We start from the raw sequence: 40,527 nt of genomic DNA on the forward strand, positions 1-40,527 counted from the left end.
GCGTATAACCTTGCTCGTTCAATTAAAGTAAGTGGTTTTAGAATCACATCAAGGTTGTTTAAGCGAGTAAAGAGATTAGAGTCCATACGTGTTTTATCGAACTTTTTAGTAGTTCTTACAGCAACCCAACCTTCTCTCCAAGTGCCTTTACTTGAAAGTTTCTCTGCGGCGAACTCGAGTGCATCATGCATGCCTGCCCTTGTCCATAGTCCTCTAAATTTTTCTGCCAAAAGGATTTTCGCTTGAGATGCTACTGGAGTCTCAGAGATCGCAAGAGATACAGTGTATCCTATGAATAACTTAAACCATTCTTCAATATCTTCTCTACTTCTTGGTGAATATCCATAGTCTCTTGGGCGAGTGCCAAACTCAAAACTGTGGTGAGAGCTAAAATGCCATGATTCTAATGATGCCCCTAACAAAGAAATTCCGAGAGAGACTCGATCATCAGAGTTCGAGTCTACCAAACAAGAGATTATGTTGAGCCTTTGTACAGGTGTTGCATGTGTACCAGACAGATAAATATAGAACAATGATTTTAGCAGCGCTCTAATTGAATTATTATTCTCTTTAGGGTTTTCTGAAAGGGCAAAGCGACAAAGCAATAAAGCTGATCGTTCAAATAAATTTTTGTCATATGCCAGAGATCGTAGGAGTCTTGTGAAAACAGTATAATGGGCATTATTCCGTGTGAAGAAGTGTTGTGCATCGTCGCGGCTAGAGACTCTTTCGATAGCTGTAAGTGTTAGCTCTGGATTTATTGGAGCAATATTATTGAGTAAACTAATACCGAGTTCATTCAAGTTACTGATGTCTCCTAATAAACCGCTTTCCGAAAACCAATTATGAGTTATTTTGTTTGCTGCCTCACATTCATGTAAGTAGCTCAATCGTCGCGAAAAGGATTTTAAAAGCCTCTCTGAGCCATCTCTTTGAAACACATTATATATATTTTCAAGTGGGATGTTCTCGAGTGCTCTTTGCGCAAGCTTATTAGCAATTGCATGAGGCAATACAGCTCTCCATATGCCTCGTTGCTGTACAAGTTCTCGGCGCTTGAGTTCACTAACATGTTCATAAAGTTCCCGGACAGGCATGTCTACTAGAGAGCAAAGAAGGCTCAATTCAGAACTGGCACCTTCAACCGTCTGACTGTCGAATGAGTATACAAGTGAGCAAGCTTCTGCTGCTCTTAATAAATTACTATTGGACTCGTTCCTTTGTTGAAATAATCTAATAAATAGCTGATTATCCCTTAAATTTGCTAAGTTTTCACCTTGTTGTATTGTACGAGCTAGTGCAATTGCAATACGCGAATTACCTCCTGAAACTTCGGCAATGGTGCGAGCATCTACTTCGCTAATGTGTTTGAACCGAGTTCGAATAACTTTTTCAATTAGTTCAGAGGAAGCTGGTTCTAAACGAAACACTTTGGTCTCTTCAGGTTGGTCATCCCTAACATCGTACTCAACTGTTATAAGACTGACTAAACTTCCTGAAGCTGAGCATATGGAGGTTAATCGGCTATGTAATTCTGGTGGGCAATTATCTATTACTAAGAAGGAAGGTCTACGAGAAGCTATTATTCGTTCAGCAAAATTACGAGGGGTAGGGCTAGGATTGTCACTAATATCACAGTAAAATACTTGCAAATGATTCAGCGGTTTTTCGCCAATGCGTTCATCGAACAAAGCTTGAAGCAATCTCGTTTTGCCTACACCTGAAAGTCCAACTAAACGTACGGAAGATGCCGGACGTTGGAGTATTGTACGGAGCTGGTTTATTCCATCTACTGCTGAAAGTCCGTCTAAATGAGGGTCAGCATTATTGTGAAGGCGAATGTGTCCGTCCAACATGTACTCTTCATCAAGTCCGCCGGGGCAGTTTGCCCAATTTCCATATGCTCTCCATCCTTCAATTGGTTGTCCTATTTTATCACGTACCCAAAGGACGAGAGCTGGATGGCAACGTACCCAGCCAGCAATTCGTTCACGATCATAAAAGTCGACCTTCAAATCATGTGCATTCGGATAACCACACACTGCTTCTTGCATGGCATCTTTTCGATCTGCAAGAGCAGAATCAGCAGTAGAACCTTGGCTACTCACTATGATATATGCCCCACGAACGTTAACTAAGTCTTTAATAACGGGTCTAAGTTCACTATTAGGTCGCATTTCATTAATAATTGCAGCACGGGGCATATCTGGTTTTTTTACTTGAAAACAAGTGCTTAATCTCGGAATATAGCCGTCGTCATGTGGAATAACTGTAAGTTCAACACGTACGTCGATACCTCCGTCTTTGGCATTTTGATGACCGCCAAATGTAACCCCTGCGGTTGGCAGTCCGTTAGCACGAAGATCTGCCTCGCAAAGAAGGCCGATAAGCAATCTTAAATCAGTATCACTTAGTTCACTAATATCATTGCCTGTAACTTCGATCATAACTTCCAATGACCTCCTACTATTATTCATGTATCAAGATGTTACTCTAGCATATCAAAAAACTGGAAGTTTTTGTCGATGAATCATATAATGAGTGCTAATGAAAATTATTTCTTTCATCAGTAAACACCAATTCATAAAAAACATTGAATGATAAGGAACTTGATTATTAGTGACAGTCAGATAGGCTTGAAGGTTGCTGGATAGAACAAAAATAAAGGATAGATGAGTATGAAGGGTAAGCAACTTAGTAATCCGTTTTCTACTGGAGGCGGTGGTGGGCACTTTGAGGCTCACGTTCAGGCTTCATTTGTAGCTTTGATGCTTACAGGTGGGTATGCACCTTGTTTGCCGCGCTGGCCTATTGCTGAAATAAAGCTTCAGGGAAAAATTGAAGGTTTTAATACCGATGACTTAATTGTTTTTGTTGAAGAACCAGGTTCAAAGAGAAGGTGCAAGATGCTTGTTCAAGTAAAACATAAGATTACCATCACTCAAGGCGATGACGTATTTTCAGAGGTCATTCAGGCGGCATGGACTGATTTTAACAATCCTAGAGTTTTTTCCAAGGGTAAGGACATTATTGTTCTTATCACTGGCCCGCTGAATGCAACGGACTCACATAATGTACAGTGGCTGTTGAGTCAGGCTAGACACACCAAGGATGAAGATGAGTTTGAAAGACATGTAAATCGGGCTAATTTCAGTCCTGCCAAAAGTGCAATAAAATTAGAAGTCATAAAACATCACTTAAAACTGGCCAATAACAACCAAGAGATTTCAAAAGAAGACCTCCACTCGTTCCTAAATCATTTTTACTTGTTGGGGTATGACCTCGGGGAAGAAGAGGGTGTTGTTTTGTCACTTTTGCACTCTCATATTTCGCAATTCAACCGCCAATATCCGCATTGGATTTGGTCTCGTGTTGTTGACATTGTACAGACATGGAATCAGAATGCCGGGACAATCACATCTGAAAGACTGCCTTCTGACTTAAAAGAAGTGTTCAAACAGCCTGCTATTTCTTACATTCCAATAGAATTGACGGTTCAGCCAGAAACCGCAAAAAACAACTGGAGCCAGCATCAACATGCCACCGCACTTGCTGTAGTCAACCTAATCGGAGCATGGAACGAAAAAAATGAAGCGGACATCGACATTTTAAGCATGGTAATTAATGAAGATTACCAACTTTGGGTGCTACAAGCCAGAGAAAAGCTTCAGCTTGTAGACAGTCCTTTTTCATTCCAAAACGGTGTTTGGAAAATTATAGATCGCATAGTTTTGTGGGATATACTAGGCTCACGAATTTTTGATCAAGATCTGGATACTTTCAAAAAAATCGTTGTGTCGGTACTGACCGAACGCGATCCTTCTTTCGAGCTTCTCCCGGAAGAACGGTTTGCAGCAGGCGTTCATGGAAAAGTTCTATCTCATTCTCCTGTCTTGAGAAAAGGACTAGCTGAGGGCTTAGCTCTTTTAGGTACCAGGGAAGAGGTACTAAATAACAGTTCGCAAGGTAAAGCTAAAACTACTGTTGTTTTGGCTATTCGTGAAATATTTGAAAATTCAGACTGGGTTCTTTGGGGCAGCCTGAATAGCTTGCTTCCAGTTTTGGCTGAGGCTGCACCAGAAGAGTTCCTAGATGCTGTTGAAAATGCATTGTGTTCAGAGCCTTGCCCGTTTGATGAGCTTTTCTCTCAGGAAGGTCATGGAAATACTGGGGGGAATTATTTGACCGGACTGCTTTGGGCACTGGAAGGACTAGCATGGGATGAAAACTATCTAGTCAGGGTCTGTGTTGTTCTTGGTGAATTAGCTAGTCACGATCCGGGTGGTAGTTGGTCAAACCGACCAGCCAACTCACTGTCGACAATCTTACTGCCATGGCTTCCACAAACCATTGCGCCAATAGGAAAACGTAAAGTCGCTGTACAAACACTATGCAGAGAATGGCCTAATGTTGCGTGGAAACTCATAATCAGCTTATTGCCCAATCAACAGCAGATGTCGACGGGCTCCCATAAGCCGGTATGGCGAAACACCATTCCCGAGGATTGGGAAAAAGACGTGGACCAAGATAAATATTGGGATCAGGTCTCGTTTTATGCTGGAATTGCTGTTTCTATGGCAGGCAAGGATACGACTAAACTTAGCCAACTCATTGATCATTTAGATAGTCTTCCTAGGTCTTCTTTTGACCAGTTGCTTGAAGTCTTATCTTCGGAGGCAATTTCAGGGCTTCTGGAAGAGGAGCGACTGCCACTCTGGGATAAACTTACGAAATTCACCTCAAAACACCGTCATTTCTACGAAGCGGAATGGGCATTAGATGACGGTCTCCTCTCTCTTATTGAAGTTGTTGTCGACAAGTTGGCCCCATCTAACCCTTTGAACCTCTATCAGCACTTATTCACAAACGGGGATTTTGACCTCTATGATGATAAGGATACTTGGGAGGAACAAGGTAAGAAGCTTGATAAATTGCGCCAAAAAGCTATAATGAAAATCTTAAATTTAGGTGGTCTCAATGCTGTTATTCTATTTGCTGAGGCTGTGCAATTTCCTGGTCAAGTGGGAGGATCTCTAGGGACTATTGCTGATGAAGAGATTGATAAAGTTTTATTGCCGCTATACTTAGAGTCTGAAGGTAACAAACATTTAGCCTTTTTAAGCGGATATATCTGGGGCCGTTACCATATCAATGGTTGGTCATGGGTAGATAAATTGGATAAAATAAGCTGGAGCGTGGGACAAATTGGGCAATTTCTTAGCTGCCTGCCATTTACTAGTGAGGCGTGGGCTCGCTCAGACAAATGGCTAGGGAGGTTAGAAAGTGACTATTGGAATAAAGCCAATATAGACAATTATCATGCAGAAGGCGATTTAGCTTTTGCCATTGACAAGCTAATTAAGTATGGAAGACCCAATGCTGCGATCAATTGTTTGAACAGAGTGCGTCACTTCAAGAAATCACTAAATGCGGATCAATGTATAAAAGCTTTGATCGCGGCGCTATCTTCAACTGAACCATCTCATTTAATAAATGCGCGTCACATCGTAGAATTGATTAAAGTGCTTCAAGAGATTCCTGAAGTCCCGCCGGATGACCTTTTTCGTGTGGAGTGGGCTTACTTGCCACTGTTGGGTCGGTATCACAGGGCTGCTCCGAAATTGCTGGAGAATCGGCTTGCCAGTAACCCAGAGTTTTTCTGCGAAGCCATTCGTCTGATTTATCGCTCCAAGAATAATGAGGTTATCTCTGAGTTAAGTGAGGAAACAAAGGCAGTTGCCACAAATGCTTGGCGGTTGCTTCATGATTGGCATATTCCTCCTGGTATGCAGGAAGACGGCAGTTTCAACGGTGAGAATTTCTCAATTTGGCTCCAACGTGTCAAAGAAATCTGCACAGAGTCTGGGCATCTGGAGGTTGCACTCATTAATGTGGGAGAGGTTCTCATCCATAGTCCAGCTGACCCAGATGGATTGTGGATTAATCATTTTGTCGCAACTGCACTAAATGCTAGAGATGCCGAAGATATGCGAGGGGGGTTCAGAACAGGAATTATTAATTCACGCGATGCTCATTGGGTTGACCCTACAGGAAAACCAGAACGAGAACTTGCAGAGAAATACAGACAAATGGCCGAAGATGTTGAAAACGCAGGTTACCAACGAGTTGCAGGCACACTCAGAGGATTGTCAGAGTTTTATGAGCGAGAAGTAGAACGAATTACCGCCGAACATAAAATTGAAAAGAATCATGAATAAGCCTTAATGACTCAACTTTTGGATTCTGAAATAGGCAAGTAAGTTTTAGTAGTTACGTAAACCTGTAGCATTGTGATCTGTGCCTGTTCTGGATTGCCATAGATATTTAGTCCTTTTTAACGAATATCTCTGATTCCAATTTCATATAAAAGAAGCTCCTCTTTACATGTAAAATTGAGGCTTCTTTGCCAGAACGCTAGAAGGTACTCTTCTATAAAGACACTTCGTAGTAATTTTCTGGCTAAATAGAATTGGGAATTTCTATTAAATATGCTCACCAAGCGTCACTGCTCACCTCCATTAGAAAAACCCGCTTTGATAGCGGGTTTTTGCCTTCTTAACGGCAGAAATGTAGCTGTTTTATAGTCAAGATTTTTAGAATTGTCATTTAGTTTGCCTTGTAGCCAATATGGCTACAAGGGTTTTTAGTTTTCGTCAGGTTGCATCAGGTTTGATTACTCCTTTATTACAGCACGCAGTCATAAATTTTAGAAGCAAAACTTAAATTCTAATAGCGCACTTCGTATACTTACATAAAAGCTAAAAATAAGTACCCATTTTCAGGGGGGAATGTTTTGGAAGAAATTTACTTGCAATTAACGAAGCCAGAAGTGTTCTTAGTCGCTAAATGCTTAACAGAATTTGTGATTTCAAAAAAATGCTGCATGGGAGCAATCTTAATTTATTAATACAGCATCTTGCTTGTATTGTTCCAAAGTCATGAGCACATGTCGAGGTTTACTGCCCTCATAAGGACCGACGATGCCTTTCTCATGCATTGAATCGATAATACGCGCCGAACGCGTATAGCCGATTCGCATACGCCTTTGGAGGAGCGATACGGAAGCTTGCTTAGATGAAGAATCCTTGCTCAACAAAATATGCGTAGCTGTCCAAAAACGAAGTAGTCATGTATATAAGCGCTTATACCGAAATGTCCTTCAAATAGCAGACCCGATAGCCCGATTTATGCTTCTATATAGTTTATTGCAGCTTGCTCTAGAAGCTGATAATCAAAAAGGAGTGGATGATTTTATTAGAATAACAACTTGGTATAATTCCTCCTTAGATCGTATTACCACTAGAACAGGAGCTAACTTCAAGGAAACTATCTATTCTTGGCTAAGAAATGCAGTTGGGCACACACAGGAGTCTTATATAATTGGGGGAAGAAGTTACAGTTTTGAAGAAATTCTTGAAGAGATCGATAGCTTTGTTGATACACTTTCCTTGATTACCAGACAGGCGATTGAAGCAAACAAAATTTAGCCAACCAGATCTTAGAAATCGGTTATTAATTTGGCAGGTTGCCAACCATACTGGAAACTAACCGTTATCTTATGCCACCTCACCAAACAGTTTCAGCATCACGCGGCGGCGAATTGTGGATTTATACAGCCACGGATCAGAAAGTCGAACCCTTGTCCGAATAAAATCACAACTATTAATCTGGACAGGGGTTCTATACGATCAGATCCCCTATTTCCAATGTAAGAAAGTACGGTCGGTTACGTCTTGGTACGCTTTTGACGGTGCTCTAGCTTTTTGTTAAAGTTTAGGTGTAAGTTTATTGAATAGCTGGGAGGGGGATATTATGTCAGGTGTAAATCTTAACCAAAATCAACAAGAAATGCGTGACGCTGTTGAAAGATGCTTGAAAATGCTGCGTGATGACATAAGGCAAGGGAATAAACTTCCGTACGATAGAAAGATGGAGGTATATGCTGAGATGGCAAAGGCGGCACACGAATTACATATGTCACTAGATCCTAAGCCTAAGCACCATCGATATATGATCGAGAACAGAGGAGTAGAACCGGAGCACCCAGAATTTTATGACCATATCCATCCTGCTGAAGACTTAATAAAGTACCTAGATGACAAACATGCTAACGATGACCCTGAGGATCAGACTCTAGGCCATACTTTTGAATTTCCTGTCTTTTCAAGAAGATGGGGACATAAAGACAGTTATAAAGTTACACGTAATGAACAAGGGTGGTCTTTCAGTTTTCATAAAAATGAACAAGGGGATAAAACAGGTTCCCCAGCTCTATACAGGTTTCTTGACCATGATTCAATTAATTACCCTCAGGAACTTCCGGGATATTTGGAGTGGCTTTGGATTCAAGCTGAAGAGCAGGGCTTAAGTCATGATGAAGTACAAGAATCCATAAATGACCTAGCTGATTGGGTTAGTGCTTGTGAAAGTTCCACTCCTAGAGGTGTTTTTAGGGGGTTCAAATAATATGGCGATTAGGTTAAAGAAAAGGGAAACAAATGTTATTGAAGAGAAGAAAGGGGCCGTAACCTTTCTAGACGTTCTAGGGTGGAAAGGTATCTACGAAAGACGAAGGAGTTACGAGGCGATAAATCTTTTAAGTGGCTTATTCACTTTAATTCTACACGAGTCTAAAAATATTACGGATGCAATAGTTACTACTGATGGAGTTCCAGATGGAATGAAGGGGGCAGAAACAACTGTCCTAAGCATTTCGGATACATTAGCAATTTTCACACCAGGAAACCCTTACCACAGTTTGAAAATTCATGGACTTATTTGCCAATTAGCAATACCCGAGTCCGTTCGCAGAGGCATTCCCTTAAGGGGAGCAACTTCATATGGTCGATTTTCGACTAAAGACAGTATCATGATAGGTCCTGCCGTTGATGAATCAGCCAGTTGGCACGAATCGACGGATTGGATTGGTGTTATTATGACTCCGACTGCAATGTTTGAATTACAAGGAGAGTACCCAGAAGTATGGACTGAATATAGAGATATTCCTTTGAAGAAAAAGGTGAACGGTATTAATCGATGTGTTAATTGGACTTTAGACGGAAATCCGAGTAAAATGTTCGCAGATATGGGACCTCATGTTCCGGAGATCGCTCCCAAATATCTCAATACACTTAGTTTCTTGAATCAATCTAGAACATAACTAGGAAAATTGCAAAGTCTGATTTATGCTGCCTCACCAAACAATCTCAGCATCACGCGGCTGCGAATTGTGGATTTACCAAGCCACGGCTCAGTTACTTAACCCTTGTCTGTATAAAACCACAACTGTAAAAAAGGACAGGGATTCGCCACGCCCCCAGTTCGAATCGTATCTACAAAAAGCGAAAGTACCGTTCAATTGCGTCTTGGTGACGCTTTTGGCGGTACTTTTACTTTTGAAGCAATGTAGGTAGGTTAATCAACAGGCCTGACTTATTAGCAGTTCCTCAACCGAACTCTTATTGAAAATAGAGAGATCGAGCTCTTGACCCTGTCGCAAACGATAAACCCGCCTCTGTTGTGAATCATCTGCTCAATCATTACGTAAAGCCATGAATATAACAATTGTATTGATAATTTCCGTGAAGACTTATACACTACATGTGTGAATGTTATTCACTACATGAGTGAAAGGAGTTTCGGCATGAAAATGGACGACAGCAATTCAATGGAGCTAGTAGGACTTAAAGAAGCTGCAACAAAACTGAAGTTGTCACCAACCGCACTTAGTAATCTAAGAAATAGGGATAAATCTTTTCCTCTACCATGTGAAACACCTAAGTCTGGCCCAATATGGAGGGCAGAAGATATCTTCAAGTATGGTTTAAGAACCGGTCGATTGACTGAAGATGAATTTTATATTCCAGCTATGTGGGGGCCTTCAAAAACAATAGCAATTGTAGGCAGAGCAAAGGTAGGGAAAAGCTTCATTGTCTCAATGTTTGCGGATAAAACTATTCATTATCGAAATGCTTTTAGTAGTGGTGGCGGTGATAAAACTGCGTGCTCAGTCAAAAATGTTTTTATCGATACTAATGATGATTTTATGTCGTTTGTTGAGTTCCATTCATCATTTCATACTGATTTTAAGGACGTACATGATTATGAAGATTTGTGTTCAGACGCCGAGTTTATGAATGGAACTCAAGTATCACTTGAAAATACCGAAAAGCTCCCGCGATTTATAGAAAATATTGAACGTCTTGTGAGAAGAATTTTAGAAGCCGAAGAACAATATAAAAAACAATTTCCTGATAAAAAAGCGAAGAAAAGCCAAAATACTATTGAGGTTTATTGTAAGCCTAGCGATTTTTGTAGGACTATTATGCAGCAAGCCAGCCTAAAACGGCTCGAAGTAATTGACACTCCCGGAGTTTCTGGAAACGTTGAGTTTGTTAAAATCTCAAAAGCTGACCTATACGTGTTTTTACTTAACGACGCCAATACAGACGAGGCAAAAACTCTCGAAAAAATCGTTGAGGAAATAAAGCCTTATATTGCAACAAGCAATGCATGTTTTTTATATCGAAGCAGCAGTGGATTTATAACTACAAAAGAAAAATTCGAGAAAGAACAGAAGAAAGTCGAAAAAAACATGCAGCAATTTGAGGATCTCTTTGTGCATTTGCGAGGAAGTATCATCAGTAGGGCTATGGATGTCCTGTATCCTGCTAAAACCTGCATTTGCTTTCCGCCTATGGATCCGGAAGATTTGTCGCCGCCAGAAGAATTGTTCCGTGAAAAGTTTACCGACAAAATAATCCGTGCTTTTAGTGGCGATACGGAAAAACTTCTACGTGAAGAATTCGACAAAGTACTTAATGGAAATCGAGATGAAACGTTTGAATATGTAAAACAAATTCTCGGAAATATTCCTTCACATGATCATTGCGCAAAACCGATCAGTTATTTGCCTAATTTTATTAAGGAAAACCACGATAGAGTAAAATCCAACGATAACCGGAGAATTGTTAACAATGTCGCCGCTGGTTACAGAACTGAAAAACACTTTCTTTACAAATATTTTCAGGATTTCACACAGGAGAAATGCCCGGAAATATGGCAACAGCATACAATTAGATACTTGTACCATATGTTATCTCAGGGTGTGACTCGAGACTGTGGACTTGGTATAGGAATATATCACACTGAAGATAGCCCTGCTCTTACTATGATTGCTGCAGAATCAGTATTAGCAGAACAGGTTTTAAACGAAATATTCAATAATCCTGAAAAATCACGTAGTGGAAACTATCGCAATGCTTTAAGGAACAATGGAATTACAAGCAAAACTTGGGAAAAGGTTTTTTGTTCTGATAACAGTTTAATGACTAAGAAGTTACAGCTTATTGTTAGCTGCCTGAATCATATCCCAACAGTGAGTCTATATGAGCTGGTTTTTTGTCGATACATTGGAGGACTTCGCAAAATAACGGAGTACAGTATTTTGAGAGAATTTTTCCAAACAGATAGTGATTGCGAAAATTTCGTTGCCTCCCTAAATTTTTAAATAACTTATCGGCATTCGTTGAGGCTTGTGCCACAAAGATTCACTCATACCATTAATTTTGTCTTCCTCCTACTTCGTAGGGGGATTTTTATTTTAACCTTACTCCGAATTGGAAAGACATATTGGGAAATGGCTATGTGTCTATCAACAGAGGATTCGGCTCTTTTTCAGTTTACATCAAACTAGTTGCCTTTAGTGGGGTTCAGACCTATGCCACCTTCCCAAACAATCTGAGCATCACGCGGCGGCGAATTGTGGATTTACCAAGCCACGGCTCGGAAATTCAAACCCTTGTCCAAACAAAAACACAACTATTAATGCTGGAAGCGAAAGTATCTTTAGTCATGTCCTAGTGACATTTCTGTCGGTACTTTCGCTTTTTTGTATTGTTGTGAATGCAATTTATCTATCGGAATTTAATGAAGTCAGGATGGGATTGCTCTTCTCACGGTAAAACGAATTAGGCGAATGATAATGATTGCATTACATAATAACATGCATACAAGTAATGGTTGAATTTGGTATAATTCTTTTTAAGGAACTGAATTCTCTTGCTTGAAGAGGTGTGATATGGGGAAAGTTATTAGCGTTATTAATTGGAAGGGTGGAGTTGGTAAAACGACAATTACCCACCATATTGCAGTTGGTCTGCAAAAATTGGAGTACAGTAAAGAACTAGGGCTCGAAAAATACCCAAAAGTATTACTGCTAGATGCAGATGCTCAATGTAATCTATCAATTGCATGTCTAGGTGATAATCAATTCGAAGATTTAACGTATAAGAAAGATACACCTATTCCAACTATAAAAGATATATTTGAAAAATACTTGGATGACGGTACATTTGATATTGAGAATAATATAATATTAAAAGAAAAAGTGCGGAGTCGTGAGCCAAACTATGTTTTTAATCATATTGATTTGGTGCCGTCTCATCCGGATTTAATTTATACGGATATGTTTATTGCTCAGCATAATACTAAGCCTAAGCCTAAGATAAAGCCTAATTTACTCCAAACAGATGTTTATAAATTTCAGATACTCGATGCAATTTTAAAAAGTGTACGTGATAAGTATGATTATATACTTATAGATTGCCCTCCTAATTTAAACTACATAACTCAGAACGCTCTTTATGCTAGTGACTATTATTTAATTCCAACAATTGCTGATAAATTGTCTTCATATGGTATAATGGCAGTGTCAAATGCAGTTAACAATTTAAATAATAATTTCATGGCAGCTTCACAAGATTATAATGAAACTAAACTCTTAGGTATTGTATTAAACAACATACGTGAGTATAGGAAAAAGCCTAAAAAGTCACAGTTCAATATTATGCAATCGCTTCAACAACTTTTTAAAAATGATGTTTTTAGCCAATACTTAACTTATGGTGATGGAATCCCCAGAGCTTCTGCAATGGCATATCCTGTTTTTGCATTAGAAAATAAGTTCGCCAATGCAAAAAGGCAAGGTGATTTCTTGAGGGAAATAAGTATAGAATTTGTAAAAAGGTGTAGGTGAGCCAATGAAAGTAAGAACTCTAATTAATCTATTTTCAGTCGTTTCTGATATCCTTGAAGTATATAAAGATAATACAGTAGATGAAATGTTGAAAGACATTCGTACAAAGGTCACAGGACAGCCTGTCGCTTCGAAGAAGCTCAAGCAAAAGAAATATTTTGATTTAGAGGAGACTTTAGAATATCTAAAAACATCAAATCGAGATGATATTGTTACATATCTGAATGAGTATGAAAAGAAACAGATCGAATCGATTTGTACAGCAACTAATTTGGTCTTCGCACAAAGAGACAATAAAACGTCGCTGATTGATATGTTGGCAAATCACTATAATATGGTGAGTTTAAATAATAAAATGTCAGAGAGATATTCAAACCGATATACTACAGAAGATGCAGCTCAAAGTTCAGATATCTCTAAATGAAGTGTTTCATGCCACCTCTCCAAACATCCTAAGCATCACGCGGCGGCGAATTGTGGATTTACTCAGCCACGGCTCGGAAAATCGAACCCTTGTCCATACAAATCCACAACAAGTAATGCCGGACAAGGGTTCAATATCTTACATTCACAATATTCAAGTCAACTTCAATATAGGGGTTGGCTTTTTTTATTTAACTTTTCGACTGAAGGTGTTCATGAAGATCAACAAGGAATGGATGGCGATACTGTTACTGGTATGGTAGTCGAAGGTTTCTTTCGTTGAGGCTGCTTTTATAAAATTATTGGCCAGATATTATGAACGGGAAAGGTTGGATTGGTAGATGTTATGTTCGGAATATCTGAAATAAAACGGGCGGGAAACACGAGCCTGAAATGGAATAAATAATTTCAATAAGGGGATATTTTATTTCAAAATGGAAATCATAATTCATAAGTAATCAATTTAATTATAGGAGTTGGGTAGATTGTCAAAAGAAAGTAAGCAAATTCGCAAAGAAAATCAGATTGATGCTCGTACTACAAAGAACGAAAATAAAATTAATACTCTTGAAAATGAATTTCGTAAATTAAAGAAGGACTATGACGTACATATTTTGCGTCATATTAAAGATGACCTCCAGCAAGAAAGGTTTCCTGGGTCTGGAAAACCACTATATACTTATGACGAGATCGCTGAACGTCATAATTCTTCTGCTTCAACTATTAACAGAATTGCCGGTGAACATGGATTACTAAGAAGAGGTAATAAATCTTTATCCTGAAAATAACAAAAATTAATAATACAATGGCCCAATTCAAGCTACCTCCCCAAATAATCTAAGCATCACGCGGCGGCGAATTGTGGATTTACCAAGCCACGGCTCACCTCCATACAACAAATCCACAACGGGGACCTTAAGGATAACTTCTACATGCTTTTCGTAGACGATTACCTTTTCCACATAGCTGGCGATGAACTTCTTGATCTCAGGAATGTCTCGCTTTGCGACGTGGACCTCGAACTGAGAAAGCAGTTGTCGCAGAGAGTCCTCTGTGATGGCTGCTTTTTCTGTTATTGATTCGGTTTCAACTGGCGATGGCGTTAATGATGTTCGTGATTTGGCGTTCAAAGACTTCGAGACTCTTGGCTAGGCGCTCTCTCTCGCCTTTTTAACGTATTTCAGTTTGTTTCGCCCGCTGAATTTCGTATTTCTCATCATAGCGTACTGGGTGCCAACGTTTTTGAGGCATTCTCCGCATACTATTAAGCCGCTAAGCATGTAAACTTCCTTGGCTTTATCTGCTCCAGGTTGCTGCTTATTTATCGGCTAATTTTCGAGTACATGTTTATGGGCGGGGGACTATACGGGTTTTGACAGCTAGCAGACCTAAGGTTAGCGGCTCCTCTGCAAAAGGAAACGCCTTATCGTCCGCCCGTCGGTTCCCTCACATTCTACTGGAATGCGTCTGCTGCGCTTACATTCATTTTTGGGCCCAATAGAGTATTAGCCTTTCAGCGTGTATGCATCCTTTCTGCCGGATGGGAATAGTCCAAGGAGAGAATTTCCTTGAGTGAGACCTATCTTGAAATCATTAGAATCAGATATAATGATGAAAAGATGTTCACAGTTAGATTCGAGGTGCCGATCCATGATTCTGAGTACCAAACTCCATATCCCGCAAACGCGACGCGATGACCTTGTTGAGCGAACGGCGATCACCGAGCTATTAAATAAAGGATTAAAGAGCAAACTTACATCCGTAACGGCTCCCGGGGGGTACGGAAAAACAACAGCTTTGAGTCAGTGGCTGCAGCAGTTCGCCATACCTGCCGTATGGATTTCCTTGGGCCCTCAAGATAATGATTTGATTGAGTTTTGGAGCTATACAATCGCTGCAGTCAATAGTAAGAACCCCAAATTTGCGGAAAGGGTCACCCCGTATTTGCCATCCCTAAAGTCTGGTGCGTTTGAGTCATTCATCTCAGCCATGATATGCGAGCTTGAGAGCTTCTCGGATGAATTGGTCATGGTTTGGGACGATTATCACACGATCGATCTTGCCCCCATTCACGCTTCTGTGGCTTATTTTCTTGGCTTTTTGCCCGCTCACATCCACCTCTATGTAACAAGCCGGGCTGAAATGCCCTTTCCTACGGCAAGGCTGCAGACGACTGGCCAAATGGTGAAGATCACGATTCAGGAGCTGCGATTTCAACTTGCAGAGGGAATTCGTTACTTTCAGGATTGCATGGGATTGTCACTTTCGGGGGAAAAGGTAGCTGTGTTGCTCGACCGCACGGAGGGATGGATCAGCGGACTGTATCTTGCGGCCATTTCGCTGCAAAGAAGTGGCAATTATTCGGATTTTATCCGTGCCTTTAGCGGGGAACACCGTAACATATCCGATTATCTGTTTCAGGAGGTTTTTAGTCTCCAGCTAAGCGAGATTCAGTCCTTTCTATTGAAGACTTCGATTGTAGACAGGATAAACGGCCCGTTGTGCGAGGCGATTACGGGGCAAGTGAATTGTCAGGAGCTGCTGGAAATGCTGGAACAGCATAATTTGTTCATTGTTTCTTTGGATGATCAGCGGAAATGGTATCGCTATCATCATTTGTTTTCCGAGTTTTTACGGAGGCTTTTCCGGCAGAGGTATGCCGGACAATCGAAGGAGTTGCATGTCAAGGCAGCCCATTGGTTGGAGGAGCACGGATTTCTGGAGGAAGCGGTAGAGCAACTGTTTGTGGACGGGCATCATCAAGAAGCAAGCACTTTGATCGAAAAGCATCTGCAAAATCTTCATGCGAAGAGAGGGGTGCTTTATCGATGGTTGTGCGATCTACCAGAAACCTGTTTTACTGGAAAGCCGGGAATTCAGTTTCTTTATGTCAAAGTGATGGTGGAAACCAATGAAATGGAGTTAGCACAAGCCAGACTTCGCCTAATGGAGGACAAGCTATCGGATCCGGAATGGAAACCTTACGCAGGAACCGTTCATTTTTTGTCCGCAGCTGTTTCTTTTTACCGAAGAGACTTCAGGCGGGCGAATGAATATTTTGAGATGTTTGATCGGCATACGCCGGGGGGCAGCTACATCCAGATGATTGAAGCGAACTCGTATTCGATGTATTTCGACACATTATTGAGCTTTTTCCATGATTTGCATGATGCGGAGAGATTCTTTTATAAATGGATCAAAGTATGGGAGGATAGAGACAATTACCCCTATGTCGGTTTTTTCTACAATACGTACAGTTTGCTGTTATATGAATGGAACCGCTTGGAAGAAGCTGCAGCTTATGCGGAGAGGGTACTGAGGTCAACGTGCATGCAGCCCTATGCTCTTATTCTGTTAAGTGCTACTATCAATGCTGCGCGGATCTATCAGGCCAAAGGAGATTCGGCCAAAGCGTTTGAATTGCTTGAGTGGGTTAAACCTAATATCGATTCAGTGGACAAAAGAATGTTTATGAGGAGGATAGAGGCGGAGAAGGCAAATTTGTCGCTTGCGAACGGTTCTTTCGATGAGCATTGGCTGCAAGCATGCGGCATTAAGCATAGTGATAGGATCCCGCTCGGTCCGATCAAAGAATATCTTTATTTGGCAAGTGCCCTTATGGAACACCGGGAAGTTGATGAAGCTTTGCAACTGCTAGAACAATTGTACCGGCTTGTCGATAAGGCTGATCGGACCTGGGATAAGGTTAAGGTGACCATCCTGCAAAGCATGGCTTTTTATCGAAAAGGAGATATGACGAACGCTGTAATGAAGCTGGAGGCGGCACTCCAATTGGCGGAACCGGGGAAATACATCCGCAGTTTCGTGGATGAAGGGGCCAAGATGGCTGAGCTGTTACGTGAATATATCCGGCAAAGGCAGATCAACGCTAACCGTAAGTCTGCGAGCGTGCTATACGCCAGGGAATTGCTTCTGCTGATGTCGGATCATATGAATGAGACTGCAAGCTCGGGAGCCCTTATCACCAAACAGGAATTAAAAATATTACGGATGATTGACATGGGGCTGTCGAATAAACAGATTGCCGAACAACTCCAGATCACAGCCGAAACGGTCAAGAGCCATCTGAAGAGTATGTATAGAAAACTTCATGTGAACAGCAGAGAACAGGCACTGGAGCAAGGAAAAGAATTCCAATGGTTGTAGCGAGCTATTTATCGCAATTGAAGAAAATCATGATTATACAATAAATATTGGCATAATGTATATCCCCCATTATTTGGACGTCCCTCCCTATAGATGGGGGATTTTTTTTTTGTTGAAATCGTCTTATATTAGGACGAAAGTGGCAATGATCGACAAATGCAGCGAGAAAATACCGTTATTTGTCGTCTGTAGTAATCTTGTATCGCTACATCGCCGATTGCAATCATAATGATAAATGAAGAGGTGTATACGAATTTATGAAGCTATCTACATCAGGACTTAAGATGTGGTTTTCCCGACCTGGGAGGATCGTTCTGGCATGTCTACTCGCCTTAATGCTCATCCCATTCATGGGGGCAGGCAAGGCAGCCCATGCGACTTCGCCGACTTGGGCAGCGGTGGGACAAACTGTGCAACCGTCCAACGTGCAAACTTTTCTTAAAGTGGGCAGCACGTTGTATGCAGGGACGGGGAACTTCGGCAATGACGTATGGTCGAACACTAATGGCACTTGGACGCAGATGGAAGGCTCGCCGAGTTATGTGAGGACCTTGCTCGTTGATGCAAATGGCACGTTGTATGCGGGGGTTTGGGGTGACGGCAACAACGTATGGACGTATACGACTAGTGACGGTTGGAAGCAGATGCCCGGCTCGCCGAGCAATGTGTATTCCTTGATCATCGATGTAAACGGTGCGATTTATGCAGGGGCTTCGAATGGCTCTAGCAACGACGTATGGACGTACACGGCTGTTGGCGGTTGGACGAAGATGATGGGTTCGCCGGGCGATGCACAAGCCTTGACTTATATAAATGGCACGCTATATGCAGGCACTGGAAGCAACGGCGTATGGGCGAACAGTAACGGTAGCTGGACACAGATAAGCAGCGGCGTTAGCAATCCCAAATATGTAGCTTCGTTGGTTAGTGTAAACGGCATGCTGTATGCGGCGGGGACTCTAAACGGAGACAACCGCAGCGTTTGGACGTACAATAACAGCAACAGTACATGGACGCTAATAAACGGTGCGCCGGCCAGAGTGAAAACCTTGCGCTACGTGAGCGGCACGCTGTATGCGGGGACTGCCTCCGGTTCCGGTTCCGACGACGTATGGACGTACACGACTGGCGGCGGTTGGGTGAAGATGACCGGCGCACCGGGCAGTGTATATGCCTTGCTCGATGACAACGGAACGTTGTATGCAGGGACTCAGACCGGAAACAAAGACGTTTGGACGTACAGTAACGGCACGTGGACACAGATGGGCGTTTTGCCAGGCAGAACTAACATCTTGCTCAGTGTCAATGGCACGCTGTATGCAGGGACAGATGACAACACTAACGCCGTATGGGCGTACACGGCCAGTGGCGGATGGACACAGATGAGCGGCTCGCCGGGCTATGTGTATGCCTTGATCAATGTAAACGGCAAGCTGTATGCGGGGACTAGTAATGACGACAATGACAATGACGTATGGACTTATGATACAACTGCGCCTACGCCCGCATGGACGCAGATGACGAGCAGCCATGCGCCGAGTAATGTGTATGTCTTGCTCAATGTAGGCGGTACGCTATATGCGGGGACGAATAACGGTGACCATGACATATGGACCTATGATACTGCCGCGACTACGCCCGAATGGACGCAGATGATGGCAAGCAATATGCCAAGTTATGTGAATGCCTTGATCAATGTGAATGGTACGTTATATGCGGGAACAGGAATGAACGACGTATGGACGTATGACATGAACGCGACTACGCCCGAATGGACGCAGATGACGATGAGCAATGTGCCGATTAGTGTGCATGCCTTGCTCAATGTCGATGGAACGCTGTATGCGGGGACTTTTAATGGTAGCAATGACGTATGGACCTACGATTCGAACGCAACTCCACCCATATGGACGCAGATGACGACCAGCAATACGCCGGGTAGTGTGAACGCCTTGCTGAATGTGAACGGTTCGCTGTATGCAGGGACTGATAACGATAATAATGACATATGGTCGTACAGCAACGGTACATGGGAACAGGTAAGTGGTTCGCCGAATCAAATAAATTCCCTCCTATGGGCAAATGGCAACCTATATGCAGGGGGAAACAACGGTGTAGAGCAACTGATTGCTCCCGGAGCACCTGAGAATCTGCAGGCTAGCAGCACCACGACTACATCGACTACGCTATCATGGGATGCCGTAGCAGGAGCGAAAGGCTATTACCTTTACAAAGATGGAGGCAATACGCCGATTATCACTGTGACCAGCGCCACCTACATGGTGAGCAGGCTGGCACCGAACAGCTCTTATACGTTTGCGGTGAGCGCATTCAATGCGGCGGGTGAATCGGCGAAGAGCGGGGCGATCCCTGTTCAGACACTGAGCACAGCCGCAACGTTGACTTCGACGATAGGAACGGTAAGCAGTGGCAGTACCGCGAATGAAAGCATCACGAACATTCCATACGGCACGACGTTAGCTGACCTCAAGGCAGCGATCACGCCAGCAGCGAATGCAACGTTTGAAGTCTATGATGCAGACGGAACAACGGTAGCGACTGCTTTGGCAACGGGCAAGAAGATCATTGTTACTTCGCAGGATGGAACTACGAAGGTCACGTATACGGTAACAGTGCGCGTAAGCACAGCCGCAACGTTGACCTCGACGATAGGAACGATAAGCAGTGGCAGTACCGCGAATGAAAGCATCACGAACATTCCGTACGGAACTACCTTAACAGCATTCAAGGCAGCGATCACGCCAGCAGCGAATGCAACGTTTGAAGTCTATGATGCAGACGGAACAACGGTAGCGACTGCTTTGGCAACGGGCAAGAAGATCATTGTTACTTCGCAGGATGGAACTACGAAGGTCACGTATACGGTAACAGTGCGCGTAAGCACAGCCGCAACGTTGACCTCGACGATAGGAACGGTAAGCACAGGCGGAACCGCGAATGAAAGCATCACGAACATTCCGTACGGAACTACCTTAACGGCATTCAAGGCAGCGATCACGCCAGCAGCGAATGCAACGTTTGAGGTGTACGATGCAGACGGAACAACCGTAGCTACAGCTTTGGCAACCGGCGAGAAGGTAATTGTTACCGCGCAGGATGGGACCACGAAGGTCACGTATACGGTAGCGGTTATCCCGGCGTATACGGTGATGTATAACGGCAACGGCGCTACATCTGGCAACGCGCCGACCGATAGTGGCTCGTATGCGCAGGGCGCCACAATTTCAGTGTATGGAAACACGGGAAATCTGGTGAAGACCGGCTACACGCTCGCGGGTTGGAACACGCAAGCGGATGGCAACGGAACGACTTATGCCGCTGGCGCTACGTTCAGCATGGAAACGACGAACGTGACGCTGTACGCGAAGTGGACGGCGAATCCGACGGCGAATCCTACCTACACCGTAACCTATAACGGTAATGGCAACTCCGGAGGCAGCGCACCGACCGACAGCGACTCGTATGCGCAGGGCGTCACAATTTCGGTGTATGGAAACACGGGAAATCTGGTGAAGACCGGCTACACGTTCGTGGGTTGGAACACGCAAGCAGATGGCAACGGAACGACTTATACCACAGGTACTACGTTCAGTATGGCAACGGCTAATGTGACGCTGTACGCGAAGTGGACGGCGAATCCGACGGCGAATCCTACCTACACCGTAACCTATAACGGTAATGGCAACTCCGGAGGCAGCGCACCGACCGACAGCGACTCGTATGCGCAGGGCGTCACAATTTCGGTGTATGGAAACACGGGAAATCTGGTGAAGACCGGCTACACGTTCGTGGGTTGGAACACGCAAGCAGATGGCAACGGAACGACTTATACCACAGGTACTACGTTCAGTATGGCAACGGCTAATGTGACGCTGTACGCGAAGTGGACGGCGAATCCGACGGCGAATCCTACCTACACCGTAACCTATAACGGTAATGGCAACTCCGGAGGCAGCGCACCGACCGACAGCAGCTCGTATGCGCAGAGCGTCACGGTGTCGGTGTACGACAACACGGGAAATCTGGTAAAGACCGACTATACGTTCTCGGGTTGGAACACAGCTGAGGACGGAAGCGGAACGAATTATAACGCAGGCACTACGTTCGGCATGGGAACGACGAATGTGACACTGTACGCGAAGTGGACGGCCAACAACACGGGCAGCACTTCAAGCGGCGGCGGTGGAAGTTCATCATCAACGTCCACAAGCAATATAGTTACCTCGACCGACGGTACACTGACGCTCCCCGTCGGCAAAATGGGTGAGGTTAGCTTGGGTGATGCGGTCAACATCTCGATTCCTGCCGATGCTTCCGGCAAAGAGCTGAAATTAACGATTGAAAAAGTGGCGGACACTCAAAAGTTGCTCACGAAAAACGATGTTCTGGCCAGCCCGGTATTCGAAATTCTGAAGAATTTCCCGGAGAACTTCAGCAAGGAGATCACGCTGACCTTCACCTTCGATCCGAAAAGCATGAAGAAAGGTCAACAGCCTTCCGTATTCTACTATGACGAAGCGAAGAAGGTATGGGTGAAAGTCGGTGGCAAGGTAAACGGCAATACTATCACCGTAAAAGTTAATCACTTCACGAAGTATGCGGTATTCGGCGAAGGGCAAGATTCAGATTCGACGGCAGACACGAAGCAGGCGGTCAACTTCAGCGATATCTCTGGACACTGGGCGGGAGCTATTATCAAGCAAGCGGTAAGCGCCGGAATCGTCAGCGGCTATCCGGACGGCATGTTCAAGCCGGATCATACCGTAACGCGCGCGGAATTTGCGGTCATGCTAATGAACGCGCTCAAACCGCAAGGGGACGGCTCGGCACTATCTTTCACCGATAAGGCGAAGATCGGCGCTTGGGCGCAGAAGTCGGTCGCACAAGCGGTGTATGCAGGTATCATTACAGGCTACGAGGACAGCACTTTCCGTCCGGATGCCGAAATCACTCGCCCGGAGATGGCAGTGATGATCGCCAAGGCGCTGGGACAGTCAGTTGAAGCTACAATGGCAACAGGTTTCGCGGATGACAAGGACATTCCGGGCTGGGCGAAAGGCGCAGTGGCGGCCATGAAGAAGCTTGGCATTATCGAGGGCAAAGGCGCGGACGAATTTGCTCCTGTGAATAAGACAACGAGAGCAGAGGCAGTAACGGTGTTATTGAAGATGCTGGCGCAAAAGAGCAAGTAAATGAACCTCTTGCAAGACTGCTTTGAAGTCAAATTCAAAGCAGCCTTGTTTGTGAATAAAAGGTTCAAACGGTTTGGACAACATGCATATCAACATCGAAAAGGTGCGTTTCGGCACCGGATTAGTAAGAGTGGGATGCGGCTGCCAATCCTGCAGAAAGGGATTCCCTGTTACGGTCAGAAACATTGGAGGTGGAATCGTGTTGTGAGTCATGATCGTGGATGATCGAGACGGTTGAGTCTACGTCACTTCACCGAACAACCTGATCAAGCGGCGACGAATTGTGGATTTACCCATCAACGGCTCACCTCCTAACAAAAGAAAGAAGCGCCCTTTGTGGGTGCTTTTTTCTTTTGTTCTATAAGGAGGAGAACCCCTACAGGGTTCGTCCGCGCGGACCGGAGCGTTAGCGGAGGGAGCACGGCATTGAAATGTACCGCTAGGGTAATCATCGGTGAGTGAGCTTCGTTAGTAAGTTAGATGGACATTTCAATATTCCTTCCGGCTGTATATATCTAAAGCGACCGAGCTGGCCGAGCCCAGGGATCCGGTCATGTTTTAAAGGAATCAGGCCGATGAAAGTTATGGATCTGCGGCCGCGATTGGCCGAAACCGGGAAGGATGTTAGGAGTCTGCTGAGAACCTACTCTTTATTTTTACTTCATAATGTCCATGATATAATAGTTTAAAAATCCAATATTGATTTTCTGGAGGTAACAATGAAAGTCAGCAGAAACGATCCATGCCCTTGCGGCAGCGGAGCCAAATATAAGAAGTGTTGCATCCCGAAATATGACCAGCCGATTCCCCAAAAGGTTAAAGCCCTTTGGGATTTCGAGAGTTTTGCCGAACGTACTTGGAACGTGGAGAAGTTGGAGGCGATGAGTGAAGCTGAGATTTTGGGCAAGTTGAATGAATTGGGCATCAGAACGAATAGAACTCAATTTGCCAAACAGGCTGCAGGGCATATCAGCGCTGACGAAATTAGTGAAAAGTGGATAAGCCAGTTATCACCGTCAATCGATGATTTTGATGAAGACTTTCCTTTGTTGGCTGCAGAAGAGCTCTGGAAGAGGTGGCTTCCGGATCAATTCTCCTTATACCACTTAGAGGATATGCTTGAAGATTATTTGGACAATGATCCTGATGAAAGAATACTGGAACGATTTTGGGGAATATGGGCGGCGCTTAGAGATCATATTCTTCTTCCCTATAAGTGTCGCTCATTAGAACAGTTTATGGAAAGATTCGACTTCCCATATGAAATGAATGCTGTTTTCTTCGATACGGAACCCGACATGATAAAAGAGTGCTGGAATCGGCAGGAGGAGTACCCAGAAAGCTGGGACCGTTTAATTCTATTATATTGGGATATGCTGAAGCATTTGACGGACATGAGTAAGGATAATAAATTGAATGTGCACCGCTCGTATGCGGAAGCACACTTCTATAAAGGCGATATAAACACAGGCAATGCGCTCTTTAAGCAGCTGACTGACGAGCACCCCGAATGGGCCTGGGGATATGTCGGATGGGGGGATATGTATAATCCAAGGCGTAGCTTTACGTCAGCAAGCGATAAGGGTGAAGCGCTGCGCTTGTACCGTCTAGGGTTAGAGAAGGCTTCGTCAGACAAAGACATTTTGGAAGAACGGATAAAGGAACTGATGATTCAATGAAACGAGGAAATCTGCCATTGTCGGAACTCGAATCGCGGGCGATTCTGAGGGCTGCCGACGATATCATCGCCGAAGGCGGACGAACGTTGCTCTCTAAAATTTTGAAGGGCTCGAAAGAAAAGAAATTGTTGGAGCTGGGATTAGATCGAAATCCTTCGTACGGTTTCTACAGGGACCTTTCCTTGGAGCAGATCATGGTTAAAGTGGATCAGATGATTCACACCGGATTTCTGGAAGTCGAGACGCGCGGTAAGCTGCCCATGATCGTATTCTCTTCGCGCGGCTGGGCAGTTGAAAGAGAACGGCGTGCCGAAGAATTTCTGCAGGAATGGGATCGATGGATAGAGAACAACATTACTCCGATCAGCATGGAATATTTGAAAGAACGTAACAGGGGATTGGTTTTCTTATTCCTGTACAAAATTTTATGCTCCGGGAACCAGAAGTACATACCTTATTTGACTCAATGGGAAAATATCGATTTCAAGAAAGTTCAGGCTGAGATTCGGAAGGTAATCGAAGTGTTGAAGCAGCTTGATGGATTGGACAATACGGAATGGGAGCGGTTAAAACGGGAACGGGCTACATCATTGCTTATCCGCACGAGCGATCCGATTATCATGGCATGTCAGCAATGTGGGGCTCCTTTCATATTCGATGAAACGAACCCTGATTATTACATGAGTGAAGGTTTACGGTTTCCAGAAAGCTGTTTGAACTGCTTGGAAAAAGTCTAACTGCATCAATAGCATCTCGCGATGGCGAAATGTGGAAAACAAAATAAAAATGAGCCAAGCCATTTTTGTAGCGATGGTTTAGGCTCATTTTTATTTATATTAACTTAGAGAGTAGGGAGAATGGCAACTAACGAAGAGAGATCCGTTAACCTTGAATAGCACAAAATAAATTTCCTCACAGTTCTCCACGTTCATCCAAGCATTTCTTTTCAGGCTAACATCCTATGTATACGAGAACATGGTCTACAGCAGCTGTTTTGCTTCGGTAAAAGCAAAAAATGTGGATAGGGATGTGGAAGGATTGAACGTAAAAAATCCAAGGCGTAAATTGAAAGTCAGTATTAATGTGCTGCGAAGGCTGAAGAAGAATAAGAAGAAATGCAAAATTCTAGGATTAATAATCGATAAACGATACGCTCCTCGAATAATGAGACGTGGGAAGGAACCGGAACTAACGGGACGTATTGTTGTGCCAGGGAATTCCCAATACAACTCGGCTCGTCGTGAGTTCAACACCTACTTTAACAAATTTCCGCGAGTGATCGTATTTGCTCAGAAGACTCAAGATGTAATCAATGCCCTTCGTTGGGCTCGCTATAATAACGTACCGATCCGTATGCGCTCTGGCCGTCACAGTTACGAGGGCTTATCTGTTGTTGACGGAGGAATTGTAATTGACGTGAGCGATATGCACGATGTGGATGTGAACCGCAAGCGTGGCATTGCCACGGTGCAGGCGGGCATTAGGGGTGGGACCTTGAACTCAGCACTTTGGAACGAAAGGTTAGTAGTGCCCGTAGGACTTTGTCCAACGACAGGTATTGCTGGAGTTACTCTTGGAGGCGGTCACAGTATTCTGTCTCGTCCCTATGGTCTAACGCTCGACCATTTGGTCGATATCGAAATGGTTAACGCTGAGGGACGTTTGATTCGCGCCAGTGCCAACAAGAACCCTGACCTCTTCTGGGCATTACGTGGTGGCGGTGGTGGAAACTTCGGAATCTGCACAAACTTCCGCTTCCGTACTCACCCCATTGAAACAGTTGGTTTTGCCGAAATCGGGTGGGACCTTCGTGATTTGGAAGCAGTCCTTCGGACTTGGCAGGGCTATACGGTTCCAGGAGCTAACGAGCGGCTCACCGTTACACTTGGGATTGCAAATGGACGGCAATCCTCACAATCAAGATCTTCAAACAAGCAGTCTTCAGATTCTCAAATATTGATGCAGGGCGTCTTCCTCGGATCTGCTAAAGAGCTGCGACAATTACTCCAGCCATTACTTCGGTCCGGGTCGCCACGGAAGGTAGTTATTGAGGAGATACCTTGGATTGAGTCCGTTGGACGAGTAGCGAAGACTACGCCAACAACTCCTTTTCCTTTTAAAAGTGTTGGACCCTACGTCTATCACCGGCTGCCCGAGGCTGCCATTGCGACAATACGACGTTACATTGAATCACCGCCTACTTCTGGGGTCTCCATTTTATTTCACGGCTTAGGCGGTGCGGTTGCTAAGGTACCGAATCGCGCTACAGCTTACAACTATCGCCGGGCTTTGTATAATATGACTCCGACTGCAACCTGGAACACACAAGCGGAGTCGAGACGGGGAATCGGTTGGGTAGAGAACTTCCGTATGGCGATGCTCCCTTATACCCGCGGTGTCTATGTTAATACACCAGACCTCCAAATTAAAAACTGGCAGCAGGCTTACTACGGTAGTAATTTCGCCAGACTGACACGAGTAAAGGCGCATTACGACCCTAAGAACATCTTCCATTTTCCACAGAGCATCCCACCGGCACGCAGGTAATAGTCATCGGTGAATTGGCTGCGTCAGCAGGTTAAATGAGACACTTCAGCAGCCATCGCAGAGATTCCTCTACGATGGCTGCTTTTTTTGTTATTGCCTCGGCCTCAAGCGGTTTTAAGGCGCTCGATGCCCTTATTGCACCACATGAATTCGTCCAAAATGTCACCAAAATACAAATTCAGGTCACGTAAGAGGTGTGTGGAGCTGTGTGCGGCGCTCTATAATAAAGACAAATCATACGAGGAAGGAGCGTGACCAATCGCGATGTTGCATTCGTGGAAGTTTTTTCGAAAATATAAGGTGCTATTGCTAATGATGATGCCGGGGTTCCTCTACTTGCTGCTGAATAATTATTTGCCCATGTTCGGCATTGTAATAGCTTTTAAAAATATCAACTATGTCAAAGGAATATGGGGCAGCGATTGGGTGGGCTTCAAAAACTTCGAGTTTCTGTTCCAAACCAGGGACGCTTACATCATTACGAGAAATACGCTTCTTTATAATTTTTCCTTTATCCTAATCAATATGGTCTGCGCGGTGACGATTGCCATACTGCTGAATGAGATCCGCAGCCGGCTGGCAGCCCGATTTTATCAAAGCTTTGTTTTACTGCCTCATCTATTCTCAGCTATCATCATCAGCTATCTTGCTTTCGCTTTCCTCAGTGCGGACTACGGGTATTTGAATCATAAGGTGCTTCCCTTTTTCGGTCTGGATCCGCTGAACTGGTACAATGAGCCGAAGGTTTGGCCATATATTCTTGCGATTGTCAATACCTGGAAAAGTGCTGGATATTTAAGCATCATCTATCTGGCTGCGATTGTGGGTCTCGAAAAAGAATATTATGAAGCAGCCGTTATTGACGGGGCGAATAAATGGCATCAGTTTACGAGGATTACTATTCCTCTGATTGCTCCGGTAATCATCATTATGACGCTCTTGCAGGTCGGCCGAATTTTTAATTCGGATTTTGGATTGTTCTACCAGGTTACAATGAATTCTGGATCCATTCTGGAGACCACCAACGTAATCGATACCTATGTATATCGCGCTCTTATGAATATGGGGGACATCGGGATGTCGTCTGCGGCAGGCTTGTTCCAATCTGTAGTCGGATTCGTACTGGTTTTTACCGTAAACTTCCTTGTTCGCAAAATCAGTAAAGAAAATGCTTTGTTTTGATAGGAGAGAAACTTAATGCAAAATTCATATGCGGCTTCGAAAGGCAGTAGGGGAAGCATCCCGAAAAAACGCAAAATTCCCTGGTATCAGCTGTGTCTCAACCTATTGTTCATTATAGTCGTTATTCTGATTATGCTGCCGTTGGTCCTAGTTCTTTCGGTATCGTTCTCCGATGAGAAATCAATTTTCGTTAATGGATATTCTTTTATTCCTGAAAAATTAAGCTTGATGGCTTATTCCTACATGTGGCAGGATAGGTTTTCAATTCTCCATGCTTATGGTGTTACCATAATGGCTACGGTAATCGGATCCGTAATAGGGTTATTGATGACGGCTATGTACGCGTATCCGATTTCCCGACGTGATTTTCCGCTGCGGAATGTATTTTCATTCTATGTCTTTATCACAATCCTCTTTGGCGGCGGGCTTGTCCCATGGTACCTTGTCTATACGAATCTACTTAATGTCAAAGACAGTATACTTGCGCTGATTTTACCGGGATTATTGATGAATGGCTTCAATATTCTGGTGATGCGGACCTTCTTCCAGGGCATTCCACCCTCACTGATGGAATCGGCTACCATCGACGGTGCAGGAGAATTCCGAGTCTGGTGGCAGATCGTCATGCCACTCTCGCTTCCCGTTCTGGCCACCATCGGGTTATTCAATACACTGGCCTATTGGAACGATTGGTTTAACTCCATGATCTTTATTTCGGATGCCAAATGGTTCAGTCTTCAATATGTCATGCAAAAAACGTTGATGGATATTCAGTTTTTATCGCAGCAATCGGGTACTGGCAATGCTTCCGCCCTTCTGGCCACGACGCCGACGGAGACGATGAGAATGGCCATGGCGATTATCGGTGTCGGACCCATAGTGCTGGCGTATCCGTTCTTTCAACGTTATTTAGTGAAAGGATTGACTATCGGCGCTGTGAAAGGCTGAGAAGTCAACGATAAGGGGGTGATTCCGAAAGGTCAGGCGCTTGCGAATATTCGGAATTTCAAGCTGGTTTTTAACAATACGGAATGAAAGTTGGAGGTCGGGCAATGAAGAAACAAATCGGAATTGTATGTAGTGCGGTTATGGTGTTATCAGTTATTTTGTCTGGATGCTCGGGTAAAGGAACCGACTCTGCGGGCTCCTCTGCAAGCGCCTCCCCTTCGGTAAGTCCAAAAGGAAGCAAGCTGGATCCTTATAAGCTGGTTATGGTATATCCAAACACGACGGCTAAGGACTTGAAGCTGGTACAGGATGAATTAAACAAGTATTTAACAGAGAAAATTAATGCTACGATTGAACTGAAGCCGATCGATTGGGGCGCGTGGAATGATAAAGCGAATTTGATGTTTACGTCCAACGAAAAATTCGATATCATGTTTGCGGCTTCATACTTGAGCTATAACGCTAATGTCACAAAGGGCCAATTCATACAGGTTGACGACCTGTTGAATAAATATGGTCAAGGAGCCAAAGATACGCTTGGACCCGATTGGATCAAGGGGAGTCAAATCAACGGTCACAGCTACGGGATTCCAACTCTGAAGGAATTCGCGGGTGGCGCAGGCTTGCTTTTTCGGAAAGATTTAGTGGCGAAATATAATATTGATTTAAATGCGATCAAGACATTTAACGATCTTACTCCTATTTTTCAAACGATCAAAGATAAGGAGCAGGGTGTGACACCGCTGGTTCAATCAGGCACCTTGAACTTCACTGGCTTGATAACTGGGTACTCTCTGGACGCACTTGGTGATGGCTATGGAGTTCTTGATTCAGATAGCGGCAACATGAAGGTTGTTAACTCACTTGAAACTAAGAAATATACGGACATCGTCTATCAGATGCGGAGTTGGAATCAGGCCGGATTTATTAACCAGGATGCGCCTACTCTAAAGGATGATCAACTGTACAATTTAATGAAAGCGGGCAAAGGTTTCGCATTTGCCGTACCGACCAAGCCTGGTAAAGACGCGGAAATGAGCACGCAGCTCGGGGTGGAATTAGTGCAAAAAGATTTCATCAAGCCGCAAACAACCACGAGCGAAGCAACGGGAGCCATGCTGGCGATTTCTCGCACCTCTGCAAATCCGGAACGAGCCATGATGTTGATCAACCTGCTTTATACTGACCCGTATTTGATTAACCTGCTTGATTTTGGGATCGAAGGCAAGCATTATGTCAAGAATTCAAACAATATTCTGAATTTCCCAGAGGGTATCACCGCTCAAACCAGCGGATACAATCCCGGCATGGCCTGGATGTTCGGCAATCAAATGAATACATACTTGTGGAGCAATGAGGATCCGAACAAGTGGGAGAAATTTAAGAAGTTTAACCTCAGCTCTTCTAAGTCACCCGCCCTCGGCTTCGCGTGGGACCCGACTAACGTTAAGAATGAAGTGGCAGCAAGCGGAAATGTCAGGACAGAATACAACGCAGCCATCAATACGGGAACGATTGATCCCGTGAAATCACTTCCAATATATATTCAGAAGCTGAAAGAGGCTGGACTGGATAAGATTATCGCTGAGAAACAAAAGCAATTGGATGCATGGGTTCTAACCCAAAAAAAATAAACGAAGTACCATGGAGTAAAGCGTGAATCATATAGATTCTCGCTTTTGACCATTTATATTATAATAACTCTGGATCGATATATCAGCTATCGAAAGGAGTGGATGTCATTATGACCTTGCGAATGAAGGTGATTCTCGCGTTTGGCCTGATCACCATTCCGCTTGTCAGCTTTTTACTCTACACCAACTACTATTCCAGTCAGGTTGTTAGGGAACAGGTAGAGAGCTACAATTCTGCCTTGCTGACCCTGTATGGGGATCAAATCGATCAGATGCTGGAAACTAACAATAGCTATCTATACAAGCTGGCCAACCAGGAGCCTCGCATCCGTTCCCTAATGTACAATATAAACAAAGGGGACGATTATGTGCTGACTCGGGTTGCGGTTTCCGAAAAGCTGTATTCGGATTTCCCTTACAATAAAAATGTGTATTTGGATTTTGTTTACATTCCGCCCAATCAAGATTTGATTACCGCCCAGCTTACTCAGAGCTCGTATGAAGAATTTGTAAGCATTAATGATTTCCTTCGAGGCTTGTTTAACGATGCTGCAAACCGAGAAAAATTGATGGAATTCAAATTCCTATGGGTAAGCTGCCAAATTAAAGGCGAACAATTTCTGCTAAGCATCGTAAGCACCGATACGAACACCTACGTCGGGGCTTTGATCAAGATCAATGATTTAATGACACCGCTCCAGTTGATTGCACGGGACCGCAAGATCAGTGCTTATTTCCTGAACACCCAAGGACAATGGCTTGCCCCAACGCCTCCAGATGCCGCAGATGAAGTGACCAAAGCGGTTCGGGAAGCGGGAAGCGTTAATCAAGTCGTACAAGGAAAAGATACCTATTTGCTTGTCCAACATCGGATGAGGCTGTCGGACCTGGTGCTTGCGGTGATGATTCCAGAGAAAGTGATGCTTCAGCAGGTTCCACTGTTCCAGCGGATTACTTATGCGATTCCATTCGCTGCGGGAATATTGCTGCTCATCTTCCTGATGTACTTGCAGAAGCTGGTTATTCGGCCGATGCAGCGTTTGATCCAGGTTATGCGTCAAATCAGCAAAGGAAATTTGGACATTCGCCTTACTACCGATCATTCGTACGAGTTTAGCCTAATTGATGCTACGTTCAACAATATGGCATCTCAAATCCATGATTTGAAAATCCATGTCTATGAAGAAGAGATACGTTCACAGAAGGCTGAGTTGAAGCAACTGCAGTTGCAGATGAATCCACATTTTCTTTTTAATTCCCTCAACATTATTTATAGCCTAGCGGAGACAGGCAAGGTTCAGCTCATTCAGCAAATGACCCGGCATATGGTCGGCTATCTTCGTTTTTTTGCCCGTTTGAAAGAGAACCTGATTACAGTTGAAGAAGAGATGGAGAACATTGAACATTATATGCAAATTCAGATGCTGCGGTTTCCGAAGCATCTAGACTACAAATGGACGATAGACGAGTCGGTTGTTGGAGTCCTGATTCCGCCTCTTACCATTCAGCCGTTCGTCGAGAATGCTATAAAGCATGGTTTTACGATGGGAAAAGATATCTTTCATATTCGCGTTTCGGTAAGCTCCCAGATGAAGGAAGAGAAGGGTTACTGTGAAATCCGAATTGAAGACAACGGGAAGGGTTTCCCAACGGAATTAACTGAGAGTTTGAGCGAACGAATGGAGGATCGCTCATTCACGGACGAGCACATCGGGATATGGAACGTGTTCCACCAATTAAAGATGCTTTACCGTGGAGAAGCAGAGTTGAAAATTGCAAATTTGGAGCCGAATGGGGCTTGCGTGAGTATTCGGATTCCGCTCCGATGGAGCGGACAGAAAGAGGGGGAAACTCGCCATGTTCAACCTATTGATCGTGGATGACGAAATTTATGCCGTAGAAGCACTTAAATCAGGTGTTAAGTGGGCCTCCCTAGGTTTCACGGGTATCTATGAAGCCTACAATATCCAGAATGCGCAGGAAATTCTCAAGATGACAGCTATTGACTTAGTCATTTGCGATATCGAAATGCCAGGAGGAAATGGTTTTGAGCTGCTCGAATGGATTCGGCTCCATTATTTGGATATGGCGACGTTGTTCCTAACCTGCCATGCGGAATTTAAATACGCCCAACGGGCCATCCAACTCGGCACCCATGATTATCTGCTCAAGCCCGTGGATTATGCCGATTTGAAGGAGACAGTCCGGAGAATCGCCAAGTCGATGCAGGAGGAGCGGGACTGGAAGGCGTCGCAAGGGATGGCGCAAGCGTTCTGGGAGACGAAAAAACCAATGCTGGTCGAGCGATTTTGGCAGGATGTGCTCAGCTCCCGAATTGCGACTTCCACGGAGCCGATGGGGAAAGCTTTGCAGGAGTTTGCGGTTCCGTTCAACCCGGAGCAGATGGAGGTTCTGCCGATCCTTATCAGTATTGAAGAATGGACGCAGGTTCTTACCGAACGGGATGAAGAGCTAATGGAGTATGCGATGCGCAAAGTTGCCGAAGAGATTGTTCTGAAGGGGATGGCTGGTTGCACCATTCAGGAGCGAAACGGTGCGAATGTCATTTTCCTGTATGTCGACAAGATGGCACGAATGGATATAAATGAGATTGTCCGTCGGTGTGAAGCCTTCATCCAGTACAGCGGGCGGCACTTTTACTGTAAGGCTTCTTGTTATATTGGCGAACCGTCGCCTATCGAGCAGACGAAGCTGATCTGTGAAGCGCTATTGAAAATAGAGTTTGACAACATTAAGAGATCCCAGACCGTCCATCTCTACAAGCCGATGAAGGAAGAATCAGCTCGCTTCCGAGCCTTCGATCTGTCCGGGTGGCCGTCCTTGATCGAGCAAGGCAATGAGACAGAGTTGCATCAGCGAATTTATCAGTTGTTTGCGGCCTTTAAGTTTGAAGGCGGCAATGCAGAGTCGCTTTTAATCTACTATCACAGCATTTTGCAAACGATCTATTCGGTGCTGCACAAACGGGGGAAATATGTACAGGAAGTATTCGCGGAGACGGAAGCGCTCGAGATGGCGTTGATCCCCAAGACGATCCGACAGATGGAAGAATGGGCCGTTCGGGTGACGGGGGTGGTCAGTCGTTATGTGAAGACGGATGAAGACTCTATCGTAAGAAAGGTAAAAGATTACATTCACGCGCATCTAGATGATCGCATCGAGCGTCCGGAGTTGGCGGAATTGGTGCACTTGAACCCGGCTTATTTGTCGAGACTTTTCAAGAAGGAGACAGGTGAGTCATTATCGGAATATATTCTGACCGAGAAGATGAAGCTGTCCCAGCAGCTTCTCCGCGGCAGCAGCAAGCCCATCAGTGAAATTGCGCAGGTGGCTGGATACAGTAACTTGTCCTACTTTTCAAAAGCGTTCAAAAAGTTATTCAACGTTAGCCCGCTGGCCTATCGCAAGGGGGAGCTTTAAACCTACAGGAATAAGTTATGAGCATACTTTTGGAGGGACGTCGTTGGGGAGGAAGAAGAAGACGAACACGCCGTGAGTCAAACGCATGAAACGGGAAGGTTGACTGCAATCGGCTGCGGCTAGCTGGCATGAAAGGTGGAAGACGTTTGAATAGACAAGAGCTACAAAAAAAGGTCCGCTATACGGATGCTGCGTTTGATAAAAAAACTGGAAATAGTTGGCTACAGATGATATAATTGCATTAATTCAATATCCGATGAAACGGAAGCACCGTGCCTGCAGAAGTCTGTTTTCTGCTCGCATGTGTGCTTTTTTTTATCGGCAGTTAGGAGAGGAGGATATCGTGTATCCGCAAATTAATTTTCCCAAGAAAGTAACGGAGAGATGGCTCAATCGGGCTTTTGCTCCATTGAGCGATTATTTGAACCGGGAGCACCCGGAAGATGCCCGCAACATTATGGCATATATGACGTTCATGTACAATAAAGATCAGCGATTTTATTACCGAAATTGCATCACAAATGACTCGATAGTGCTCGATCAATCGGGGGAGCTGGTTTCATGCGGTAGGGAATCGCTTCGCTATAAATTCGAGTATCCGGAAAACGTTAGAGTGGATCGTCCGTCAAAAGAAGAACGTTTTGTCCACCCGAATGTTACCCGTTGGATGGCAAAAAGTCTCAATAAAAAGACTGAGGTGAAATACGGCGAGGAAGTATGCATTTTCCTTCAAGAGCTCTGGGGACCGTTCGTGAACTTTGATTTTAATGATCTGAAAGCAGGCTATCCCATAAAACGAGCTCAAACGCGCTACTGCCTCTATTTATATCCCTCTGAGTTCCTTACGAAAATTGCTATCCAATTTGTTGGAGACGAAATCGTAGAGAGAAGATGCAGCTACTCGGAATATTCCGAATACGAGAAACAAGCACGTAACCTAAACGATGAGGGATGGCAGGTGATTACCGTCATTCGGGAATTTCTCGACCGGGATCTCGACCAATTCCGGCTGTATATATCTAAAGCGGTTGATCTGGCCGAGCCTAGGGATCCGATTTCCGGTTAGGTTGCATAGGGCACAGCCTTACCGGGAATACGGCTTCTTTCATACATCCCGAGAAAAATTAGAGATTCGAGAAAAATGGTCGGGGGTACGGGGACCCAGATGAACATAGATGTAAGGTATGGACTGCCCTTTATTGAGGGCCACGCAGCTTCAAGCGATCACCAAGGAAAGCGTCAGTATTGACAGTTGCGTCTTTTTGACGCTTTTGACGGTACTGCCGCTTTTTTATTGAGAGTCAGACCTGCACTGTTATTGATTTGATCTAGCAGGAAAACGCGATGCTTGTTTTAAGATACTTCCTGTAAAAGTATGATTCTAATAATCTAAGGCATAACTTAAGACTATATTGGAAACACTTTTGTGGTTTGATATAGTGATTGTCATGCTAAGTGTGTTTATCAGGGTGGATGACTAGTAGATGCATATTCTGACATTTGAAGAGAAAGTAAGCAGTGTAATTGTAGAGCGAGGTTACGATTATTACATGGATGATCTTGTCTCTTCTATAGAAGAAATCAATGAGAATCTCTTTGCAGTGACCGTTGAGGGACTCTTTGTAAAACAAATACTATATACATTACGTCTAACATTATAACGGACTGCAGAACTATCAAAAGGGGTGCTTATTATGAAAAAGTTTATTTCTGGACTAGTTTTAGGGATTGGTATATCGGCTTGTTCTGTTGCATTTGCGTCAGATAGCATGCAAGCATTTCTTTTTCCAAGCAAAGTAACTTTTCACAACAATGGCGTGTCTAAAGAGATAACTTTTAGCAGTGATGATCCTGTTATTAATTTTAATAATAAAGCATACATCCCCTTGCGATTATTTTCTGAAGCATTGGATGCAAAAGTTAATTATGCATTACCATCGGCTTCAAGTGATGGGAAAAATGTAATCGACATTTATTTCAATAAAGATAACGGCGTCATACTGGAGGACGTAGATGGTTTCATATCAATTACTAATTTAGAAAGTGTACCCTCTCTAGGTGAGGTATCCCTCTCGGCCTTGCTACATGTAAATAAGAACGTTGACGGGAAAATCATTGAGATCCACGCGTTAAATTCAAGTAAAAAAATTATCGGATCAAGTGCTGAAATTAGCATTGAAGGTAATTCGGCACTAAAGGTTGGAGACACACGAAAAATAACTGCACCAATTGTGTCAAAAGAGACTCCATCCTCTTTCGAAGTTTTGGTTAAGGACATGTGGGGACTTACTTTAATGGATAGTTACTCGGATGGAATGATAAGTGGTATTGCTGGAGTTTCATTTGGTCCGCCATCTGTCGATTTGAACAAAAAAGCTCTTATATCATCTTTACAATTTAAAAACCCGAGTGATAAAGATATAAACATCGAACCCCTTGCAATTGAGTATCAAATAAATAAAGTGAATGGTGAAACTAAAGAGGCAATAAAAAGTTATAAACTCCCTATATTAAAAGGAAATGTTCCAAAAGAATCATGGTATCAGGCAGCGGTTCCTGCATGGGATTTAAAAGATCAAAATGGTAAGGTAATCTCTCCGGGGAAATATGAGGTCAAGATCATAGTGCCAAGTACACTTAAATATACGGCTGAAGGCTCCTCTGCTGCTGAAACGATTGGGAACTTGGCCAAATTCACTCATTGGGAAGTTGAAATAACTCAAGATCAAATCAATAAAATAACAACTTAATTAGTCTTAAATTTTTGTGCTATGGCGTGAATATAGTAAATACATTAGTATTCCGTGTTCCCTACTTAACCACAGCTGCTCCCAATCTCATTAGTAGATAAATGAATGTATAATTGCATAATAAAATCCATATACTATACCTACATAGTGTACAGAGTGTACATTTGATTGTACAATGGAGGTGAGGAGGGTTGTTTATGCAAACTGTACTTAATGCTACCGATGTAAGAGCAAATTTTGGTGGATTTATCGATACCATTGTTAGAGAGAAACCCCAAGCCATAAAGAGGAACAGAGATGTTATCATGGCTTTCTCGAAACAACAGATGAAAGAATTGTTATCCATATACGAACTTACTGTTGAGTATGAACAAGATGAAGATGGACGTTATGCTGGATCTGTAGAGCAGATTGATGATATTGTTGCGGATGCAGAGACACTTGAAGAACTCAAGAAAGAGTTAGCCAGACATTTGGTTGAGTATGCGATGGATTATGAAGCTAACTATTCCCGTTACTACAACACTCCGAATCGACACAAGCATTCTCCATATATTCTAAGAATTTTACTGGAAGACGATGTTGAATCCGTAGTGCGAATGCTCCATGCCTAGTTGGAGTGATTTGGAAAATTTTATAAAACGCGATGGTTGGGTACTAGTTAGACAAAACGGTAGAGATAAAATATATGAAAAGAAATTGCCAAACGGTGAGATACTTAGAACAGCAGTTTCGAAAGGTACAGGAGAAATTGGCAAAGGTCTGTTTAATAGAATCTTAAAACAGCAACTGAGAGTAGATAAAGAATATTTTAATTCAATAAAATAGATTCAGATAGGAAAAACTCTCGAGTGATTTCAAAAATGTGACTACGCCCTTAGATGCTCACCACGCCCTACTACAAAGGAAAAGCACCCGCAAGGGTGTTTTTTTCCTCTGTATGTTTGTGTAGGGAGAAGAACCCCAGCTAGTTCAATCCCCGCGGACTGCAGTGTAAAGTGAGGCAGCTACTTGCGAGGAATAAGATACGGCGCCAAACCCGCCGCAATAACTTGATGCCCCCGATCATTAGGATGGATAGGCAGTGAGCCGCTCAAGGCATCCTCAATCTTGCCGTTTTTATAGCCATAGATAAGATTCGCTTGTTTTCCTTCAAACCATGTATGAACAGGGACGATACTTGTACTGAAGCTTTGCGCAAGTTCGGTTGTCAAACGATTTAGTAGACCTACCGACTCTACGGCAAGAGGGGTGTTCGGGAAGGGGTTGTATTGGGTGCAGCAGAAGATGCGGGCATGGCATCCTTTTTTAATTTGATTTAAAATGGCACTTAGATTGCGCTTATAGTTGGCTGCCATTTGTTTTGCGGCTGATGGTTGCCGAGTTTTGAGAGAAATCAGTGCAGCGTTTGCTAAATCAACGCCTCCGATCCAAATTGTAACGACGTCAGAATCCCTAAGCACGGGCGCTCCTCGCCATATCACTGAATCCAGAAGATCATCGCTGGTCCAACCAGGCCGAGCCATAACATAGCCAGTAACTCTGCGGGAGCTTGAACATAAACTGGATGTTGTCAATTGGGGATAAGCGTTTGCGAAGGAGGAAGCATTTTCCCCGAAAGTAATAGAATCTCCAAGAGCTGTGTAGATCATGTGAATATCACCAACCCCTCAATTAATCAGACTTATGGTGCTAATAACTAAATGAAAGATCGGTGCGAATGATCTTTTTTGGGTTTACTCCTGCATGTTATCAAGTGCATCTTAAAGGTATAATATTGCAATTAGGTTTAGGTTGTGTGGGTATAATTAAGTTTTGAATCAAATAAAAGTGTTATGTAAAAAGAAGCACCCTTGCGGGCAATGTCATTAAGTTAAGGCGCAGGGTTAAAATCAAAAAAAGAGCAGGTTATCTGAAAAGATAGCCCGCTCTTTTTTTGCATGAAAAAGAAAAAAAGAACTTGACAAGCAGTTGAAAGTGTGTGGCGAAGCCCCTTGAAAAACGAGGAGGTTACGCCAATGAATGAGTACGCGAATTCGCTAAAAGAAACGCTGACATCTCTCATACGAGAAATGTCAGCGCTACCCGCACCATATGTCAAAAACCCCGAAAGAGATTTTACCCGAAAGAAAAAGCTGCCCTTTGAAACGGTTATGCAACTCCTGATCTCGATGGGCGGTAACAGCATCTATAAGGAACTCTTGGAGTCGCAGGGCTATGATGTAAACACCGCAACCACTTCTGCTTTTGTTCAGCAGAGGAATAAAATCCTGCCGTCTGCTGTGGAATTCCTGTTTCACGAATTTACTCAATCGCATACGGATATCAAAGACTACCACGGGTATCGATTACTTGCGATTGACGGTTCGGATTTACATATCGCAACGGACCCTGCCAACACGGACACCTATTTTCAAAGTCAACCGAACACGAAAGGCTACAACCTTTTGCATTTGAACGCAGCCTATGACCTCTGCAACAGACTTTACGTGGATGCCATTGTTCAGCCGCGAAGATTGAGTAGCGAGGGAAGAGCACTTGCAGCTATGGTTGATCGTTCCCCCATCAAAGGTAAAATCATTGTTATTTCCGATCGAGGCTATGAAAGTTACAACAATTTCGCGCATATTGAGCGCAAAGGATGGAACTACGTCATACGGGTAAAGGATTTGGATTCCAATGGTATTCTTTCGGGCTTGCGTTTGCCCTCTAGCGGTTCGTTTGATATTGAAGTTCATCTGACACTCACAAAAAAACAAACCAAAGAGGTCAAGGCTCATCCCGAGATTTACAAGTTCATCCCTTCCAAGTCAACATTTGATTTTTTGGATTTGCATGAAAACTTGTATTACCCGATTTCCTTTCGGGTTGTTCGTTTCGTCCTGCCAAGTGGCGCCTATGAAACTGTCATCACGAATCTTTCTGCCGCAGATTTCCCACCCGATGAACTGGAGTCCATTTATAACATGCGATGGGGCATTGAAACCTCTTTCAGAGCGTTGAAATACACCGTCGGATTGACGAGTTTTCACGCAAAGAAACAAGAGTCCATCATCCAAGAGATTTTCGCAAGAATGATCATGTACAATTTCGCTGAAATGATGACCTCACACGTCGTCATTTCCCAAATGGATAAACGGCACCACTACCAAGTCAACTTCACGGTTGCCGTTCACGTTTGTAGATATTTCCTGCGTTCAAAAGATGATGAACCCCCGCCCGATGTTGAAGCGTTGATTCACAAAAACATTTTGCCGATTCGACCCATCCGCCCAGGACAGCAGAATACGCGCAAAATCCGCTATAAATCAGCTGTTAGCTTCGTCTACAGAGTAGCATAAATCGTTTAACAAGACCATTTTTTTAGCGGATATTCCATCCGTTTGTTTGCTGTGCGCTTTTTTCCTTGTTTGCATAAAAAACAAACGGCACAGGGATTTTTCCCATGCCGTTTTCGGATTCATCTTTATTCCGTATTTTGTCTTTGAACTTATCTTAATGACATTG

General features: G+C 43.8%; 30 protein-coding genes and 1 pseudogene (1 of these 31 cut by a window edge). 26 read left to right on the forward strand and 5 right to left on the reverse strand.

What is annotated here, in order from left to right; genetic code table 11:
- Positions 1–2,447, reverse strand: partial view of a hypothetical protein gene (locus tag BC351_RS25735; protein WP_079416397.1) — the 5' portion only. It extends 1,372 nt beyond the left edge of the window; only the first 2,447 of its 3,819 coding nucleotides appear in the window; it begins with the start codon at positions 2,445–2,447; its stop codon lies off the left edge, out of view.
- A 231-nt stretch (positions 2,448–2,678) separates the two neighbouring features.
- On the opposite strand from BC351_RS25735, the gene BC351_RS25740 reads away from it, so the two are divergent.
- Positions 2,679–6,218: a hypothetical protein gene (locus tag BC351_RS25740; RefSeq protein ID WP_208629850.1), complete on the forward strand. Its 3,540-nt coding sequence runs from the start codon at positions 2,679–2,681 to the stop codon at positions 6,216–6,218.
- A 677-nt stretch (positions 6,219–6,895) separates the two neighbouring features.
- Here BC351_RS25740 and BC351_RS25745 read toward each other — a convergent pair.
- Positions 6,896–7,075, reverse strand: a pseudogene (locus tag BC351_RS25745) (DNA translocase FtsK); the annotation flags it as partial.
- Between the two features lie 10 nt (positions 7,076–7,085).
- Here BC351_RS25745 and mauJ point away from each other — a divergent pair.
- The 8 genes from mauJ (at position 7,086) to BC351_RS42425 (ending at position 14,241) form a co-directional block, all read left to right on the forward strand.
- Positions 7,086–7,487, forward strand: a complete 402-nt coding sequence (gene mauJ, locus BC351_RS25750) for a methylamine utilization protein MauJ (protein WP_079416400.1) — start codon at positions 7,086–7,088, stop codon at positions 7,485–7,487.
- Positions 7,488–7,812: 325 nt separating this feature from the next.
- Positions 7,813–8,466, forward strand: a complete 654-nt coding sequence (locus BC351_RS25755; protein WP_079416402.1) for a hypothetical protein — start codon at positions 7,813–7,815, stop codon at positions 8,464–8,466.
- A 1-nt stretch (position 8,467) separates the two neighbouring features.
- Complete coding sequence (locus BC351_RS25760; protein ID WP_079416404.1) at positions 8,468–9,160, forward strand: hypothetical protein; 693 nt, start codon at positions 8,468–8,470, stop codon at positions 9,158–9,160.
- A gap of 483 nt (positions 9,161–9,643) precedes the next feature.
- Complete coding sequence (locus BC351_RS25765) at positions 9,644–11,509, forward strand: hypothetical protein (protein WP_079416406.1); 1,866 nt, start codon at positions 9,644–9,646, stop codon at positions 11,507–11,509.
- A gap of 137 nt (positions 11,510–11,646) precedes the next feature.
- Positions 11,647–11,862, forward strand: a complete 216-nt coding sequence (locus BC351_RS41755) for a hypothetical protein (RefSeq protein WP_144028534.1) — start codon at positions 11,647–11,649, stop codon at positions 11,860–11,862.
- Between the two features lie 217 nt (positions 11,863–12,079).
- Positions 12,080–13,036: a ParA family protein gene (locus tag BC351_RS25770; RefSeq protein WP_144028535.1), complete on the forward strand. Its 957-nt coding sequence runs from the start codon at positions 12,080–12,082 to the stop codon at positions 13,034–13,036.
- Positions 13,037–13,040: 4 nt separating this feature from the next.
- On the forward strand, positions 13,041–13,460 hold the full coding sequence (locus tag BC351_RS25775; RefSeq protein ID WP_079416410.1) for a hypothetical protein: 420 nt from the start codon (positions 13,041–13,043) through the stop codon (positions 13,458–13,460).
- A gap of 484 nt (positions 13,461–13,944) precedes the next feature.
- The gene (locus BC351_RS42425; protein WP_079416412.1) at positions 13,945–14,241 is read left to right on the forward strand and encodes a hypothetical protein; all 297 of its coding nucleotides are present in this window, start codon (positions 13,945–13,947) and stop codon (positions 14,239–14,241) included.
- A 33-nt stretch (positions 14,242–14,274) separates the two neighbouring features.
- On the opposite strand, the gene BC351_RS42980 is transcribed toward BC351_RS42425, so the two are convergent.
- Positions 14,275–14,589, reverse strand: a complete 315-nt coding sequence (locus BC351_RS42980) for a hypothetical protein (protein ID WP_079416414.1) — start codon at positions 14,587–14,589, stop codon at positions 14,275–14,277.
- A gap of 520 nt (positions 14,590–15,109) precedes the next feature.
- Here BC351_RS42980 and BC351_RS25790 point away from each other — a divergent pair.
- The 16 genes from BC351_RS25790 (at position 15,110) to BC351_RS25865 (ending at position 37,848) form a co-directional block, all read left to right on the forward strand.
- On the forward strand, positions 15,110–17,626 hold the full coding sequence (locus BC351_RS25790) for a winged helix-turn-helix domain-containing protein (RefSeq protein ID WP_158082228.1): 2,517 nt from the start codon (positions 15,110–15,112) through the stop codon (positions 17,624–17,626).
- 257 nt (positions 17,627–17,883) lie between these two features.
- Positions 17,884–22,839, forward strand: coding sequence for an InlB B-repeat-containing protein (locus tag BC351_RS25795; RefSeq protein WP_079416418.1), 4,956 nt, complete (start codon positions 17,884–17,886; stop codon positions 22,837–22,839).
- Positions 22,840–23,558: 719 nt separating this feature from the next.
- Positions 23,559–24,518 carry a YecA family protein gene (locus BC351_RS25805; RefSeq protein ID WP_079416422.1) on the forward strand — a complete coding sequence of 320 codons (960 nt, stop codon included), beginning with the start codon at positions 23,559–23,561 and terminating at the stop codon, positions 24,516–24,518.
- Positions 24,515–25,255 carry an RQC domain-containing protein gene (locus tag BC351_RS25810; protein WP_079416424.1) on the forward strand — a complete coding sequence of 247 codons (741 nt, stop codon included), beginning with the start codon at positions 24,515–24,517 and terminating at the stop codon, positions 25,253–25,255. The genes BC351_RS25805 and BC351_RS25810 overlap by 4 nt, the downstream gene beginning before the upstream one ends.
- Before the next feature lie 427 nt (positions 25,256–25,682).
- The gene (locus BC351_RS25815; RefSeq protein WP_079416444.1) at positions 25,683–27,065 is read left to right on the forward strand and encodes an FAD-binding oxidoreductase; all 1,383 of its coding nucleotides are present in this window, start codon (positions 25,683–25,685) and stop codon (positions 27,063–27,065) included.
- A 35-nt stretch (positions 27,066–27,100) separates the two neighbouring features.
- Positions 27,101–27,256: a hypothetical protein gene (locus BC351_RS42430; RefSeq protein WP_158082229.1), complete on the forward strand. Its 156-nt coding sequence runs from the start codon at positions 27,101–27,103 to the stop codon at positions 27,254–27,256.
- 121 nt (positions 27,257–27,377) lie between these two features.
- A complete protein-coding gene (locus tag BC351_RS25820) occupies positions 27,378–28,247 on the forward strand; it encodes an ABC transporter permease subunit (protein WP_079416446.1) in 870 nt (289 codons plus the stop codon).
- A gap of 15 nt (positions 28,248–28,262) precedes the next feature.
- A complete protein-coding gene (locus BC351_RS25825; protein WP_244209174.1) occupies positions 28,263–29,195 on the forward strand; it encodes a carbohydrate ABC transporter permease in 933 nt (310 codons plus the stop codon).
- Positions 29,196–29,299: 104 nt separating this feature from the next.
- Positions 29,300–30,829, forward strand: coding sequence for an ABC transporter substrate-binding protein (locus BC351_RS25830; protein WP_079416426.1), 1,530 nt, complete (start codon positions 29,300–29,302; stop codon positions 30,827–30,829).
- A 110-nt stretch (positions 30,830–30,939) separates the two neighbouring features.
- Positions 30,940–32,712, forward strand: coding sequence for a sensor histidine kinase (locus tag BC351_RS41770; protein ID WP_144028536.1), 1,773 nt, complete (start codon positions 30,940–30,942; stop codon positions 32,710–32,712).
- The gene (locus tag BC351_RS25845; RefSeq protein ID WP_079416428.1) at positions 32,687–34,270 is read left to right on the forward strand and encodes a response regulator; all 1,584 of its coding nucleotides are present in this window, start codon (positions 32,687–32,689) and stop codon (positions 34,268–34,270) included. Before BC351_RS41770 ends, BC351_RS25845 begins: the two co-directional genes overlap by 26 nt.
- A 343-nt stretch (positions 34,271–34,613) precedes the next feature.
- On the forward strand, positions 34,614–35,336 hold the full coding sequence (locus BC351_RS25850; protein ID WP_079416430.1) for a hypothetical protein: 723 nt from the start codon (positions 34,614–34,616) through the stop codon (positions 35,334–35,336).
- Positions 35,337–35,754: 418 nt separating this feature from the next.
- Complete coding sequence (locus BC351_RS42435; RefSeq protein WP_158082230.1) at positions 35,755–35,931, forward strand: hypothetical protein; 177 nt, start codon at positions 35,755–35,757, stop codon at positions 35,929–35,931.
- 33 nt (positions 35,932–35,964) lie between these two features.
- On the forward strand, positions 35,965–37,020 hold the full coding sequence (locus BC351_RS25855) for a hypothetical protein (RefSeq protein WP_079416432.1): 1,056 nt from the start codon (positions 35,965–35,967) through the stop codon (positions 37,018–37,020).
- 197 nt (positions 37,021–37,217) lie between these two features.
- Complete coding sequence (locus tag BC351_RS25860) at positions 37,218–37,634, forward strand: hypothetical protein (RefSeq protein ID WP_079416434.1); 417 nt, start codon at positions 37,218–37,220, stop codon at positions 37,632–37,634.
- Positions 37,627–37,848, forward strand: coding sequence for a type II toxin-antitoxin system HicA family toxin (locus tag BC351_RS25865; RefSeq protein ID WP_079416436.1), 222 nt, complete (start codon positions 37,627–37,629; stop codon positions 37,846–37,848). Before BC351_RS25860 ends, BC351_RS25865 begins: the two co-directional genes overlap by 8 nt.
- 179 nt (positions 37,849–38,027) lie before the next feature.
- Here BC351_RS25865 and BC351_RS25870 read toward each other — a convergent pair whose 3' ends face one another.
- Entirely contained in the window at positions 38,028–38,672 is a 645-nt protein-coding gene (locus tag BC351_RS25870; protein WP_079416438.1) for an SGNH/GDSL hydrolase family protein, read from the reverse strand.
- A 366-nt stretch (positions 38,673–39,038) separates the two neighbouring features.
- On the opposite strand from BC351_RS25870, the gene BC351_RS25875 reads away from it, so the two are divergent.
- Positions 39,039–40,361 carry an IS4 family transposase gene (locus BC351_RS25875; protein WP_079412048.1) on the forward strand — a complete coding sequence of 441 codons (1,323 nt, stop codon included), beginning with the start codon at positions 39,039–39,041 and terminating at the stop codon, positions 40,359–40,361.
- Here BC351_RS25875 and BC351_RS42985 read toward each other — a convergent pair.
- Positions 40,329–40,527 (reverse strand): hypothetical protein (locus BC351_RS42985; RefSeq protein WP_208629714.1); only part of this gene is annotated, 199 nt, incomplete at its 5' end. The genes BC351_RS25875 and BC351_RS42985 overlap by 33 nt on opposite strands.

This window comes from Paenibacillus ferrarius (genome assembly GCF_002027705.1).
GTDB classification, from domain to species: Bacteria; Bacillota; Bacilli; order Paenibacillales; family NBRC-103111; genus Paenibacillus_E; species Paenibacillus_E ferrarius.

Bases quoted from the DNA above. Each gene is read 5' to 3' on its own strand.
- BC351_RS25795 (WP_079416418.1), top strand. From the start codon at position 17,884: ATGAAGCTATCTACATCAGGACTTAAGATGTGGTTTTCCCGACCTGGG.
- BC351_RS25770 (WP_144028535.1), top strand. From the start codon at position 12,080: ATGGGGAAAGTTATTAGCGTTATTAATTGGAAGGGTGGAGTTGGTAAA.
- BC351_RS25865 (WP_079416436.1), top strand. From the start codon at position 37,627: ATGCCTAGTTGGAGTGATTTGGAAAATTTTATAAAACGCGATGGTTGG.
- BC351_RS25825 (WP_244209174.1), top strand. From the start codon at position 28,263: ATGCAAAATTCATATGCGGCTTCGAAAGGCAGTAGGGGAAGCATCCCG.
- BC351_RS25860 (WP_079416434.1), top strand. From the start codon at position 37,218: ATGCAAACTGTACTTAATGCTACCGATGTAAGAGCAAATTTTGGTGGA.
- BC351_RS25790 (WP_158082228.1), top strand. From the start codon at position 15,110: ATGATTCTGAGTACCAAACTCCATATCCCGCAAACGCGACGCGATGAC.
- BC351_RS25845 (WP_079416428.1), top strand. From the start codon at position 32,687: ATGTTCAACCTATTGATCGTGGATGACGAAATTTATGCCGTAGAAGCA.
- BC351_RS25820 (WP_079416446.1), top strand. From the start codon at position 27,378: ATGATGATGCCGGGGTTCCTCTACTTGCTGCTGAATAATTATTTGCCC.
- BC351_RS25740 (WP_208629850.1), top strand. From the start codon at position 2,679: ATGAAGGGTAAGCAACTTAGTAATCCGTTTTCTACTGGAGGCGGTGGT.
- BC351_RS25830 (WP_079416426.1), top strand. From the start codon at position 29,300: ATGAAGAAACAAATCGGAATTGTATGTAGTGCGGTTATGGTGTTATCA.
- BC351_RS42435 (WP_158082230.1), top strand. From the start codon at position 35,755: ATGCATATTCTGACATTTGAAGAGAAAGTAAGCAGTGTAATTGTAGAG.
- BC351_RS25760 (WP_079416404.1), top strand. From the start codon at position 8,468: ATGGCGATTAGGTTAAAGAAAAGGGAAACAAATGTTATTGAAGAGAAG.
- BC351_RS25855 (WP_079416432.1), top strand. From the start codon at position 35,965: ATGAAAAAGTTTATTTCTGGACTAGTTTTAGGGATTGGTATATCGGCT.
- BC351_RS25805 (WP_079416422.1), top strand. From the start codon at position 23,559: ATGAAAGTCAGCAGAAACGATCCATGCCCTTGCGGCAGCGGAGCCAAA.
- BC351_RS25875 (WP_079412048.1), top strand. From the start codon at position 39,039: ATGAATGAGTACGCGAATTCGCTAAAAGAAACGCTGACATCTCTCATA.
- BC351_RS25765 (WP_079416406.1), top strand. From the start codon at position 9,644: ATGAAAATGGACGACAGCAATTCAATGGAGCTAGTAGGACTTAAAGAA.
- BC351_RS25870 (WP_079416438.1), bottom strand. From the start codon at position 38,672: ATGATCTACACAGCTCTTGGAGATTCTATTACTTTCGGGGAAAATGCT.
- BC351_RS25810 (WP_079416424.1), top strand. From the start codon at position 24,515: ATGAAACGAGGAAATCTGCCATTGTCGGAACTCGAATCGCGGGCGATT.
- BC351_RS42430 (WP_158082229.1), top strand. From the start codon at position 27,101: ATGAGACACTTCAGCAGCCATCGCAGAGATTCCTCTACGATGGCTGCT.
- BC351_RS25755 (WP_079416402.1), top strand. From the start codon at position 7,813: ATGTCAGGTGTAAATCTTAACCAAAATCAACAAGAAATGCGTGACGCT.
- BC351_RS25775 (WP_079416410.1), top strand. From the start codon at position 13,041: ATGAAAGTAAGAACTCTAATTAATCTATTTTCAGTCGTTTCTGATATC.
- BC351_RS25815 (WP_079416444.1), top strand. From the start codon at position 25,683: ATGAGACGTGGGAAGGAACCGGAACTAACGGGACGTATTGTTGTGCCA.
- BC351_RS41770 (WP_144028536.1), top strand. From the start codon at position 30,940: ATGACCTTGCGAATGAAGGTGATTCTCGCGTTTGGCCTGATCACCATT.